Here is a 56,632-nt window from a genome sequence, read left to right on the forward strand (position 1 = left end):
TGTACCATAGTTGGTCAACTCGGGAACTTCTTGCACTGGTGCTGTTTCAGGGGTTGTACCATAGTTGGTCAGCTCAGGAACTTCTTGCACTGGCGCTGTTTCAGGGGCAGTACCATAGTTGGTCAACTCAGGAACTTCATGCAATGGTGCTGTTTCGGGGGTTGTACCATAATTGGTCAATTCCGGAGCTTCTTGTACTGGCGCTGTATCGGGTGCAGTGCCATAAGTGGTTAGCTCCGGAACTTCTTGAACCGGTGCGGTATCTGGTGCAGTTCCATAAGTCGTCAATTCTGGGACTTCCTGAACTGGCGCTTCTTTCGGAACAGATTTGACTGTAGCTGTTCCAACTAAAATAATTTCCGAAATAGGCGTAGCAGTAACCTGGTCTGAAACCACTTCACTTTTTACAATTTCTTTACCTGCAATATAATTTCGTGTGATGACAGTACGTGTACCTGCGACACCTGCGCGAATGACCTGAGATTGCCCTTCTGCGAGCTCATTTGAATATTGGTACTCAGTTTGATAAGGCAGAACTTGGGTTTGGGTGCTGTCTTGGCTCTTGAGTTGCAATTCAGGTAATTCAGTAACTGGAAAACGTCGATTAGACTCGCGCTCCTTGACAGCAACGGCTTTTTCTTGCTCTGTCAGTTTCTCTGTTTCAGTAGATACTGGCTTATTGGGAGTACTTGTATTCTCAGAAAAACTCACAGATTTGCCCGCCTGCTTATTGACTTCAACAGATGACAAGCCCTTTTGAGTCGTAGGAATCTGGAAATTTCTTTCTCCATTCACCTTATCCTGTCCTTCACTTTTTAGATATCCGACATATTCAAAACCGGTTATCTCTAAAGGCTCAGGCAGCTTATCTCCTACTGACAAATTCAGTCTTTGATTGTAAGCTGCTAATTCAATATTGGTCACTGCAAACACAGAAGGAGCTAAGAGAATAGAGCCTAGACCCGTCACCAGCAAAATAGAAGACAGGTATCGCTTACCATTTCTACCTCGTGCAATTACTAAGACTGCTAAAGTCAGCCCAGCAACTGCAAAAGTTGCTTCCCACAGACTTGAGTATCCCGTCCTCGGCAGATTATTTTCCAACAGCCCCTGAGTTTTTGGACGATATACTAAATAATAAGCGTCAGAGTTTTCTTCTACAAATTTTGGAAGCTCCTTAACGACTGTATTCTTCTCAGCCTCAGTCAGTTCAGACTCTACTACGTAGTGATATTGAACAGGAATAGTTTGTCTAGCTGATACTTCTGCAGCCTCAATCGTACTTACATTTCCTGCTATCGCTGTACTCAAAAAGAAGCTTCCGATAGTAGCGGAAACCAATCCTACTGATAACTTTCTTAAAGAATAGCGCCGGAACCTCTCACCAGTGATTCTTTTTTCCATAATAATTCCCTTTTCATAATATAATAATCTCTTAAAATTTTACTGAAATTTTTTCAAAAGGACAATTTCTTTGCTCAAAAATATATCTTCAAATACTGAAAATTCCTTCTTTTTCAATCAAACATATTATTCATTTTTACCTTTTGAAATAAAAAGCAAATTTCCACTCAGAAAATTTGCTTTTGTAAATATGCTTTAGTAACTATGAATACAATCTTAATTCAAAGAGACCATACTCATGCTTGTCTCCTTGCAATTCTGCTGCATAGTGCCGCGTGACGGTTTTTTGATGAATCAGGGCACCAATAGCTGAAGCTTGTCGCTTCTGCGCTTCTTTAAAAATCGGATAGGCCAAGGCAGAGCCTAACCCCAAGAATTGTTCATCTACTCCAAGATACATAATCGTATAACGTTTGGGAAAACGCTTGGTCCAAAAAAACTTGGCTAGGTTAATAGGAGTCATTTTTTGATAAACCAGAGAGCCATAGTCCGGCATGGCAATCAAAAAACCAGCTAGCTTGCCCTCCTTATAGGCCAGCTTAACCATAGAAAAATCAAGAATATACTGGTATTTTTGAAAAATCTGACTGAACTGCTGACTGGAAATAGACCGATAAATCGGAAATTCTTGATAGAGGCGATTGAGGAGCTCAAAAACCTGCAGCGAAGCTTCTTCCCACTCCTGCTTCTTTGGAGAGCAAATGGTGAAACCCGCTTCTTCAAAAGACTCAAAGCGATGAGCCAGCTTATCCTGATGAGTTTGATTGCTGACCTTGGGATAAAAATTGGACAGATAGCGCTCCTTGAGTTCAAAACCAGCAACCTGCCACAGCTCAGGATAATAGTCTGGATTATGAGGTTCTCCAGTAAAAGGGAGCTCCTCTGTTCCACTCAGCTGCATTCGATAGCCCAGCCAAAAACTTGCTTGTACGGGACCGATAATCCCACTAGCTCCGAGACTGCGAGCAAAACCTGCTAAATGCTCGATAAAAGCAGATGCAATCTGCTGATCATTGATCGACTCGAAAAATCCCAAGTAAGCAGCCTCATCGTCTGGATAGAAGGTCAGGAGCCCTCGAATACAAGTTCGACTGTCCTTATAGCCAATAAAGGCATAGGTTTCTAAGTCAGAACTCAGCGGGTGACTGCCTTCAATCAAAGCCAGTTCTTCCTCTTCCGACTGCATGAGGTGATCTGGCTGGTAAATCTGCTTGGGAAGAGCTAGAAAATCGGCCAACTCTGTCGTATTGGGTTTAACTGGTTTAATTTCAAGCATAACCTTCCTCCTTGATCAGTCGAATCTTGCCAGTAAGGCCATCCATCTCAATCCAGTCGCCATTTTGCAAGAGACTGCAAGCTCCTCTAACATTGACAATAGAAGGAATACCCAACTCGCGGGAAATAATGGCCGTGTGCGAGAGCAAAGACCCCTGCTCAGCAATAACCCCCTTTGCTTGGGTCAGAAGATAAACCCAGCCCGGATCGGTCATCTTGGTCACGATAATCCGGTCCTGAGCAGACTCAATCTCCTGCACATCTTCCACAACCAAAACCTGAGCCTTAACGCAACCAGGCGAGCAGCCAATCCCTTGTAAGGCTTGATTACCCGTATTATGACTGCTAGTGCGGTTTTGCGGTTTCAGGTATTTCTCAAAGACCTGTCCAGCAAAAACATAGCGACTAAAGGTTGGCAACTCCTTGTCAGCCTCCAACTTCTCCCGACGCTCGGCTATCAAGCCGCTAACATCTCTAGGCGTTCTAGTCAGCTCAAACAATTCTTCCTTTGTCAGGTAAAAAACATCATCTGCCGAATCCAGCAGCCCTTGCTCGGCTAATTGCTGCCCAAGAGTTCGGAAAATCTGCCGCATCATACCATAGATCCGTGTGCGGTTTAAGCGAGAGCTTTCCCTATATTTAACGCCAGTCATGGCTCGCTTGCGAAGAAAATTCGTCCACCAGCCTGATTTTTGCTCCTCTTCTTCAAGTTTCTGAGGGGTCAACTTCTTCTCCTCTTGCTGGCACATTTGCAGCAGGAGCTTGAGCAGACGCTCTGAGTGCGTTCGGAAGGTTGGAGTTTCTAACTTCAACTCTTCCGGAGCCCGATCACCAAATTCATGGATAAAATGAGTAATTTCTTGGACCAAAGGATGCTGGCGACTTAGAAAAACTGCTGAGTTTTCAGTTTCCATAGCTTGTCTAATCTCTGCATTTTCTTCTGCTTTCAGCTGAGCTGTTAAAGCCTGAAGAGCCAAAGCCGGCCGCATACTTTCAATCTGCTCAATTCCCGCAATCTCAGCCTGAACAGACACGCCGCGACGCGACTTTTTCAGGAGTCCGGTATAGACAAAAGCATAGAGGTCATTGACCAGCGTAATGTCCCAGTGAGCCAGAATATCCTCTTTCAGCTTGCTGACCAAGCCAATCAAAGTCTCTGCATCTGCGTCGGGAGAAAAGCTCGCTTCGTATTCTAGCTGAATCTGGGCAAACTGCTCTTCCAATTGCCGCATTTGCTTGGGTGCTGTCCAAAACTCTCGGATGATACGGAGCATGATTTGTACGCGTTTGAAAGAAGACAGGTGCACCGGCATCTGAGGCACCTCCGTCTCTCTCACTCCCAGCATATCCTGCCAGATAGGAATGATTTTCTTCGAAAAAGGCAAAAGCTGCAGTAGCTGATACCAGCTCTGAATCTGGTAATAAACTCGGCTATTGACAGACTGCAGCATATTTTGAAAAGTGGTTTCATAGGCAGCTAACTCAGGCGCATCCTTGCCAACCAAGCGTTGAGCCAGACTGCGGAAAATGCTGGCATAAGCCTCTTGGATAAAACTAATAGTCAGAGGACTGGAAACGCCCGGATAGCTCTCGACAATGTTGCTGTTATCCAGAATAATCTGCTGTCCCTCTGGCAAGGTAGTAATAGGTCGAGCCTGCAAGAGATAGAGCTGGCCATTTGCGAAGGTGAACTCCATATCCATATAAGGTCCGAAAAGCTGAGTAACCTGATCAGCCAAGGCTTGTAACTCCTCAAGTTGTTCCTGTGATAATTCTGGTGAGTCCTCCGTCTGCTCTGTATAAAAGAGCTGGTCCTTGGGATGAAGCGTCACCATTGTCGTAGGAATCTTATCCTCGACAACCTTGTTGCCTAAGCCTCTACCGATGACAATGATATCCTCGTTCAGAATGCCCTTGGGATTAGCTGTGAAGTAAATCCCTGACAAGTCTCCTTCCTGCATGATCTGAACAAGGCAAATCATCTGTGCTTGCTTCAAGGATAGGCCTTGCTCAAATAGATAGCTAAGAGCTGACTCCTGATAGAGAGAAAGCAAGGTCGATTGGATAGCTTCTTTAAGCCCCTCTGGCTTCACATTGAGCTGGCTCTCAAACTGACCGGCAAAGGATGAGGCCTTCCCATCCTCAATGGTTGCTGATGAGCGGACTACAAAGCGACAGTCTGTCTGATCAAATTCCTGCTGAATCCAGTTTTCTGCCGCTGTCAAATCTTCTTGACTTAACTGCTCTCTGGCCCAGTCCTGCAGTTGCTGACTGAGTTGGAACAAGTCCAACTCTCCAGACCGATAGGCTGCTTCCATCCGCTCCAAGTCAGTAAAGCTGGCAGATTTTTGAAAAAAGTCAAAAGCAAACACTGCAAAGTCAGGAACCGGCAAACCAGCAGCCTGCATTTTCAGCAAATGATAGGCCTTGCCTCCAACCTGGTCAAGCCCTGTCTGCTTGATTCTTTTCATCAAAGTACCCCCATTAAGAGATAAACAGCAACGGACAGAACCATGGTCGTCTCTGTGATATAAGTATAACGCTCTACCCGCTCCCGGATATTAAAGCGAGTTGGATCCTTGATAAACTGCTCAAACTGGACGGTCATCCAGATGACATTCAGCACCAAGACTACCACTCCGACATGGGAAATATTCCATAGGAGAGCGAAATTGGTCAAGATATCCAGCAGAGTCACCACCTCGATAAAGCGAGTGGCTTTTTTGTAGCCAAAAAGCATAGAATAAGTCACATACTCTGTCTCGTCTTTTGGCGCCCGAATCTTGCGGCAGACTTCCCAGATCAGACTTGGGAAATACATGGTAAAGGCCAGCAAGACGGTCGGCAGGGACAAGAGGGGCAGATTGTACTTGTAGCAGACAAAAGAAATGGTATAGAGATTTAAAATCATCATGACCGGATTATGGGTCACTAGAGCCAGTGGCAGAGAATTTTGAATCTTGTCACGCTTGAAGAACCAGAAGGACATGAGAGTTCCGTAGATATAGAGAAAGAGGAACCAGCCGATATTGTTCATAAAGAGGATATTGAGAAGTACAGATACAGCTACGATAAAGCTGAGGGCAATAGCCAGATCCTTCTTTTTTACCCGACCAGATGGCAGAGCCCGATGAGGAAAGAGGCGTCTGTCGGTCTCGTAGTCCTTGAAATCATCTGCAATCCGCAGAATCATCAGAAAGACAAAAATCGTAAAAATCCCAATCAACTCCTGATGGTCAAAGTGAAAGGTGGTCACTCCGTCATTGAGAAGAAGAACAAAATAAATCTCAAAAAACATGATGGCAGCCACAAAAAAGCGCGGCAGCAAAGGAAACATTTCCTTATAATAAACAGCTAATCGTTTAAACATAGCTTTTCTCCAATCTTTTCACCCATTTGAATCTGGGTTTCTATTCCGAGGTCTGAGTAAGTCAGGATATCCTGATCCAAGCGAATCGTGCCTGCTGGATAGAGGACAAGAATGGTTGAGCCGCCCAGACCAAAGCAACCCTTCTCCTGTCCCCTGACCAAATGGTCCTGACTATGATTGTAAATTCTTCCGACCAAGAGAGCCCCTACTTCCATCTGCAGGACAGATCCTAGGTCGGTATCTAAAAGACAGTATTCTCTTTTATTTTCCTTGTAAATCAAGCGTCTCTTCTGGGCTACCTGTCTAACCGTATGCAGGTGACCTTTGATTTTTCGACTTTGGGTAATTCTGCCGGATTCAGCTGCCAAATAGCGGTGCAAGTCTTCCACTCCCAAGCGATAGACAAGCGCTGTTCCGCCACTAAACAGTTGAGCCAATTCTTCATCCAGCAGTAAGTCAGCTAGCCTGTATGTCTGCCCCTTTATCGTCAGCTGCAAGTCCTGACTGATGGTAAAAGCCTGCAGCTTGGCATCTGCCACTGCCAATACTTGACTGTCAGGACAAACTGGACGCAGAGCGGGCTTGATTCTCCGCTGGAAGAAAGCCGAAAAGCTAGAATAGGGGCCACCTTCATAGTCAGCTAGATCCAGCTGATAATTTTCCACAAAAGCTGCTATTTTCTTGCGAGAAAATGAAGTGTAGTCTTTCAAAGTCAGAAGATAAGACAGGCTAGGTCGGGTCAAGATAGGCAATAAGAAGCGACCCCAAGCAGTAACATAAAGCTTGTCTAACAGACCCGCCTTGTATTCTATCGGTTCAACTACTTGGCCAGTCCTTCTCTGATAGACCTTAACCATGCGGGAGAACCCCCAGACCAATCAGACTTGCAACAGCTAGAATCGCAAAGACCAGATAGGCCAGCTTATTTGGCTTGGGAATACGGCAGTTGTAGACAAATAGGAAGGTCAGTAAAAGAGACAAGCCCAGCCACACCCAAGCAAAGAAACCAGGCGCCAGCCATTGACATACCAGATAAGTCAATGGGAAAAATAGGGCGCTGTAAGTGACGGGCAATCCGATAAAATAGGCCCCAGATCCTTCATCATGCTTGGCCAAGCGGTTAAAATGCGCTAAGCGCGTGACCGCAGCTAAGACATAGAGGACAGCCAAGATGATATTGGCCGCTCCCAAGGGCAGCTGAGTCATGAGAAGCACAGCCGGGAGAGCCGCAAAGCTAATCATGTCGCAGAGCGAATCAATCTCAATGCCAAAGCGCTTCTGGCTTTCAGTCCGCTTCATCCGTCGCGCCAACACACCATCAAAAAGGTCGCAGATACCGCTAACGATAAAGGCCATCATTGCTAGCCGCAGCTGGGACTGAATGACGGCATAGACTGCCAACAGTGCAAAAGCAGCGCCCATATAGGTCAGGATAACAGATTTGTCGTATTCACCGATAAACAAAGGTTCATTCTTCTTCATGAATTCTTATTTCTCCTCTTCTTCCATCTAAAGTAACCAGCATGCCAGTTTCTAGCAGCTGAGTTGCATTTTTGGCGCAGACCAGAGCTGGGATCCCGCATTCACGAGCGACAATGGAGGCATGGCAGAGAACTCCACCGTACTCTGTCACAAGTCCACCCAGAATACCGAAAACATAACTCCAACCCGTATCTGTATAGCGAGTGACAAGAATTTCTCCCGGTTCAATCGTCTCAATATCCGCCAAATCCAAGAGAACTCGAACCCGACCGGTCACCTGACCGCTGCTGGCTGGCATGCCTGTCAGCAGAGCCCGACTGTCATGGGCCACTTCTTCCAGGCTCATCTCTTTATCAGTCAAATCCCCCACTGGCTCAAAATTCCGATAGGCCTGGCAATAATGCTGACTATCAGCAACCTCTTCTTGAAGCTGATCGGCAGTTTTTTGCCCTTCCATAAAGGCAGTCAGACTTTCTTTCTTAATGTAAAAAATATCTTGTTCATTTTTAAGAAAGCCTCGCTTTTCATAGGCTCGGCTGAGTTTGAGGCTAATCTGACGAATGAGGTGGTAATAGCGCGTGGAAATATCCTTGAACTCCTCTCGCCACCAGAGCAAGTTTCTCAGATCTTGACTGATTTTTTCAATCTTTTTCTGCTTGGCTCGAGATAGATGAGCCAAATCCAGCTCAGACTCTGAGACAGGACTGAGCGAAGCTTTGGCCGCTTGGTAATACGCTGAATCAGCAACCAACTGCTGGACAACTGTCATAACCTGATAAGCATCTTCTTCATAACTCGCTACTCGCAAGTCCAGCTCCCGAGCCGAGTGATAGCCAAAATCCCTTTGAAAATCCTGAATCTTGATGAAATCTGCTCGCTCAGGATATTGTGCAGCTAGCTGATGCAACTCTTCCACCGATAACTTCAGCCAATCGTCTGTCAGTTTCTCCTCTGCCAAAATAAGATCCGCAGCTTCCAGCATTCGAGCCAAAGGCTTGGTATGCGAAACATTTCCCAACTTAGCTATCAGTTGGAAAAATTCATCCACCGTCAGCCGTTTGAGGAGACTGGTCTTTTTCATGGACAGCTGGACCGTATTGATGTAGGCTTGCCAGAAATAAGTTCCTTCACTGTTTAAATAAGCCTGATTTAGCACTAACTTCCAAAGACTTTCGACCTGCTGCAGCGGGCTTTGGTCATTTAGTTCTCGTATTTCTTGATTCAGGCGGTTAAATTGCTGACGCAGCTCTTGCAGCTTCTCTGGCGCCTGATGCAGAAAAGTCTTAGTTACTTTTTGCGTTTTCAAAGCTACCCGTAGGAAATTTAGAAGCAAGGCTGGACTTAATTTGCTGGTAAAACCTTGACCTTGGTAGTCTTTATTAACTCCCAGCTCATCATCAAAGTCTCGTTCAATATAGCCAGGAATCTGCTCCATACCTTGCTTGACCACGCCTAAGTTCCAGAAAGGCCGTGCATAGTGGAGACGCATCAGCGGAGGCATAACTCCTTCAGGCTCTAGACCAATAGCCAGCAAAAAGCTGGAGAGAGCCTCTTGCCAAGAATGACGATAAAGGCTCCACATCAGATTTGGACAGGGCTGGGCCGCCACGCCTCCATCCCGAAAATTCGCCGTCGTCCAGCGGCCACTGTCGATTTTAGTTGGTACCGTCGTGATAGGCCGAGCCTGAAGCATATAGACTTGCTCTTGGACAGCACACCACTCAATATCCATCGGCCGACCAAAATAGGCCACAATCTGCAAAACTTGCGCATGCAGTTTCTGCAAGACTGTAAGAGAGATTTCAGCCTTTTCAAATTGGCTCCAGTCTGGCTTGTACCAAGGAAGAGTCAACTGATCAGGATTAACTTGACCGCTAACCAAGCTCTCAGCTGAGCCTTTTACATACTCCAATAGCATGGTCTGGTCCTGATTTGTTGCCACGTCTAGAGAAAAGCAGACACCGCTAAAGTCGGGCTCTATCTGCTCCTGAATCAGCACTGCCATGGCAAAATCCTGCTCAGTAAGACCCTGACGTTGCCAGTAGGCCAAGGCTTCTGGATTAAAGAGAGAAAGCAGACAAGAACGAATGCCCTGCTCAATTTCTGACAGTGTCCGGCAATTTCCAATCGAGTTATATTGACCGGCAAATGACATGGCCTGTCCGTCTTCTAAAAGGGCACTGCTGCGAACAATATAAGCTTGATTTTCCTGGCAAAAGGCTGCTAACTCTCGCTTCCAAGCTGGATCCAAGGGATACTGCTGCAAACGCTCCGCAATTCCCTCCTTGCCCAGTTTGATGAACTCTTTAAGTCCCTCTTTTGAGTATTCTGGCAGAGCTGCGCTTAGCCAAGCCATTACTTGGTCCGCTGGCAAAATCAGAGCCTTAGGAACCGAAAGACCTAGTTGACAGAGGCTGATTAACTGATTGATTTTACCGCCATAGACGGCCGAAGGCTCTTTTTCCAGCCATAGTTCTTTCATCAAAAACTCCCATCTCACATACGATTTTTTCTAAGCTTAGTCCAGTAGAGCAGACGATTGACTCCTAGATGCGTGCCCGCCCCTAGGATTAAAATGCCCAGCATCTGCTGCCAAGACAGAGGGATATAGAAAAGCAAGAAAATAATACATCCAATCAAGGAATCAATCTGGTCAATCCAGATAAAGGTCCATTTCCAGCCATTCTCCGCCGTCTTGCCCTCTCTGATTTCCAAACGGCGCTTGACAAAACTATTAGGCAGCTCAAACAAAACATAAGCCAGCCCCAAAAGAGACCCAAGTACCAGATTAAACAGCACGGTATTTTCGTAGAAAGCATAGACTAAGTGCAGCTTCTCTAGGGTAGGAAAACTCTTTAAGAGCAAGCCCCAAAGGATCTGAGCCAAGGCTCCCCAGACAATCATACCAAAGAAACCTTTCCAAGTCTTGTTAGCTCCAAACAGCCTCTTCCCATCCTTTAAAATCAGCCCAGCATCCATTGGTCGATAAGCCACCTCTAGCAGTGAAGACTTGCAAAAGATCATATTCAGAACTCCAGCCAGAATGACCGGCATCAGGGTGATATATAAAGCAAGAATCGTGTGCATATTATTTCCTATTCTTTTTTATAAGAGTCAAATAGAAATCTTCAGAACTCTTTAAATTATAATGAACCCATTATACCATAAAAATTACAGGCCTTCAGTAGGGCAAACTGTGAAGAGACCTTCTAATCTCTTCTAGTTTAAGACTTGATTTAAACAAAAAAACCAGTAAATCCTACTGGTTTGCTTTAGAGGGCTATTAAACTCTATCATCATAGCCATTTGGATGACTGGAATGCCATTTCCAAGCAGTTTCGATAATGGTTTCGATATTGTCAAATTTCGGCTGCCAGCCCAGAACTTTTCTTGCTTTCTCAGAGGAAGCAATCAGCGTATCCGGGTCTCCTGGGCGCCGATCTGCTATTTCCAAAGGAATAGGATGTCCGGTCACCTTTCGTGCTGCTTCTACAATCTGCAGGTTGGAAAAACCAGTCGAAGAGCCAAGGTTAAAGGCATCTGATGAATGTCCAGCACGCAGATGCTCGACAGCCAGAATATGGGCGTCAGCCAAGTCGAAAGGATGGACATAATCGCGGACATTAGTCCCGTCCGGAGTGTCGTAATCATCGCCAAAGACAGCAATCTTCTCTCGTTTACCCTGAGCCACTTGAAGCACAATGGGCAGGAGATGGGTTTCAGGCCCGTGGTCCTCGCCGATTGAGCCGTCAGGCTTGGCACCGGCTACATTGAAATAACGCAGGGCTACAAACTTGATGCCATAGGCCTGGTCTGCCCAGCGCATAATGGTCTCCATCATGAGTTTGCTCTCACCATAAGGATTGATCGGCTTTTGCGGAGTCGTTTCCAGAATCGGAACTTCCTCAGGAATGCCATAAGTCGCAGCAGTCGAAGAAAAGACAATATTTTTAACGCCACATTCCTGCATGACCTCTAAAAGGGAAACCATGCCGGCTGTGTTATTGTCAAAATACTTGAGTGGATCTACCATAGACTCAGCAACCAGTGAAAAGGCAGCAAAGTGAATGACCGCATCAATGGATGGATGTTTGGCAAAGACATCACGCATAAAGTCCTTATCCGCCAAATCCCCCTCATAAAAGACTGCTTGCGGATGGACGGCTGCCCGGTGGCCAGTCACCAAATTATCAACAACGACTACTTCTTCCTTATCTGCTGTTATCAAACGGTCAACCATGTGCGAGCCGATATAGCCAGCACCACCTAATACTAAAATTGCCATAAAACTTCCTTTCCCTGTTACGCTAGATTCATTATAACACATTTCCTAAGGCTGGATGCCAACGGATTGGACGAAGCGCATGAAAGCCTCCTGCCCTTCCTCTGTTCGCTTATAAACTCCAGCATCCTCCAATACACGGCTGAAAATTTGCCCAACCGATGCCTGAACTACTCCTTCCACCGTCTCAGCGGTAACATCTGGATTCTGGTCTTTGAGTTGATTGGCCCACTCCTGATGATAGGCAGCAACCTGACAGTTTTCTCCTAGTAGGAAAAGTTCTACCTGTTTGAGTTCTTCCTTGAGCCGAGGCGGCAGAATAGCCAGCCCCATCACCTCAATCAGACCGATATTTTCTTTCTTAATATGCTGCACATCCCTATGAGGATGGTAAATGCCGTCTGGGTGTTCTGGCGACGTTTGATTGTCCCGCAAGACCAAGTCTAGCTCAAAAGATCCATCTTTCCTGCGGGCAATCGGTGTGATGGTATGGTGAGGCTCACCCTCAGACTCTGCCAACACCTGCACACTTGGGTCAGAATAAGTCCGCCAAGCTTGCAAGATCTTGTCAGCCAACTCAATCAACTGTTCCTTCTTCTCAGATTTCAGCCGAATGACGGACATGGGCCACTTGACTATACCTGCCTCTACTTCTTCAAATCCTCTAAAAGTAAAGCTGCAATCCAGCTCTGCTATTTCCATAGGGAAGGTATGACGTCCGCCCTGATAGTGGTCGTGAGTCAGGATAGAGCCGCCAACAATAGGCAGGTCGGCATTTGAGCCAGCGAAATAGCCTGGAAAGGTCTCAACGATGTCCAACAAGCGCTCAAAGGTCAGCCGGCTAATCGCCATAGGAAGGTGCTGGCTGTGCAGAAAGATGCAATGCTCATTAAAGTAGGCATAGGGCGAATACTGAAAGCCCCACTCCTGTCCAGCCAAGTCAAAGCGGATAATCCGATGATTGGCGCGGGCTGGGTGATCCAAGCGACCCTGGTAGCCTTCGTTTTCCATGCAGAGTTGGCAGGCTGGATAGTTACTATTCTTAGACTTTTTAGCTGCCGCAATTTCCTTAGGATCCTTTTCTGGCTTAGAGAGATTGATGGTGATTTCCAAATTCCCATAGGAAGTTGGTGCTTTGAAAGCAATGTTTTTAGCAATAGCCTTGACCTTGATATAATCGTTCTTTTGACTAAGCTGGTAAAAATCAGCCACAGCTTGCTCGGGATTGGAGGCATAAGTCGTCCAGAAGTCCCGATTGAGCTGGCTAGGGGCAGGTGTAATCAAGTCCATGAGCTCAGCACCAAGGATTTCACGCGCAGTCTGTCTATCCTCAATCGTCTCTAATCTAACTGCCTCCTCAACCAGCTGGTCCTTGAGGTCAATCAATTTATCCAGATCAGTCTCAACTTCCAAAACACCTTCTCCCACTCGTGCCAGAACACGATTGATCAGGTAGATTCGATCTATTTCCTCAAAGGTACTTTCTGCAATGACTTCTGTGATAAATGCATCTAGAACTCCCTGACTCATTGATTCTCCTTCCTACTTTCTAAATAGTCTCTGACAGCATCTAAATCTTGAAAAACTTGTTCTGTTTTATTTAAGAAAGACTGTGCTGGCATTTTTAAGTCTGGAATACAAACAACTGGTATCCCAGCTCTATACGCTGCTTCAATCCCTGCTTCACTATCCTCTAATACTAAGCAATTCTCTGGTAAAACATTCAAATCACTACAGGCCTTTAAAAATATATCAGGGTAAGGTTTGCTTCGCTTTACATCTTTTGCAAAAACTAGATGGTCAAATAGGGACAGTATACCATTACTATCCAAAATTATTCTAGCTCTAGATTCAACACTTGAAGTTGCTAGAGCGATTGGAATACCTTCTCTTTTCAAAAAAGCAAGCAAATTTTTAGCACCTTTTTTTAAATTTACACCTTTGGCTAATATTCGAGCTTCCAGTTCATAAACTTTTTCCAAGGTTTGGTCAAAGTTCCAAGGTAAATCATAGGTATCTAAAAATCGTTGAACATTCTCCTCTTCCCTATGTCCACTGTATTCTCTAGAATATGTTTCTTCTGTGAAAGGAATTCCAAAATCTTTAAGCAATTCTTGATAAACTTTTAGAGAAATGATCTCAGTATCAGCTAATAAGCCATCTAAATCAAATATTACAGCGTCCATTTACTTCTCTCCTAGTCTAAAACTCGTGTCCCCGATGCAACTTCAGCGATATAGAAGCTTGGAGCGTATCCAACTACTTCCTCATAGCGTTTGCCAACTGCTTCTTTGAAAGAATCCACCGCATCCTTAGCAACTAAAGCAATGGCGCAACCACCGAAGCCAGCTCCGGTCATACGAGCCCCCAGAACAACTTCTTGCTCCCAGGCCGTGTGAACCAAGGTGTCCAGCTCTAGACCAGTCACTTCATAGTCATGCTCCAATGAAACATGAGACGCATTCATGAGACGGCCAAACTTTTCAAGATCACCTGCCTGCAAAGCGGCCCTCGCTTGCAAAGTGCGCTGATTTTCCAAAACAGCATGGCGAGCCCGTTTGAGACGATTTTCGTCCTCTATTAGATAGCTATACTCGTCAAAGGACCACTCGTCCAACTCACCCAAGGTCTGAATATCCAAAGCAACTTGCAATTCTTCCACGGCTTTCTCACACTCAGCACGGCGTTCGTTGTATTTAGAGTCCGCTAGTTCACGGCGTTTGTTGGTATTCATGATGACAACGACATTGTCCTTCAAATCAAGTGGCACCAAGTCGTACTCCAAAGTGTTGGTATCTAGGTAAATAGCACGTTGGTCAGCCCCCATACCGATAGCAAACTGGTCCATGATACCAGAGTTTACTCCGATAAAGTTGTTTTCTGTTTGTTTTCCGATTTTAACCAAATCGAGACGCTCTAGTTTTAAATCAAAGAGATGCTCAGCCACGACCCCTGTCAAGAGTTCCAATGATGCTGAAGAAGACAAGCCAGCACCATTTGGAATATTTCCATAGACATAAAAATCAAACCCTTTGTCAATCACATGGCCAGCTTCTTGCAAGAAATGGAGAACCCCTTTTGGATAGTTGGTCCAGTTGTGCTCTTTTTCAAATTTGAGGTCAGCTAGAGGAACTTCGATGATGCCCTTGTCCTCAAAGTTGGCTGAGTAGAAACGCAAAACTTGGTCGTCACGCTTGCGAGCTGCCCCATAAGTACCCAAGGAAATCGCAGCAGGAAAAACGTGACCGCCATTGTAGTCCGTGTGTTCACCAATCAAATTGATACGGCCTGGTGAAAAGAAAGTTTGGTCTGCTTCTTGACCAAAAACGGCAAGAAAGTCTTTGCGAAGGGCTTCAGCAGTAAGATGTTGTGTCATATGAATTCTCCTTTAACTATCCGTTAAGTCACCTTATACTCAATGAAAATCAAAGAGCAAACTAGGAAACTAGCCGCAGGCTGTACTTGAGTACGGCAAGGCGACGTTGACGTGGTTTGAATTTGATTTTCGAAGAGTATTAACGTGTAATCGTTTTCTTCTATTGTAACCAAGGGTTTTGCCAAGGTCAATCCTTTTTACTAAAGTTTTACTAAACAATAGGTAAAAAGAAGAAAAATATGATATACTAACCTAAAAGGAGAAGGATTTATGGCTACCTTAAAAGACATTGCACAGCTAGCCTCTGTCTCTATCGCGACCGTATCCCGTGTCCTCAATCGCGATCAGAGTCTATCTGTTACAGAAGAAACCAGACACCGTATTTTAACTGTCGCTGAAGAGCTGGGCTATGCCAAGCACCTCAAGACAGGCGAATCCCACAAACCCAAGCAGAAGATTGCCATTATCCAATGGGTCAGCGAACAAGGGGAGCTGGACGATCTCTACTACTATCAGATTCGTCTTGGTATTGAAAAAAGAGCCCAAGAGTTGGACTATGACATCTTGCGCTATTTTAATGACCATCCTTTTACTCTGAGCGAGGAAGTAATCGGGATACTCTGTATTGGAAAGTTCAGCCGAGCACAGATTTCTGCCTTTGAAGAATACCAAAAACCCCTGGTCTTTTTAGATAGCGATACACTTTCATTGGGACATACCTGTATTATCACTGACTTTTACACTGCTGTAAAACAAGTAGTCGATCACTTCCTTAGCCAAGGGCTTGATCGTATCGGGATTCTCACCGGCCTTGAAGAAACAACCGACCAAGAAGAAACCATTCAGGATAAACGTCTTGATCATTTTAAAAACTACTCGATATCAAAAGGTATCTACAATGATAAACTGGTCTTTCAAGGTAGCTTTACTGCCCAGTCTGGCTACGATTTGATGAAAAAAGCGATTCACAATTTAGGAGACCAACTACCACCAGCATTTTTTGCCGCCAGCGATAGTTTAGCCATCGGTGCCCTCCGTGCCCTTCAAGAAGCTGGAATTAGCTTACCAGACCGCGTCAGCCTCATTTCCTTTAACGACACTAGCCTGACCAAGCAGGTCTATCCTCCTCTTTCAAGCATTACCGTCTATACCGAAGAAATGGGCCGAGCAGGGATGGATATTCTTAACAAGGAAGTTCTCCATGGTCGCAAAATACCTAGCCTGACCATGCTGGGAACCAGACTGACTCTGAGAGAAAGTACGAGGAATGAATAGGATAACAAAACGACCTCGCTAGAAGCCGTTTTTCTAATGATGATGCCCATGCTTCTGCTCTAACTCTCTCACCCTCCGCTTATGTTGCGCATGATTGCTTTGACTGCTATCCACTTCGATAGTAATATTCTGCACGCCTCTTTCTTCTAAACATTGACGCACCACTTCTTTGGTCTCAATCATCTGCTCCCAGTCCTTGATACAAATGTGGACAACAGCATTGTTCTCTAGACCGTCCATGGACCAAATGCTAAGTTGATTGACACTTTTGACATTGGGAAGAGCCTCTATATCCTTCTCCAAATCACTTGTCTCGACCCCTTCTGGCACAGCATCTAGGAAAATCTTCAGTGCGCTCCAAAAGCGAGGAATGGCTTTCGACAGAATAAAGATAGAAATAACAAGCGATAAGAGTGGATCGAGGATATACCAATCTGTAAATCGGAGGATAATCGCCATTAGAATGACAGCCAACCAACCAAGAGTGTCTTCCAAAAAATGCAAGCTAAGAATTGACTCGTTCTTTGTCTTTCCTTTACGAACTACCAGACTTGCTAGCACATTGATAGCTACTGCAATGATTCCCAGCCAGAGGATACCATTTTCATTAACAGGTTGAGGATGAACGATCTTTGTGATATTTTCCAAGATCACTAGGACAGACCCTATCATAAGAATCACAGCCGTTAGCATGGCCCCTAAAAGACTAAAACGTTTGTAACCCAAGGTGTACTGCCTATCTTCTTCACGGTTGGAAATCGTTTCTAAAAGGGCAGAGATACCAATGGCTATAGCATCTCCCAAGTCATGAACAGAATCAGCAAGAACTGCACTCGAACCAAAGATTCCTCCTGCGATAAACTCAACAATCGCATAGCTTAAATTTAAGAAAAAAGCTAACCAGATAGATGTTTTAGAACTCATTTCTCTCCCTCCTTTGGTATAATGGGTATATACATACTTCTTTCATTTGTATTATCTAATAAAATCCAAAGAAAGGATAGAAGCAAACTGTCAGCCATGTTCAGTTCTGAACAGTTTGTCTCAAGTGTCTATATGCCAAAAAGAGACCGTCGGGTTAGTAAGACTAAAAAAGCCATCTATCAAGCTTTTTTACAACTTTTGAACGACAAAGGCTATGATACCACTACTGTTCAGGATATCATTGACCTAGCAGATGTTGGACGTTCTACTTTTTACTGTCACTACGAGAGTAAGGAACTCCTTTTAGATGACCTCTGTCGCTACCTCTTTCATCATCTCTTTGAAAGAGAAGGACACTTTACTACCGAGGACTACCTCGCACATATCTTTTTACATTTTCAGAAAAACCAGGACCATGTCACCAGTCTCCTTTTTTCCAAAAACGACTACTTCCTCCGCCAACTACACAAGGAACTCGAACACCATGTTTACCCCATGGTAGCGGAGGATTTGCAAGAGGCCTATCCGAACATACCAGCCTCCTACCTCAAACATTTTGTAGTAACCAATTTTATCGAAACACTGACCTGGTGGCTAAAAAAAGGAAAATCTTATACAGAAGACCAAGTAGTGAGATTTTACCTTGATGTAATGGGGATGACCTCTACAACTCCACTTGATAACTAAGCCTGTAACTCAGAAAGGAACCAACTATGTTAACTTCGATGATTCTAGGAATACTAACAATTGTACTAGCTCTCGCCTTCTCATTGCTTCACCTTGCAGCTGCTTTTTCAGCCATAAAACAAAGAAACTACAGTCTGGGAAACACGTGCATCTTGGTCGGCAGTTGTCTCACCTCTCTGGCTCTAGCCATCTTTTACTTCGTCCCACTTGCAACCATTCTTCTATGGATTGTGGGCTCGAGTATCGTCTGCTATGGTGCCTACTGGAACGGCCAACAGACAGAAAGTCAACATATATCGCACCACATCATTCGTATAACGAGCGCTATCGTTATTACAGTGTTACTCATTTTGCTCTAACACAAAAAAAGGATCTTCTGATCCTTTTTTATTTTTAAGCGCTTTTTGCTGCCTTGCTCCACTGGTACCAACCAACTAGACTATTGATCAAGTAAATCAGGTATTTTCCTTGGATTTGCAGGCTTTCTCCCCACCAGAGATAGATAGAAAAGACATTGGTAGCTGCCCAGAATATCCACTGTTCACGGTAAACAGCTGTCATGAGGATTTGCCCTACACCATTGGTCGCATCAGTGATAGAATCACGATAGGGACGATTAGCTCCGATAGACTGATAAATAAACCCAAAGGCCAACCACCAAAGAACACTAATAGAAAGATACTTGGTCCAACCCTTGCCGTCTAGTTTACGTGCGACAAACTCTTGTTGTTCTTTCTTAAATTGGGCTTGATAAATCCAAACCAAGAGACCAATTGGCTGCATAATTGTAAAATAGAGAGTTGTTAAAACCTCACCATAGAAGCCTTTTTGAAGGGCAAGCACCAGATAAATGATGGAATTAATCAAACCAAATAGGTAGTTACTAGCACGACCTTCAGCTTCTCAAAGAGCAGAAAAAAGGTTAGTAAGGCTTGAGAGATGAATCATTTTAAAGGCAAACAATTCCAACAAGACGTCATCATTGTCGCTGTTGGTTATTACCTACGTTACAATCTGAGCTATCGTGAAGTTCAGGAATTGCTTTATGACCGTGGAATAAATGTTTGTCACACTACGATTTATCGGTGGGTTCAAGAATACAGTAAAATCCTCTATCATCTCTGGAAAAAGAAAAATAAACAGTCCTTCTATTCGTGGAAAATGGATGAAACCTATATCAAAATTAAGGGGCGTTGGCATTATCTCTATCGAGCGATTGATGCGGACGGTTTAACCTTGGATATCTGGTTACGAAAGAAACGTCGAGCAGACGATAACAGCTATAAGTTAGAAGATACCGCCTATCAAGAAGATAAAGCACGCAAAGCAGAAACCGAAGATAAGCTAGCTATTGAAGCAATGAAAAGCAAGTACACCACGCTATTGCTAGAAAATATGTTGCTAAGTCCGTTTGAAATGCATGATACAAAAATCATGGCAGGATTGCAAGTCCATGTTTACCCCCTCTATGACGAACTGAAAGAATTAAGAGGGCTAAATAGTGTCAAAGACCACTTGTCTTATGTTGCCAGCAGACGTGAAGAATATTCTAAGCATAATATCGCACGCTACCTCAAAAAAGCCATTGAACAATATCTACCAACGGTTAAAAGGCAGGACTTAAATCATGAGTGAAGACTTAAAAACGATCAAAGAGCTGGCGGATGAGTTGAGTGTTACAAAACAAAATATTCAATATCACTACCAAAGGTTACCAAAAGAATTACAGCTTAAAAGTTCCAATGGGTCTAATCTAATAAATTCTAAAGCAGAAAAAATAATTTTAGGTAAAGTAGAAAGTAGTAGCAAATCAAATACCAAAGACCAACAAATAGAAAAACTAACTAATTTGTTAGACCAGTAACAACGATTAGCCTTGCAAGATAAAAAGTTGCTAGAAGAATACAAGGCGGAAAATGATAACTTAAAAGCCCTCAAAATGCCCTCACAGGAAACAGAATTCAAACACTTAGACAATCAATATAAAGATGAAGTGAACGCTCTTAAAGAGAAGTTGGAAAATTTGCAGGAACAAATCAAAGATCAAAAAAGGATAGAAGAACAAGAAAAACCAATAAAATGGTGGGGACTATGGCGAAAATAGATGATTCAGTTAAAAAGAAAGTTCCAGAATTGCGATTTAAAGGATTCACGGATGAATGGGAACAGCGTAAGTTGGGAGACGAAGTTCGAATAGTGATGGGACAGTCTCCTAATTCAGAAAATTATACTGATGATCCTAATGGGCGCTAAAAATGCGAAGACCTATGAAGACCTATTTTGTATTAGTCAAACAAAAAATCCAAAAGAAATGGTATATGATTATGACCATGAAACAAAGTAAAATCAAACCGAGTGATCTGAGGAAGCACCCGATGATCATGAAACGTTATTAAACACAAAAGTCACCCATGTGAGTTCTTGCCAGAAGCTGAAGTTAATCCTTCAACCTGGAAAACCCGCAGAGGTGACTTTTTCTATACATCTCGATTTTTCTGGCAATAATCATTAACCGATAAATATGTCTGTGAATCACCCAGCGACTCCGCTATGTCCATAATCCGCGGTGGTAGTAATCCCACTCGCTGGACAAGTTCGTGATTGCTGAACAATTCCCGTGGACTGCCGGCGAAGCCAAACTTCCCGTGTTCCATAACATACACCGACTCAAACTCGGCGGCGACCCAATCCATGTCATGGGTGATGGTCACAACTTGGTGGCCCGAATCAGCCAACTGATGGAAAATTGCGGTCAACTTGCGCCGGCTTTCCCAATCAAGCGACATCATCGGCTCATCAAATAAATAAATCGCCGGATCCACTGCCAAAACTGTGGCAACGCTCAACAGCTTGCGTTCCGACAATGACAGGTCATATGGACTTTCAGCTGTTTTATCATCCAAGCCAACTCTTTTTAGAGCCGCTAAAGCCCGCCTCGTAATCGTGTCGTGGTCATCCATGACCTGCGCGACATTCCACTCCACCTCTCGTTGAACGGTCGGGTTGAAAAGCTGATCGTCAGGATTCTGAAAAGTAATCCCAACCTTCAGTAACTTTTCGACTGGTTTAAGATCATTAAAATTTTCTCCATCGATCTTAATCACACCGGTTTGTGGTGTCAGCAAGCCCGTCAACAATTTGAAGAGCGTTGATTTGCCGGCACCATTTTGGCCGACAATCGCCACCATCGGATCGGCGAAGTGTTTGTCTTCAACATCCAAGCTAAAGGACCGTTCCGGATAAGTGAACGTCAGGTGGCTCAGTTCAATTGTGGACATAACGAACCTCCTTCAGATCAGCGTAATTCACCGGATACCGGCCATCAGCCAAGTGCCAATCCATTTTTTGAGCAAGTTGCTGGATTGTCGGGGCTGGAATCTGCCAGTCAGCTGCCAAATGATTAAACACCTCACCCGGCCTGCCCTGGGCTACCATTTGACCCTCGTGCAGCACCCACACAACGTCGGCGACTTCGCACAAATCGTCAATTTCACTGGTGACAATGAAGACAGTCGTCTCTTTGACTTGGTCCAGCCATTGGAAAAATTGCCGGCGGCCAAGGGGATCCATCTCACTGGTCGGATCATCCATAATCAAAACAGCCGGATTAGCCACAATCGCCGTGGCAATTGCCAACCGCTGGATCTGACCACCGGAAAGGCTCTCGGGACGCAAATTCAGCTGTTCAATCAGCCCCATTTGCGTGGCAACTTCTTCAACCCGTTTTTGAATCAGTCCTTCAGCCATTCCCTGATTAATCAAGTCAAAGGCGATTTCATCGGCAACCGTGTCTGCCAACCCGCTTAGTTGGCCAGCTGGATTTTGCAGTACAACTCCATTCATGGCATTATAAACGGGCCAATTGTCGGACACTCGCTGGCCAAACATGTGCCAGTCGCCCTCAATCTCAGCAGACACAATTTTGGGAATGACCCCTGCCAGCACACGGCACAAAGTCGATTTGCCGGAGTGGCTATTCCCGATAATCCCAACCACCTGGCCGGTATGAACCTCCGCGTTAATCTGACGCAGTTGTGGTTGCTCAGTACCCGGATAACGGGTGGTCAAATTTTCAATTACAATCCGTTTATCTTCGTCCATATTTTCCACCCAATCAATAAAATTGCCAATCCAGTCAGACCAATGTGCAGCGTCCGCGACAGGCGATACACGCGCTGGGAGGTTCTGACAGTCCGGTTGAGATTATCAAAACCTCTCAGTTGGAGAGAAATCGACCGCGTCATCGATTGATCCAAGGTCTTAATCACCAATGGAATTAGAACCGGCAGGACTGACTTTAATTTCTGAATCAACGTTTTTTGCGGATTGGTTCCGCGAACTTTTTGTGCCTGCTGGATTTTCCGCATATTGCGCATCATTTCCGGCAAAATATAACACACCGACATCAGAACGTAGACGGTTTTATAAGACAATCCGGACAGTTCCAAATAGGCCGCATTTTCTGAAATACTCGTGGTCACCATAAAAAAGCCACTGGTCAAAATAATCACCAATACTCGACAACCCAGAGTGGTGGCGTAAATCAGGCCTTCTTTGTAGAACGACACCCCAAGCACAGAAAACAGCACAGTTTGATTCCGACTGTAAAATAACCCTTGGATGATCAGCATGGTGCAAATCAGAAACAGGCTGAATCCCAGCGCCTTAAAGGTGGTAGAACTCAATTTGGAAAATAACAATAGCAGTGTTGCGACAAGAATTAATCCGGCCTGAAGCAATAAATTCATACTGGCAAAGCTCAACAACGTCATGTCCAAGATGAACAAGAGCTTAGTAATCGGATCGATCACCTGGTACCACTTGAGCTTGACCCGTGGCGCTCCAGAAATCAATGTTTTATCAGTCATCATTTATCATCGCTAAAGAAGTGCACCATCCGCTTCGGCAGCTGACGATAGATGAAGAATGCCAGGTAGGCCACGCAGACTTTATCCAAAATATCCAAGACAAACTCATCGGTAAATGAGGCCAGCCACACTGGTGCATGATTGGCGACCATTACCGCAAACAATGAGTCACCCCAAGCGATACCGGTCTGACCACCCCAAAAGATGACGTTGAGCGGCGTTGAAATGACAGCTGAAACGATGGCAATAATAATAGCAGAAACAAATACTCGTCGCGCTGACGAGAACCACCCATTGGCGTGCAAAACTCCGACAGCAATCCCAATTCCGATGCTGGTAATCGCATACACGGTTGAAATTGGCGATAAGGTCAGCCCATAGATCACGTTGTTGATGAAACCACTAATGGCACCGGCAACCGGCCCAGCCAACATGCTGGCAAGAAAGGTTCCCAAAGACCCCAGCCAAACGGGCAACTTTAACCCCTCCGCCAAGGCTTTGGCAACATAGTTAATCCCCACGGCAGCGGGAATCAAAGTCATGGTGGCAGCACTTAACTTAAATTTCCACATACTGGTACGATGAATCGGTTCTGTTTTCATAATCTTCTCCTTTTGTTTTTAAAGAGCCGTGTCTGGATAGACTTTCGGACGCAACGCTCTATTATATATCTACTGAACTGTCTATACACAAGATTTCCATCCTTAGTCGACATGAGCTGGAAATCTTTATTTGTTAAGTAGTTCACAACACATTATACACCTATTCTCTGAATAGTCAAGTGTCTTTACAGTAAAGTTTTAGAAAATCCTGAAAATTTTCTCTTCCTTTCCATTTTAAGTGACCTTCAGTAACTCTAACATCAAAAAAGCCCAGACAAAAATATCTGAGCATTCTTCTATATAGTCGTTTAAGGAAGTTGAGTTCAGCATTTTCAAGCTATTTCTTCAAGAAACCTTGTTCTTGCAGAAATTCCTTGGCTACTTGTTCTGCTGGCTTGCCTTCGACACCGACTTGATAGTTAAGCTGGCTCATCTGGCTTTCTGTAATCTTACCAGCCAATTTATTAAGAACCGTTTCCAACTCTGGATGTTTCTTGAGAAGAGCTTCTTTCATCAGAGGAGCCCCTTGATATGGTGGGAAGAGTTGCTTATCATCTTCCAAGACCTGTAAATCATAACGCGCAAGTTCTGCGTCAGTCGAATAGGCATCCGTGATTTGAATATCACCCGACTGGATAGCTTGGTAGCGAAGGGCTGGCTCCATAGTTGACACATTGAGATTCAGTCCATAGACAGATTGAAGTCCTTTGTTCCCATCTTCACGATCGCTAAATTCCAAGGTAAACCCTGCCTTGAGCTTGTCTTGAACTGCCTTAAGGTCAGAGATGGTTTTAAGATTGTATTCTTTAGCAACACTCTTAGGTACTGCAATTGCATAGGTATTTTGATAAGCCATGTGATTGAGCAAGACTAGATTGTCCTGTTTTTTGATTCCATCACGTGCTGCTTCAAAAACTTCTTCAGCATCAGTACTGGCTTTTGGAGCAGGCTGCAAGAGAGTTCCAGTAATCGTACCGGTAAACTCAGGATAGATATCAATATCACCTTTTTTCAGAGCTTGATAAAGGAAGTCTGTCTTACCAAAGTTTGGCTTGACTGTCACAGTCATATCGGTATTTTCCTCAATGAGGAGTTTATACATATTCATAAGAATCTCTGGCTCTGGCCCCAATTTCCCAGCTATAACCAGATGATCCTTTTCCTGCTTGGGAAGCAGACTCGGTGTATAAGAAGCGCCTAGACCAAGGATTAAGACCGCAAAAGCTGTAAATACCGTCCGAAGCTTAGCTTTTTCCATCCATTTAAGGAGACTGTTGAAAAGAATAGCCAAAACGGCAGATGAAATAGCTCCAATCAAGATCAGACTGACATTGCGACGGTCAATTCCTAGAAGGATAAAGGAACCTAGTCCACCAGCTCCGACAAGAGCTGCTAGAGTTGCTGTTCCGATAATCATTACCGTTGCTGTCCGAATTCCAGAAACGATGACGGGCATAGCTAGAGGCAGTTCAAACTTCTTGAGTCGCTCCCACTTGGTCATCCCAAAGGCGATTCCAGCTTCTTCTAAACTAGGATCAATCCCATTCAAAGCCGTGACAGTATTTTCTAAAATCGGGAAAATAGCGTAGATCACCAGAGCAGTCAGTGCCGGTAGTGTACCAATCCCCATGAGGGGGATAAAGAGTCCCAGCAAAGCCATTGAAGGAATGGTTTGAAAGATTCCCGCAATTTGTAGCACCCAATTTGCTACTTTTTTATGACTATGAAGATAGATAGCGAGCGGAATGGTCAAGAAGATGGCCACTAGTAAGGTCAGAAGAGATAGCTGGAGATGTTGTCCTAAGGCTGCCAACCATTCGCTAAAGCGCTCCTGAAAGGTAGAAAATAAATTAGCCATGTTGAACACCTCCAAATAAATCTGCTACAAAGTTAGTCGCAGGTGCAGATAAAATTTCCTCAGGTGTTGCCACTTGACGAATCTCCCCGTCCTGCAGAACAGCAATCCGATTCCCCAATTTCAAGGCCTCATCCGTATCATGGGTCACAAAGATTGTCGTCATCCCAAACTGGTCATGGATACTCTTAGTCAAGCTCTGCAATTGCTTACGCGAGATGGCATCAAGAGCTGAGAACGGTTCGTCCATCAGTAGGATTTTGGGTTGAGCGATAATGGCACGGACAATACCCACCCGCTGCTGCTCACCGCCAGACAGCTCACTTGGCATACGCTGAGCATAGTCTTCAGCAGGCAAGCCTACTAGCTCCAGCAATTCATCGGTCTTCTGCTGAATATCTGCCTTGCTCCAACCTTTCATCTCAGGAATTAGAGCAATATTTTCAGCCACAGTTAGGTTGGGAAAGAGGGCAATCGCTTGTAAGACATAGCCTGTGGAAAGGCGCAGCTCACGCTCATCATAGTCTTTGATGCGTTTACCATCCATATAGATATTTCCATCAGTTGGTTCCAAGAGACGGTTAATCATCTTAATCATGGTCGTCTTACCGGATCCAGAAGGACCCACTAAAACCATGAACTCTCCATTCTCAATCCTTAAATTGACATCTCTCAAGACATCTTTTTCTGTATAGCGTAGCGCTACATTTTTATATTCAATCATTGTTTGTCCTCAATTTAAAACTTTCCTCGATTAGTTAAGTCTTCTACCTTAGGCATGACTTCCTTATTGTCCCAATGCTCCACAATCAAGCCATTCTCCAAACGGAAGATATCGTACTGAGCATAAGCCACCCCATCGATCTGATTCTGCCCATAGCTGACCACATAGTTTCCTTGTCCCAAAAGCTGGAAAACAAAGTCAAAAGTAACACCATGTTCAGCCACATAGTTTTTATAAGCATCACTTCCTTGGCCAATCTCATGATTATGCTGAATCAAATCGTCTGCCACATAGTCACTCCACTGCTCTAGCTCCCCATTTTGGAAGATTTCTGTCAGGAAACGACGAACAGTTTTTTTATTTTCTACTGTCTTGTCTAAATCCGTGACTTCAAAATCTCCAAAGATCTGGTCTAACTGTCCATTTTCCGGAGCACGATAGTAGTCAATAACATCCCAATGCTCCACGATACGGCCATTCCCATCCGCACGGAAAGTATCCGTTGTCACCCATTGAGCTTCCCCGCCATTGAGATATTGATGGACATGAACGAAGACCAGATTGCCATCCTCAATGGTGCGAACAATCTTCATCTCACGCTCGGGATAACGCTCAAAGAAATTTGCAAAAAAAGCCGCAAACCCTTCTTTCCCATCTGGCACACCTGTCGAATGTTGGATATAAGTATCCCCTACAGACTGAGCTTGAGCCTCAGCAACACGCCCATCTTGAATGGCGTGAATATATAGATTTTGTGCATTTTCAACTTGTTTTGACATGATTTATGCCTCTTTTTCTTTCAAATTTGCTAAAATGCGTTCCTGATAACTTTCAAACTGACGAATTTCTTCCTCTGAGAAGCCTTTATAAAAAATAGCATCCAATTTTTGACTGATACGATGGCCCACTTCTTTCTGAGACCAACCCCGCTCTGTCAACTTTACATATTTTTTTCGCTTGTCTAAACCACACTGACTAAAGGTCACTAAACCCTTCTCTTCCAACTTTTTCAGCATAGTCGTCAGCGTATTATTGGCTAGTCCTGTCTCCAGCGCAATATCTGTCGCCGTCGCGCAGCCCGTTTCACTATTCCATAAAACTGTGAGAATCTTGCCCTGCTCACTTCGATAAAGGGCTTCAGGATCCTGATTCAGTAACTTTTGAAAAATTCGCCCATTCAACAAACGAATATGATAGGCTACTAAATGACTGTCTTTCATACTTCCTCCAATTTATTTCTATATCGAATCGATTTTTAATTATTGTAACGCCAGATATTACAGCTGTCAAGAATTTTGTTCTATTTCGAAATAATTTTAAACTGAATAAAGATTTTAAACTAAAAATTCCAAACAAAAAACTCAGTGTACAGAGGAAATCCCCCTCTCGCACTGAGCTTCTTTTTTATCTTAGTAATATTCACCCTGACGGTAATCCCATGAGTTGAAAGTATCGGACAGGTGCATCATGATTTTGTCGATGTCCAATCCTTTGCGGATAACCACAGGTGCTGGTGAGATGGAACGTTGCCCACCTTGTTCTGGAATCAGTTTTCCATCCTTGTCCACCATGGAGACCATAACACCTTGCTCGTAGCGAGTTTCAATGGTCTTGTCTGGCTGGATAGAGGCTACATAGTCATCTGCTTCAATGACTAAATCAACAGCGTTTTCGATGCGCTCGCCAATTCCTTCAACCTTGCCGCGGTTCCCTTTACCGGATGGGTTAGCTGAGGATGCATAGACCATCTTGCCTTCTTCCCAAAGCTTAGCTGCCAGCTGCTCGCCCGCCTTACCAAACTTAATAACAAAACAGCTAGTGCCACGAACATCTGTCATCAGCTCTTCACGACCGTCGCCATAGGCTTTGAGCTTTTCGAAAGCTTCTGGCTTCCATGGAAGAATACAGCCCAAGAGGATATCTTCATCCCAATGCTTTTGATAAAAAGCCTCAATTTTCGGATTTAACTGAGCCAAAGCACGGAGCTCATCCATGCTGCCACAAAGGACAACACCAGGCTTATTACGGTTACGTGCCTTAGCTTCGAACTTACGCTCCAAACCTGCCTTATCACTGGTCATAATGATGTAACCTACCTTAGTCGGACAAACGATACAGCCCCCATCTCCTTTAAGAATGTCATAACCTTCTTGTGAAAGAGTTCCGTTCCATTGAATGTGTTTTGTCATAAGTTTATTCCTTTTCTATTAAATTAAGATTTATTTTACCATATATTCTTATCAGAGACAAGATATATTTAGAATTTTCTGAATATATCAAAAATATGGTTACTGCCAATAAGATGGACGATTTTTTTCATATTCTGCAATCAAATCCTCATACTGCAGGGTAATACCGATATCATCCAACCCGTTGAGGAGCTTGTGCTTCCATTCTCCATCAATGTCAAAGGAGAATTCTCCCACCGGTGAAAAAATCTTCTGCTGCTCCAAATCCACCGTCACTTGATCCGTTGGCTTTAGATTCGCCAAAGCTTGCCGAACTTCCAGTGGCTGGACGATAGGCAACATGCCGTTATTAAGTTCATTGTTGTAGTGAATATCCCCGAAAGATCCGGCAATGACTACCTTGAAGCCATAGTCAGCCAAGGCCCAGGCAGCGTGTTCCCGAGAGGAACCCGCTCCGAAATTGTCCCCTGTAATCAGAATAGTCGCCTTGCGATACTCTGGTCTATTAAAGACGAAATCAGGATCTTCCGTGTACTGATTGTCCAGATAGCGCCATGCGTACATGAGATACTTTCCAAAGCCTTTTTTATCAATCAACTTGAGAAACTGCTTGGGTAAAATTTGGTCCGTATCAATATTATCGTTCATGAGTGGGACTGTTGTCCCTGTATAGATTGTAAATTTTTCCATAAACCTTCCTTACTGGATCTCCGGTAGCTGACGGACGTCTACGAATCGTCCGGCAATAGCTGCCGCTGCTGCCATGGCAGGACTGCAAAGATGAGTCTTAGCTCCAAAGCCTTGCCGATCCTCAAAGTTCCGATTACTTGTAGAGGCACAGTGAACTCCATCTGGCACCTTATCTGGATTCATTCCCAAGCACATAGAGCAACCTGGATCGCGCCACTCAAAGCCTGCATCCATGAAAATTTTATCCAGTCCCATCTTTTCAGCAGCCCGCTTGACCGGACGAGAGCCTGGTACGACGATAGCTGTTAGATTGGGAGCAATGTGCTTACCAGCGACAAACTTAGCTGCCAGCTGCAAATCGCTGAGTCTAGCATTGGTACAAGATCCGATAAAGATATAACCTAGGTCAATATCTTCTGCTTTCTTACCCGGGGCGAGGTCCATGTAATTGTAGGCTCGCTCGTCGTTCATGTCACGTATTTCTGGGAAAGCAGCACCGAACTCTACTCCCATAGAAGGATTGGTTCCCCAAGTCACCATTGGTGCAAGCGTGGAAACATCAATCTCAATGACCTTATCATAGACAGCATCAGGATCACTGACAAGAGTCTTCCAATCAGCCACCGCCGCCTCAAAGTCCTTGGGAGCTCCGGGCCGACCTTGAACGTAATCATAGGTCTTCTGGTCGGGATTCATAATGCCCATCTTGGAGCCAAACTCAATAGACATATTGCAAATGGTCATGCGCTCTTCCATGGTCAGATGGTCAATCGCATCACCTGCATACTCGACCACATGACCGACACCTGCAGCCACACCATATCGAGCAATCAGAGCGAGGATAAAGTCCTTGGAATAGACACCTTTAGGTGGCACTCCGGTAAATTTGACCAGCATTTTTTTAGGCTTGACCTGCCAAATGGTCTGCGTGGCAAAGACGTGCTCCACCTCCGAAGTACCGATTCCAAAAGCAATGGCTCCAAAAGCTCCATGAGTGGCCGTGTGACTGTCACCGCAGACAATGAATTTGCCCGGCTGGGTCTTGCCTGTTTCAGGTCCAACCATATGGACAATCCCCTGCAACTCTGATCCGTGAGCGGCATGCTCGATGCCAAAATCCTTGACATTCTCAGAAAGTTTATCAATCTGAGCCTTGGAAATCACATCCCGAATATCATAGATATTGACCGTAGGAACATTATGGTCAAAGGTACCAAAGGTCAAGTCCGGCCTTCTAACTTTGCGCCCTGCATCTCGAAGGCCTTGAAAAGCCTGAGGGCTGGTTACTTCATGAATATAATGCTGATCTACATACATAAGCTGGGGCTGGCCTTCTTGACCAGTTATTACATGCCTTTCCCACAGCTTATCAAAAATCGATTTTCCAGCCATACTAGCTTCTCCATATGTAATATAAAATTCCGATTTCCACTATTATTCCGCAAATCCAAGCCAACCAGAAATACCATTTTCTGGTCTTATGATGAAAGAGGCAACCGCCTAATAAAGCGCCCAAACCTCCGGCTACCAATGCTGACAATAGCAAAGTCTTCTCTGGAATGCGGTAGTGATTTTTCTTAGCCTTTCGTTTATCCCAACCATAAAGCAGGAAAACGACAAGGTTCCATAGCAGGCAAATACCTGTTAGTATCCATTTCATAAGTTATTGATAATGGCCTCCGTCATTTGAGCTGTCCCTGCCTGGCCACCCAGATCTCGGGTTAAGATACCCTGAGCCAAGGTCTTCTCCACTGCTGCCTCAATCGCTTCTGCAGCTTCAAGCTCTGCAAAACTATCCCGCAGCATCATGGCCACAGAAAGTATCATACTGATAGGATTGGCAATTCCTTGCCCCGCAATATCGGGAGCCGAACCATGGATAGGCTCGTAAAGACTTGGTCCAGAAGCCGAATGACTGGCTGAAGGCATAACTCCCAGCGTTCCTGATAAGACACTTGACTCGTCTGAGAGAATATCCCCGAAGAGATTTTCTGTTACTACAACGTCAAACTTAGCAGGATTGGTAATCATAAGCATCGCAGCGCTATCCACCAGCTGGTGCTCCAAGGTCACATCTGGATAATCCTTAGCGACCTCATCTGCTACTCTGCGCCAGAGTTTGGATGTCGCTAGCACATTTTGCTTGTCAATACTGGTCACGCGCTTTCTGCGACCACGCGCAATGTCAAAGGCCTTACGGACAATCCGCTCTACCTCTTCATAGCTGTAGTCGTTGATATCCCGCGCTGATTCGTCCTTCAAAATATGCTCGCCAAAGTAAATCCCACCAGTCAACTCGCGCACAACCACGAAATCCACACCAGTGATCCTTTCAGCCTTCAAAGGCGACAAATGCTTGAGAGGATCGAAAATCTTAACTGGGCGGATATTGGCATAGAGTTCAAGCTCCTTGCGCAGAGCGAGCAAACCCTGCTCTGGCCGAACCGGGGCATTATCATACTGGGGACTGCCGATAGCTGCTAGGAGAATAGCATCCGCCTCCTTGGCCGCTTCTAGAGTTGACTGAGGCAGAGGATGACCTTCCGCATCAATCCCAGCACCCCCAAAAGCTTTCTCCGTAACATGATAAGTAAAACCGAACTTATCCGCAATGGCAGCCAATACTTGAAGACCTGCTTCCATGATTTCTGGGCCAATACCGTCACCTGCCAGAGCTACGATTTTTTTTGTCATAGGTACTCCTTCCTATTCACTAGCAGGTAAGTCATGATAAGAAACGCGACGGCCAATTTCACCTGCATTTTCCTTTTGAATAAAGGTATTGGCATGGATATAGGCAATAGCACTAGCCTTAAGAACATCAAAGTCAATACCAGAAGAGTTAAAGATCGTATCTGTATCCGTATTTTCTACAGCTACCAAGACGCGAGCCTGAGAGTCAATACCATCTGTTACCGCTTCAATGTTATAAGACAAAAGCTGGACAGACTGGTTAAAGAATTGGTCAATCGCATTAAAGATAGCTTCAACACTTCCCTTGCCTTCTGCCACACAAGTGACTGTCTCACCATCGCCATTAACCAACTGCACATCAGCTGTGATAGTTTGGTCATCATTGGTCGTTAACTGCAGATCATCAAATCTGAATCCTTCTGGATTTTCAATCGTCGTTCCAGCAATCAGAGCTCGAATATCAGCATCTGTAACTTCATTTTTCTTATCTGCCAGAACCTTAAACTTAGCAAAGAGATTATTAATTTCAGATTCAGCAAAGTCCAGAGCCAATTCTTTGAGTTTTTCGACAAAGGCATGGCGACCAGAGAGTTTACCAAGTGGGAGTGAGTTGCTCTTGACACCGACCAACTCTGGGGTGATGATTTCATAAGTCAGTGGGTTCTTAAGAACGCCATCCTGATGGATACCAGACTCATGTGAGAAGGCATTGCCACCAACGACAGCCTTGTTCTTAGGCACTGGAATACCTGAAAAACGAGACACAAGTTCAGAAGTATTAATCGTTTCGTTAAGGACGATATCTGTCTCAACCTGATAATAGTCTTGACGAATCTCTAGGGCAACCGCTACTTCTTCCAGAGCCGCATTACCAGCACGCTCACCAATACCGTTGATCGTTCCTTCCACCCGTCCAGCACCATATTTAATCGCAGACAAGCTGTTGGCCACCGCCATTCCTAAATCATCATGGCAGTGAGGACTATAGATAATTTCACGGTCCGTTTGGACATTGTCAATCAGATACTTAAAGATATTACCAAACTCTTCAGGTGTAGTAAAACCAACCGTATCTGGAATATTGATGTAGCTAGCACCCGCGTCAACTGCTGTCTGAACGACTTGAAGCAGAAAATCTAGCTCGGTTCGTGTCGCATCCTCAGGTGAAAACTCGACAATCTCAAACTTAGAGCGAGCATAAGAAACATGCTCCTTAATGGCTTCTAAAATCTCTTCCTTGGACTTTTTCAGCTTGAACTCTCTGTGAATGGGACTGGTCGCAATGAAGACATGTACCTGAGGGTGCTTGGCATCCTTGAGTGCCTCATAGCAGGCATCAATGTCAGACTTAACCGAACGCGCTAGGCCAGTGACCGAAGCTTTGGTGATTGCTTTGGCGATTTCCCGTACTGCTTCAAATGAATCTGGACTAGCAGCTGGGAAGCCAGCCTCGATGGCCGAAATTCCCCATTTTTCAAGTTGTTTAGCAATAGCAACCTTTTCCTTAACGGAAAAGTTCACTCCAGGTGTCTGCTCACCATCCCGAAGGCTGGTATCAAGAAACTCAATTTTTCGTGTCATAGACAACTCCTTTTCTAATACACAAGGGCTCTTATAATCAAGGCTTCAAAATGTAAACTAGCAGTAGAAAATATCTCTAAAAGACTAGCACTTTGGGCCAAGCATAGAAACCTTAATCTATATTGAGGTGAGTAGGTATAAAAAAACATCTCACTTGAGGAACAAGCGAGATGTTGATTTACTCCCGCTTGGTAAGCCAAACAGGACTAATGCTTTTGCACTAGCCCGAGTAACGCAACAACAAAGCAAAGTTTGAAGATTGGGTTGACTTCATGTTTGACTAACTCCTTTTGAGATGATTTCTTATTGTTTAGAATTCTAACACAGTATTTTTGCCTTGTCAAGAAAAAGTCGATATTTTCTGAAAATTTTTAATATACTGTACTCAACTTTTATCCAACTAACTCTTTCTGCAATTTGAAAAAGAAAGTTTCGATCCAACCTCGAGTATTAAGAAAATTGATCTTGACTAGACAACTGCTTTAAAATAGTCTTTAAGTGTCCAATTCCCCTCTCTACCAAAGCATCTACATCATCTTCTCCTTTTCCAGGATAGGTTGGATATAGGAAATTTCCCACTAAAATAATGGGATTTCCTGACGAGTCTTTTTCCAGACGATAAAAAGAGATAGCTGAAGCCTTGTTAGCTTGTTCTGAACGCTCATAACCTGTCAGCCACTCCTTATCTCCGATAGTGACCTTTCCTTCTTTAGAAAAACGATGACCGTCATCCATCATTTTTTGCTTTAGAGCTTTCTCAGAAAGTTTCTGATTACCTTGAATACGTAAAGTATAAATTTGAACTAAGAAATAACGACCATCTTCTTGAGCAGTATAAGCTACATCTTCATTAGGTTTTAGACTTTGCTCAAGATCTAGTTCCCATTCTTTTGGAATCATATACTTCAGGCTATCCACTGTCTTATCTTGACTATCTTTAACCCAAAGATAATAAGTTTCTCCATTAGAAATGGAGACCGGTTTAGCCTTTGAATAAACATCAAATTGCTGGTCAAGACTTAGTGGTCCTTTCTTACAGGCTGTTAGGAAAAACAAGCCACATAAAAGAGTTGTTAATGCAAGAAAAGTTATTCCAGCTCTTTTCATCTTTTATCCTCCTCATTCAAAGCTTTATTTTATTATACCACATACTATAATCTGCCCACTAATAGCTATGCCAAATATGCTGGGGTGTTTTACTAAATTCTGCTTTGTGATTTACTAATGTTTGATGTATAATGAAAGAATAGTAAAGAAAAAGGATTGAATCGTATGGCTACCATCAAAGATATTGCCCATGCTGCTGGTGTTTCACCTGCAACTGTTTCGCGAGTTTTAAACCAAGATCAAGCCATGTCTGTCAGTGATGAAACGCGTACCAAAATTTTTACTATCGCTGAACAGCTTGGTTATAAAAAATCAAAGAGAACAAATAAACGTTCTAAATCTTCTCACAGAATTGCTATAATCGAATGGTATACAGAACAAGAAGAACTCGATGATCTCTACTACTACTCTATTCGTTTAGGAGCTGAAAAAAGAGCTCAAGAATTAGGCTATGAGATCATTAGAATTTTCAACAATGATTCTATGGCTCAACTAGAAAATATTGACGGAATCATTGCTATCGGTAAGTTTAGTCCTGATAAGATAAAAGAACTGGAAACTTACAGTGACAACTTAGTTTTTGTCGATAGCGATACCTTAAATTATGGCCATTCTTGCGTCACGACCGACTTTGAAAACTCCGTTATCAATGTTATAGATTATTTTATCAACAATGGCCTAAAGAAGATTGGCATGATTGCTGGTCAAGAAACCTCTTCTGATAAAAGCACTCTGCTCTCTGACCCTCGACTCAATACTTTTCAATCCTATCTCCAGCAACTCAAGCTATATGATCCCAATCTAATCAAGATTGGAAGCTTTTCTTCAGAAGCGGGATATAAGATAATGAAAAAGTTCATTATAGAGCTTGGTGACAATCTTCCTCAAGCCTTCTTTGCAGCAAATGATGCCTTGGCATCAGGTGCCTTGCGTGCTTTGCAAGAAGCTAAAATCCCTGTCCCAGAAAGTGTTAGCTTGATTTCTTTTAACGATACTTCTCTAGCCAAATATATGTATCCAAGACTCAGTACTGTGACAGTCTTTACTGAAGAAATGGGAAAACAAGCCATTCAAATTCTTGAGCAAAGCTTCCTAAAAGACAGTCCTTCAGTCGCTTATATGGTCAAACTAGCTACAAGATTGACTATTAGAGAAAGCAGCCTTTAAATTAGAAAGACATACTATGAAAACCTATGAAAAACTATATGATATTCTTAGGCAAGCCGATGATTACGTCAATGGTGAAAAAATAGCCCAAGACCTAGGGATCACACGGACCTCTATTTGGAAAGCCATTCAAAAACTTGAAAAAGAAGGCATCCAGATCGAATCTGTCAAGAATCGTGGCTATCGATTGCTTGATGGAGATTTGCTGCTTCCTTCTTGGATTGAGGAACACTCACCTGTAAAAGTTTCCTTCAATCCTGACTGCCAGTCCACTCAGATGGACGCCAAGGCTGGCATGGAGGCCGGACGCTCTGCCGACACTCTCTATCTAGCCACTGCGCAATCTGCTGGTCGCGGCCGTTTCAGTCGTGTTTTCTTCTGCCCTAGCCAAGGTGGATTCTATATGTCTCTCCACCTCAAGCCCAACCTTCCTTTTGACCAGATCCCTTCCTATACGATCTTAACTGCGGGAGCCATCTATAAGGCAATAAAAAATCTAACTCTTATAGATATTGACATCAAGTGGGTCAATGATATTTATTATAAAAATAAAAAGATAGCTGGCATCCTAACAGAAGCTACTACTTCTATTGAGAATGGGCAAGTAACTGATGTTATTATCGGAGTTGGTTTTAACTTCTCTATTAAAGATTTTCCTGAAGACCTCAAGGACAAGGCCGGATCTTTATTTGATAAGAAACCTCCAATCAGTCGTAATGAGCTCATTGCTGAGATTTGGAAATGCTTTTACGAAAGTGATCCAGAAGAACTCATCTACCTTTACAAGCAGCGCTCTTTGGTGCTGGGAAGGGAAGTCAGCTTCAGTCAAAATAATACTGACTACAAGGGTTTGGCTAAGGACGTTTCTGACAGTGGTCAGCTCCTCGTTCAGCTCGATAATGGTCAAGAAATCTGGCTCAATAGTGGCGAAGTTTCTCTAAGCAGTTGGGAATAGACTGTATACAATCACAAGCTAAAAGGACTGAGAAATCTCAGCCCTTTTCTTTTGTTTATTTTAAATGTTTATCAATTTCATCAACAATCCGGCCCATGACATAGGAGATCTGAAGATTCCGCAAAATCAGAAAGGCCCAGAAAATCGCCATGAAATAGTGTTCCGACATTATGGATTCATTAAAAAAGTATGTTTCAACAGCCGTAAAGAGAGCCACTGTGATAAATTGTCTTCTATTCATAAATGTATTATATCATGAAAAATTCAAAAAATCTTTTATTAGTCTTCTTGCACGGTAATTTTTTCAGCTAAAAAGTCAAATCCTTCTGGAATCAAATTTTCTTCCTTCTTCTCTTCGACTTCAACTTTACCATTTCTGCTACGAGCCGAGAAATCCGCTCGGATCTTGGTCCATTCTTCTAAGGAAATAGCCAAAATCTCTGGTGAAAACCCTGCTGCGCTGCTAAGAATATTGCCAAACATGGTATTGAGATTGTCTCGCTTCATGGTCTGCTCAGCGTTAAAATTAGACTCAAAAGCTAAGATAGCATGGCTTTCATTGGCTGCCACAGGTTGCGAGCCAGCCAATAAAGCCTTGTCCGCCCCGGATAAACTCTCAATGACCTCTCCCCAAGCATTCTGTAGCTTAGTCAGATTGCTACGAGCTAGGCTAGGATTGTCAACAGCCTCCTCCAGGATAGCATTGACTTTATTGCGATCTACACGGTAGCCCTTAGATTTCTGTGGCCGAATATCCGAAGTTTTGACAGGTGCTGCAGGTTTTCCATTGCCATTAGCTAGCTGCTGCTTAAGACTATCAATCTCTTGCCTCAATCCCTTGAGTTCATCAGCTAGATTATCTGGAATGGCTGTCGCTGTATGAAGACTGCTAGTCTCTGCCAGTCGAATGGTCATCATTTCTGTATAAATCTTAGGCTGCAGGCTGTTCTTGATGTCTGCCAAACTCTTGGTCGCCATATCAATCATGGCAAAAAGAGTATCCTGCGGTGTTTTGAGATTTTCCAGAAAGAGCTCGCTGGCGTGATGATTCTCCCCGCCAGTTTTGACAATGATTAGATCACGCAGATATTGCAGGAGGTCCGTTACGAAACGGGCCATATTTTTTCCGCTGTCAAAAATCAGATTAAGATTATCCAAGGCCGCAACTGCATCATGCGCAATCAAGGCTGCTACATAAGCATCCAAGGCTCCCAAGCTGATAGAGCCTGTGATCTCTTCAGCTATTTCTGTGGTCAGGCGGTTTTCCTGGGTTAAACTAAGAGCCTGATCAAGGATAGACAGGGCATCCCGCATACCACCTTCTGCTCGACGGGCAATAATCTGCACACCTTCTTGCTCAAAGTCAATACCTTCCTGATCCAAAATCCACTCAATATGGGCAATAATGTCCTGAGTCTTGATAGACTTAAACTCAAAACGCTGGACACGGGAAAGAATCGTGGCTGGAATCTTATGCAACTCAGTCGTCGCTAGGATAAAGACCACATTTTCAGTCGGTTCTTCCAAGGTCTTGAGCAAAGCGTTAAATGCCCCTGTTGAGAGCATGTGCACCTCGTCAATGATATAGACCTTGTGCTTGGCCATACTAGGTGCATAGGTAGATTTATCCCGAATATCACGAATCTCATCTACCCCATTATTAGAAGCTGCGTCGATTTCTATGACGTCTTCAAGGCTTCCCTCAGTTATGGCCTGACAGATATAGCAGTCATTGCAAGGCTCGCCGTCCTTTTGATTCGGACAGTTCATAGCCTTGGCAAAAATCTTAGCTACACTGGTTTTTCCTGTTCCACGTGGGCCAGAAAAGAGATAGGCATGACTGATTTTTCCTTGCTCAACAGCCTGCCGCAGAGTAGTAGCCACTACTTGCTGCCCCACCAGCTGACCAAAGGTCTGACTGCGGTATTTCCGATATAAAGCTTGATACATTAGGCTTTTTCTCCAAACATTTCAAAATTCCAAGTCGTTTTTTCAAGCAAAATCTGGACGAACTTTTCCAGATATTCCTGATCTACCTTATCATAATCACCCGTCAAAGCTGAATCCAAATCCAGTACTCCAAGAAGGCGACCGTCTTTTACCATGGGCACCACAATTTCGCTTTTCGCTCTGCTGTCACAAGAGATATAGTTGGCATGCTGGCTCACATCGTCTACGATAATCGTCTGCTCTTTCTCCGCAGATTCCCCACAGACACCCTTACCTAAGGCAATATGAACACAGGAAACACCACCCTGAAAAGGCCCCAGAATCAGCTCACTCCCATCAAAAAGATAGAAACCTGTAAAGACTGAATTAGGCAAGGCTTGATTGAGCAAGGCGCTAGCATTGGAAAGATTAGCTAAAGAGTTAGTCTCACCCTCCAACAAAGTTTCCAGCTGTGCTAATAAAAGTTGATAATTTGAAATTTTATCTTTTGTGTTCATAGAGTCTATTATATCAAAAGCCGGTCTTTCAACCAAGCTTTTCTTTAATTTTGTTATCCAAAAATTCATCAATCAGTCTATTTACAATATCGGGTTGGTCGGTATTAGAATTGTGCCCCGCCTTATCAATCCATTGAACAGACTTCCCAGTATTTCTTTCATAGGCCTTCAAATATCGTATACAAGACCCTGCACGATCTTCTTTTCCACATATAACCAATTGTGGACATTTTACTTCATAGGAAAGTTTCTTCTCCACTGCTTCTGAAAATATCTTATATCCGTATCCCGCAAGACGAGCATACCTTTCTTGATCGCCATCATAAATCATCATCATATCATACATCAGTTTTCTTCCATAGTCTGTTGTTGATACGCTTTTAGGGCCTGATTTCAAAAGAAATTTCCATGGATAGATTCTATAAATTGCCTCCATATTTTTTAAGAGCCACAATTCCATAGCTGTATAATACTTCCTTTGAAGGGATGGTGAATCAATCGTAACAAGACCTTTTAATTTCTCAGGAAAAAGTTGAGCATAAACCTGTCCTACATATCCTCCCATTGACTGACCAATTACTATTGGATTTTTTATTCTCTCTTTGACAAATATTCCATCCAGCCAACTTGCTAAATCAAATAAAGTAAAATCGAGACGAAATGGATAAGATGAAGCGTGTCCAGGTGCGTCCCAAACCAAGACTCTATATGTATCTTTAAAATATTCTATTTGTTTTTCAAATAACCTATGATCAGCAGTTAGCCCTGGTAAAAAGATAAGAGCACTTTGGGATGATTCAACAGCATCATTTGTCCAATAATGAATTATTCCACTTGGTGTTTCATATATTTTTTCAATCAAAGTTCAATCCCCGCATTCTAATTTGTTTAATCTAGTTTATCGCAATTTCACTCATTCCTTTTATTATAGTTTCTCAAGTAGGTTCACTAGAACATATATTCTGATTACTTATCCTCCAAAACCTTCACTTCTTCACCTTCCACAAGCACAGCTTGGCGATTATTGAGGGGAAGCAGATTCAGCTGGTCGCTGTATGTATCCAGAGTGGCCTGGGCACTTTCAACAAAGGGTTCTTCGCCAACATGAGGAAGAACATAAAAATCCACCTCGCTTAGTGCCTCTGTATCGTGCAGTTCTGTTGCAACTCCTTTATCGTCCATGAGCTTATTGTAGTCAATGTCCTTGGCTGTGATGATGGCACCAGCTGATTCGCCCACATAAACCATACCATCCACAATCTGCTCTCTTATCAAGGACAGAAGCTGCTTTTTCTTTAATTCTTGCAGAAGATAAAAAGTATTGCCACCAGAGACATAGAGTAGTTTACTTTGGAAAATCTTTGCTTGAGCTGTTTCTCTATCACAAGCTGAAATATCTAAAATTTCTACTTGAAATCCCAAATCTGCAAAGGTCTGCAGGGCTTCGTCAATATAACCCCTGTACTCTTCTACATTTCCAGCCGTCGGGATAAAAAGCACATGTTTGCCCAATTGCTTTTCGGACGCATATTGTCTGAACAATTCCTTGACTCCCGCAAAATAAGAGCATAAAAATAATTGTTTCATAGGATACCCCCCTTAGTTTTTCACGATTTGATAAAGAATCCATTGACCATTTCTTTGACTATTGAGAAGATGTAGGTCCAAGGCTGTCAAGAAGCTTTCCAGTTTTTCGCGCTTTTTAAAGTCTGGTAGGTAGTAAGCTAATTTGCTCCATTCACATGCCAGTAAAATGATTCCATCTGGCTTCAGTATCCGCTTAAGTTCTAACAAGGCCTTCGTTAAATTTGACCAATGAAAATGAGTCTGAAAGGCTGTAATCAAATCAAATTCCTCAACAGGAAGATTTGTTTTCTCAACATTTTTCACCTCGAAAGATAGGCCAGGCTCAGACAATTCTTCAGCTGATTTGATGGCTGTACTTGAAATATCAATCCCCAAAACTTGGCTATCAGGAAAGTGCATTTTTAAATACTTCGAGGAAGCTCCATTTCCAACTCCAACATCCAAAATGGCATGAAATCGCTTCTTATGATCCAACTGACTGACCGACCAGACAACCATGGGCATATAAACACGATTCCAAATTTTCATCATCCATAGTCCAATAAGGCCTGATGGTTTCTTAGATTGGTAAATTAAGTAAGGAAAAACCAGAATAATCAGAAGGACTATTATCACAAGATAAATCATAGGACTTCCCTCTCATATCTTCTGCCATAAAGCTTTTTAGCTTTCTCGGTGTATTTCCTGATAAAAACCGTCTTGGAGTCTGTATAGGCATCCCGATTGTGTTCATACTGTTTCCACAAAGAAAGTTTGAGCTGTTCATAGTCCTTAGCAACAGCAGGATGTTCCTGCAAATAGTCCCTAAAATAAAGCTCATCATGATCACCTTCATAGCGCAGATGCAGATGGAAAACCCGCTTGGCAAAACCACTCGGTGTGTAGCCCTTATTAAAAGACATCCTCCCTTGACTTTCTGACATGAGCAAATAGCCATTCTGTAGAAGTAAGTCTCTCATTACCGCCATATCTATTTTTTTAGGAATCTCCAGCATGATGTCCACTATAGGCTTGGCCCAGATAGTCTCTACTGATGTTGAGCCAATATGACTAAGACGAACGATCTGATGTTCTGGTATAAAACTTAATAGTCGAAATCGCTCCTCCTCATACCAGTCTTTCCACTCAGTTTGATGCTCTCTTAAAACAATCGGAAAAAGCTGCCATAGCTCTTCCAAAGACATATCCTCTAATGCTTTAGTCATCATCCACTCTCCTTTAGATTCGAATATTCCTTAAGCATATTATATCATTATCTGAAGCAAAAGAAGCGCACTAACAGTTAACTATAAATAGAAACACCCTGAGAATTTTCCTCAGAGTGCTTATTTTAATCTTTTTTTTGAGCCTTTTCTCTTTCCAATCGTAATTTCCGATTTGGATTAAGGCGTGTGAAGAGTTCTTCTAGCTTTTCTGCGTTCCAAACGTCTGCTGCAGAGACAAAATTTCCATTTTCATCACGGAAAGATATTGGTTTATCACCCATTTCAAGCCTCCTTAGTCAACGAATTCAAACTCAAACTTGCCGATGCGGACCAGATCCCCATCCTTGGCTCCGCGAGCACGAAGGGCTTCATCAACACCCATACCACGAAGCTGACGGGCAAATTTCATGACTGCTTCATCGCGGTCAAAGTTGGTCATATTAAAGAGTTTCTCCAGCTTGTCACCTGACAACACCCAAGTCGCATCATCATCACGAGAAATTTCAAAGGCTGGTGCTTCCTCGTCAAAGCCATAGTAAGCTTCTTCTTCCATTTCAGACTCATCATAAAGAAGAAATTCAGGTGTCTTATCCAGTAATTCTGCGGTCGCATCTAAGAGAGTCGAAAGTCCTTGCTTAGTCAGACTGGAAATTGGGAAGATTTGTGGCAGTTCCGCAAACTCATCATAATTAGCTGCCAATTTCTCTTTAAATACCTTGAGATTTTCAGCGCTGTCAGGCATATCCATCTTATTGGCAACAATAATCTGCGGGCGCTCCATAAGACGAAGATTGTAGGATTCCAACTCTTTATTGATAGCCAGATAGTCCTCATAAGGGTCACGTCCTTCACTCGCTGACATATCGATGACATGAAGAATAACCCGTGTCCGCTCAATATGACGGAGAAACTGGGTTCCCAGTCCGACCCCTTGGCTAGCTCCCTCTATCAAACCCGGTAGATCTGCAACTGCAAAAGACTCGCCAGACTGGGTGCGAACCATGCCTAGATTTGGCACGATTGTCGTGAAATGATAGGCACCAATCTTAGGCTTAGCCGCTGTAATCACGCTAAGCAGAGTGGATTTTCCGACAGATGGGAAGCCGACCAGACCAACGTCTGCTAGGACCTTGAGCTCCAGCAAAAGCTCCCGCTCCTGTCCTGGTTCTCCGTTTTCAGAAATCTCAGGTGCAGGATTTTTAGGCGTTGCAAAACGGATATTTCCACGACCGCCTCGGCCACCACGCGCTACGATAAATTCTTGACCATTTTCTACCAAGTCCGTCAGCACCTTGCCAGTCTCAGCATCACGAACCGTCGTCCCCTGAGGTACACGAACAATTAAGTCCTCAGCGCCACGGCCATGCATGCCCTTGGTCATGCCCTTTTCACCAGACTGAGCTTTGAAATGGCGATTGTATCGAAAGTCCATCAGGGTACGAAGACCCTCGTCTACGACAAAAACCACATTACCGCCTCGGCCACCATCGCCTCCCCAAGGGCCGCCATTAGGAACATACTTTTCACGGCGAAAGGCAACCATACCATCACCACCATTACCAGCCTTAACCTGAATCTTGGCTGTATCTAAAAACATACTCATTCTTTCTCTACCTTCTCTTAAATTTCACTTTCATATTCCTAAAAAAAACGCTGAAAGAGCGTTTCGGATTTAAAATTATCTCAAAATAGCGCTGACTGCACTAGCAATAATGGCTCCGACTGTTACCACAATCATGATTACCACAACGACCATTGTTAATTTTTCAAATCCTGTTTTTTTGCGTTTTCCTTCATCTCCAAAAGCCACAATAATTACCTCTTATATTTTTATAGACTTATTCTAACATGATTGATAGTATTTTTCAAATGCTAGTCGCTTCAAATAAAAAAAGAAAGAAGAAAGGGATAAAAATGATAAACCTTATCTTCTTTCAAATTATTTTGATCACTTAAAAACTGACTTCTTATTTTTTAAGCCATCAATTATTGTTTATTTTTCTTTCTTAAGACTACAAACACACCACCAAGAATAACCAAAATTGAGACTCCAGCTACTGATAACCAGATAGCCGCTTGCTCACCAGTCTTTGGCAAGGTTGGTTTATTGTCAGATTTCTTGGTTTCTGTTGTTTTTGGATCTTGTTTATTTGAACCCTTTGGATCTTCTACCTTTGGATCTGGCGTTTTACTACCAGGATCATTCGGATCGCCTCCACCTGGATTGCTTGGTTTATCCTTTCCAGGCTCTCCTGGGTTTGATGGAATAGTTGGCGGATCATAGGTATTAATTAAGTCATAACCTTCAACTTTTGAACTATAGTTTACAATGGCATCTTCACCAATTGTATAGGTAATTTTTTGACCATTTTCATCATTTACTGGAAGACCACTAAATGTGTAGTTCCAGCCATCAGCTTCACCGACAACTTTAGATGCTACTACTTGATTGTTAGCATATAGATTAACTGTAATGCTCTGTGGACGAGTCATGTTTGTATCATTTACCCATGTTTTATGACCTGATACAGAGGTTACTGGTTTGTATGTATTGGTAAAAGTCGCGTCTCCATCATAAGAAACTGAACCAAATTTTTCACCCAATACATCAACTACTTTAACTGTTACTTTAACCTCTTTAGAGTCATAAGTGTAGCCATCTTCCTGCCCTGGAATTTCTTTAATTACATAGTTGAATGTACCAGCTTGACTATAATTGATTGCTGCGAAATTAATAGAACCATCAGCTTCATTAGTCGCTGTCTGTAATAGTTGCCCCTTGTCATCATAAAGGCCAAAACTAAATTGTCCCTTAGTCAATTCTTTACCGACCAGAGTTTTTTGAGCCTTGATTACAACATCTTTTGAGCGTTCGGCACTTCCATCTCCCGAACCAGCTTCCAATCTAAGTGAGCGATTGATTGTTCGTTCTCCTGGGAAGTTTGTAGCTGACCAAGATAATTTATTATTTACTGTATCACCTACTTTAGTTCCTGGCGCTACACGAGTTGAGTATTCAATATACATTGGCCAATTGTAATTATCACCAAAGTTGATGGTGAAGCCATTTACATCGCCATTTGCATTTTTAGAAAGAACTGCTTTCTTTGTAAAATTATCAAGAACAGGTAGAGTTAAAAGATGGGCTTCATTACGAATTCCCCCTTGAACTGGTGCATAGCGCACAGCACGTAAACTTCCTGGAACAAGAGTTAAGCCGTCACCAAAATTATCAGAAATAACCATTCCACGAAGCATGTCTTGTCGAGCGTTTAAGATAATACGCCATTTAACAATGCTTGGGTCTGATTTATCTTGGTAACCATATTTCATCTCGTACTCACCAGCTTGACCATCATCCTTTTTATATTGGAAAGAAAAGTCAGTTTGACCAAAACGGAATGAAACAGGGCCAGACTCTTTGACTGTGTCATTATTTAATCGAACATTGAAATTTAGAGACATTCTCTTATTTTCAGGCAAACGAGAGAAGTAATCACTGAAAGTTACTGTCACCGTCTGATTGTTCGGATCTACTTGAGCGGTACCAACAACTTCACCCTTATCATTTTTGACATCAATGACATTAAAATTCAAAACTGTAATAAGAGTTAACTCTTGAGGCAGCTTCAGAGTAAGGGTATCACCGCTATTAATAGCTTGTGAATCCGGAAAAGTAATGTCACTTGTCACAGCTAAGGTCTCATTTGTCGTAACTGTTGTATCGCTAGTTAGAGGACTACCATTTTTAGTTATAGTAACATTGTTTGTATAGTCAGTAACTTCAGTCGCTTGAGCTGATTTTGTTACTCCAAGACCAAAAACAATAGCCGACAACAAAATAAAGAATTTAAGAACAAGATTATTTTTTTCTTTCATTCATTATTCCCTCCTTCATATTTTATTATACCTAAAATACAGAAAAGTAGGAAATGTTTTATAGAAAAATAACAAAAAAATCAGTTATAGTACAAGATATATATGTGAATGGATTCATTTCATACAAAAAAGTAGCAAAATCAATGCTACTTCTTTGTTTTCATAGTTATTTATTCAATACCAATTTCCGCACGAACGACATCCGCAATCGTATCAACATAGAAATCAACTTCCTCATGACTTGGAGCTTCCGCCATTACGCGAAGTAATGGTTCAGTTCCACTTGGACGAACTAAAATCCGTCCATTTCCAGCCATTTTTGCTTCCATTTCTTCAATGATTGATTTGATAGCAGGGACCTCCATCGCCTTGTCCTTCATGCTATTTTCTACTCGAATATTGACTAATTTCTGAGGATAAATGGTTACTTCGGATGCAAGTTCTGATAATTTTTTACCAGTCTCTTTCATGATTTTGGTCAATTGTACAGCAGTTAACTGGCCGTCACCTGTTGTATTATAGTCCATGATAATCACATGTCCAGACTGTTCTCCGCCAAGATTATAGCCAGATTGGCGCATTTCTTCGACTACATAACGGTCTCCAACAGCTGTTACAGCCTTTTGAATTCCTTCTCGATCTAATGCCTTATGGAAACCAAGGTTTGACATAACTGTCGTGACAATAGTGTTTTGAGCCAACTGACCCTTTTCAGATAGATACTTACCGATGATGTACATAATCTTATCACCATCAACCAGCTCACCATTCTCATCCACAGCAATCAGACGATCACTATCTCCATCAAAAGCTAAACCAATAGCTGCGCCAGATTCTCTTACAGTCTCTTGTAAAGCTTCAGGATGAGTCGAACCAACATTCAAGTTAATATTGAGACCATCTGGGTTTTCTCCAATAACAGTCAATTGAGCGCCTAAATCAGCAAAAATCTGACGAGCACTTGTTGAAGCGGCGCCATTAGCCGTGTCCAGAGCAACATGCATACCTTCTAGCTCTAAACCAGTTGAAACTAGGTATTGTTGATACTTGCGTAGTCCTTCTGGATAATCAACAAGAGTTCCGAGTCCCTCAGCACTTGGACGTGGCAAAGTATCTTCAGTCGCATCAAGCAGTGCTTCAATTTCTAGTTCTCGATCATCATCCAACTTATAGCCGTCACCACCAAAGAACTTGATACCATTATCCAGTGCTGGGTTATGGCTGGCCGAAATCATAACTCCGGCGCTTGCTTTTTCTGACTTAACCAAATAAGCTACACCTGGTGTTGCAATAACTCCAAGTTTATAAACATGAATACCAACTGATAAAAGACCTGCAATCAAGGCGCTTTCTAACATTTCTCCTGAAATCCGTGTATCACGTCCAACGAAGACCTTAGGCACTTCACTTTCGTGCTGGCTCAGAACGTAACCGCCAAAACGACCTAATTTAAAGGCCAATTCAGGCGTCAATTCCACATTTGCTTCTCCGCGAACACCATCGGTTCCAAAATATTTTCCCATTATTCTATTATTCCTTTCAGGTTATAAACTGTTTTATTAATGATTAGAAGAGCTCGTAGAAGTTGAGCTTGTACTTGTCGAAGATGAACCTGACGTCTTAGTCGTAATCTTCACCGTCGTTTCATAAGGACTAATGACACTTGGTATTGCAGTCCCATTACTGTCTACAGCTCTCAAAGTTGCAACGCCTGTATAATTACCACTAATGACGTCACTCTCTGGTAAGACCGCTTCTACATGGTCAATTCTTTCCATGTAGTCCTCATCAGTAAAGACGGTAACCTTCGAATCACCGAAGTTGACACTTGAAATTGAAACTCCTTGAGCAACCTGACTTTCTGTGATAGTTGTCTGTACAGGAAATGTCTTACTCACGCGCTTACCTACTTTTACAGTGATCTTATCAGGATTTACTGTTGCTGTCAGGCCACTAGGTAGATTATTAATACTTAGTTTCACCTCTGAGATACCTGTCTTAACATTGGTCAGATCAGCTACTATTTTGAATTTCCGAGTACTTTCCTGCATTTCACTGGCCAAGGTCAAGCGATTTGATCCCGTCAAACTAACTGTTGCTTCAGAAGAGAAACCACTTATAAAATATTCATCGCTGTCGTATTTCACGTCAATCGGAACATTTGTAATTGTATTAGTGTATGTTTCAGACTTATTTAAGCGAATATTGGCATTGTTTTGGAAATTATTTGAGGTTGCATAAACAAATAAGACCAGAGCAAAAAAGATAGAGGAGAGGATATACCAGATATTTTTATAGTTTTTCATTTTCTATGCCCTCCCAATATACGCTGATGCCAACCTTTTTTAACAGGTTGATCAGGAGCCAAAACCTTACGAAGCTCCTCTTCAAATTCCTGCAGAGATAAATCATGCTTGAAGACACCATTGTGAGTGATAGAAATACCTCCAGTTTCCTCTGATACAACAAATGTAAAAGCATCAGAAACCTCAGATAGTCCGATTGCAGCCCGATGCCGAGTACCAAATTCCTTGGAAATCCTTGAATTTTCTGTGAGAGGAAGATAAGCACATGATACAGCAATCTTATTATCTCTGATAATGACTGCACCATCGTGCAAAGGAGTATTTGGGATAAATATATTAATCAGTAATTCACCTGACACATCCGCATCCAAGGGAATTCCAGTCGAAATATACTCTTGCAAGGTTCTGCTACCTTGAATCGCAACCAAAGCTCCAATCTTACGTGGACTCATATACTCAACAGCTTTGACAGAAGCTTGGATAAGCTTTTCTTCCGAGCTCATAGGAGTTGCTGAAAAAAGATCCGTTGCTCTACCTAAGCGTTCGAGTCCTGTTCGAATTTCTGGAGCAAAAATTACTACTGCTGCAATGACCCCATAAGTGATAACTTGATTAATCAGCCAAGAGATCGTTGCTAGGCCTAAAAAATTTGCAATTATTTGTCCTAATACAAAGAGAAAAACTCCACGCAGGAGAATCATGATTTTTGTTCCTGCAACAGCCTTAGTAAAGAAATATAAGATCCAAGCCACCAAAGCAATATCAATGATATTAATCAAAATACTCCAGGGGCTGCCAAACAAACTGGACCAGTACTGGAGATTAGACAATTGTTGAAAATTCATAATCAATCCACCCTATCAAAGAAAACGTTCTTTCCTATTATATCATTTTTAGTAGATTTTTTCTGTAATCAAATTTACTTTTTATGATAAAATAATTCTTATGAAGATAAATACACTTTTAGGCCTCTGGGCAGGTAAATCCTCCCACTTTGTCCTCAGCAAAATGGGACGTGGATCTACTCTTCCTGGAAAAATTGCCTTAACCTTTGATAAAAATATTTTACAAAACTTAGCTAAGAACTATGAAGTCGTAGTAATTACGGGAACCAACGGAAAGACACTAACCACTGCTTTGACAGTGGGCATTCTCAAGGAAGCTTTTGGAGAAGTTACTACTAATACCAGTGGTGCCAATATGATTACAGGGATTACCACAACCTTCCTGACTGCTAAAAAAGGCAAATCTGGCAAAAATATCGCTGTGCTGGAAATAGATGAAGCCAGCCTATCTCGGATTTGTGACTATATCAAGCCCAGCCTCTTCGTCTTTACCAATATTTTCCGTGATCAGATGGACCGCTATGGGGAGATCTACACGACCTACCAGATGATTCTGGATGCTGCAGCTAAAGTTCCTGAAGCGACAGTGCTAATGAATGGGGACAGCCCTCTTTTTAACTCTGTCAGCCTGAAGAATCCTGTCCGCTACTATGGATTTGACACTGAAAAAAGCCCGGCCCAGCTGGCTCACTATAATACTGAAGGCATCCTCTGTCCCAAGTGCGAGCATATCCTCAAGTACGAGCTCAACACCTATGCCAATCTGGGAGCTTATATCTGTGAGGACTGCGGCTTCAAACGTCCTAAACTAGACTACAGCTTGACTGCTCTCAATGCTCTTGAGCATAACCGCTCTGCCTTTACTATTGATGGACAAGACTATCAGATCAATATCGGCGGACTCTACAATATCTACAATGCGTTGGCTGCAGTGTCAGTGGCTCAATTCTTTGGAGTTGATCCTTCTACAATCAAGTCTGGCTTTGATAAGAGCCGAGCTGTCTTTGGCCGTCAGGAAACCTTCAAAATCGGAGATAAAGAGTGTACCTTGGTTTTGATTAAAAATCCAGTTGGTGCTACCCAAGCCTTGGAAATGATTGAGCTTGCACCTTTTGACTTTAGCTTATCTGTCTTGCTCAATGCTAATTATGCGGACGGCATTGATACCAGCTGGATCTGGGATGCTGGCTTTGAGAAGATTTTAGAGATGGATATTCCTCATGTCATCGCAGGTGGTGTCCGTCACTCCGAGATTGCTCGGCGACTGCGAGTAACGGGTTATCCAGCAGATCAGATTAGCGAAGTCAAAGACTTAGAAGCAGTTTTCAAAGCCATTGAACAACAAGAAACTAAGCATGCCTATATCTTAGCTACATATACCGCTATGCTTGAATTTCGAGAGTTGCTGGCAGAGCGTCAGGTTGTTAGAAAGGAGATGAACTAATGGTTTATACATCCCTCACTTCTCCTGAAAACCAGGATTTCCCTTACGATATTAAAATTGCCCATCTCTATGGAGATCTCATGAATACTTATGGAGATAATGGAAATGTGCTCATGCTCAAATATGTAGCAGAAAAGCTAGGTGCTAGAGTTCAAGTCGATATCGTCTCTCTAGAAGATGGTTTTGACAAGGACAGCTACGACATCGTCTTCTTTGGTGGTGGCCAAGACTATGAACAAACGATCGTAGCTCGTGACTTACCAGCTAAAAAGGATACCTTAGAAAATTTTATCAACGAAAATGGCGTAGTGTTAGCTATCTGCGGTGGTTTTCAACTCTTGGGACAATACTATATCGAAGCATCAGGTCGACGGATCGAGGGCTTAGGTATCATGGGACATTATACCCTCAATCAGACTAATAATCGTTACATTGGCGACATCAAGATTCATAATGATGAATTCAACGAGACCTACTATGGTTTTGAAAATCATCAAGGCCGCACCTTCCTCTCTGATGATGAAAAACCACTGGGCAAGGTTGTCTATGGAAATGGTAACAACCAAGAGGATGGTTGCGAAGGTGTTCATTATAAAAATGTCTTTGGTTCCTACTTCCATGGCCCCATCTTATCCCGCAACGCAAACTTGGCCTATCGTCTGGTAACAACAGCACTGAAAAAGAAATATGGCTCAGATCTTAAATTGGCAGCTTATGAGGACATCTTAGCACTGGAAAAACAGGAAGAATACGGAGATGTCAAAAGCAAGGCTGAGTTTGAATAGACAAACAGGAGAATCACTATGAAAGAAAAATTGCATTATATTCTACTTTTAATTACCGTTCTATTGGTTGCTGGTATTTCCTTGGCCAATATGCAGAGCGTCAATGTTAGCTTTATCCTATTTAGCTTCAAACTTCCCTTGATTATATTGATTTTGATTTCAGTGCTCCTAGGTTCTGTCACGACCTTTCTCATCAGCATGGTAAAAAATTTCTCACTGAAAAAAGAGCTTAAAAAGACCAAAGAAGTACTTGAAAACTCACATTCAAAAAACTAGGTTGGAATTTATTCCAGCCTAGTTTTTTTGTATTTTCTTTTGATAAAGGTAGGAAATCAAAGCCAATCCCATCACTCCGAAACCAATCAGTAGAAAGGAAAGAGTGTGGACGCTTGGTAGCAGAGTCATTAGGAAAGTCGCAGGAGGCATGAAAAGAATTGCCAGCGTGTAGATCGTTGAGAAAACGCGACCTAGATACTGCTTGTCCACCTTAGTCTGAACCTGGCTGAAGAAATGAATGTTGAAAACAGTCATAAAGAGCTCACAGATAAGATTACCAGAATAAGAAAAATAGGGATGAACCGGTAGCAAGGTAGAGACGCCCATGACTGCGACTCCAACACCTGTCAATAGCAGGGCTACAAGTAAGTTGCCCATACTGGCCTTAACCTTGCTGGCTAGAATGGCTCCAATGATTGAGCCTACAGCACCCAAACTCAAAATGCTTGCATAAGAACCTGTCTTACCGTAGAGCTGATTGGTAAAAGGCAATAGATAATTAAAGGCCGCAAAGAAAAAATTGACTGCCGAAGCTACCAAGAGCAGAAAGAAGATTTCTTTTTGCTGACGGATATAGACTAAACCTTCCTTGATATCTCTCAGGATATTTCCAAGATTGATGGGAGACTTCTGCTTGCTTGGCTCATGATTGGGCAGAAAGTAAATCAAGGCAAAAGCCAGAAAGAAGCTAAGGGCATCCAGCTGAAGGGTCATGCGCAGATTCGCATACTGCATCACGATAAAAGACAGAACTGGGGCTGAGACACTGATAACCTGCAAGGCCAATTCCAGATGAGAATTGTAAGCCACGATGTCTTCCTTGTCCACAATTTCGGTAATATAAGACTTATTAGCTGGCCGAGAAAAAGCAAAGGCTATAGCCTGAACCACATTAGCAAAAATCAGTGCTCCAATCATGAGCTGGTCGTTAGAAATAAAAGAAATCAACATACAAAGACCAGCACAAACCAAGTCTGCTACCATCAGCACCTTACGTCTGGAAAAGCGGTCCGTAATAGCTCCCCCCAAAGGATTGAATAAGATGGAAGTAACTAGCTCTGATATCTGGTAAATGCCCAAGACCGTCTGCCCCAGAGCTCCCAAAGAAGCAAGCCAGATACTATTTCCATAGTCATAAAGCATATTCCCAATTTTATTAATAGCAGCCCGTGTAATCAGCTGCACTGCTTGTCGATTCATAAAAATACCTCCCTCCATTTCTGAAACTATTGTATCAGAAATGGAGGGAGGTTCTTTATTTTTCCCATATTTGGGAAATTATACTTTCACAAACTTATCGAAATGCTCTTGATAATAAGCGACTTGCTCAGGTAGTTCCAGCACTTCAAAGATATGCATGGCTTCCCGCATTTGCTTGATGCCCTGCTTATTCTCCCCCTTCTGATAGGCCGCAAAACCCTTGAGATAGAGGAACACATTGCGTTCATAGAGTTTGATGCCTTTGCCAATGATTTTCTCTACGTAAGCCTCAAAATAACTAGCCTTATCAAAAGAACGACTTTCCAAACAATGCTGGTAACAATTGAGGGCTAAAATCAAGACCAATTTCTTATGGCGACCGATTTCTTTGTAGTAGTCCTCCCGCTCCATAACTTCCTTGCCCAGACGGTAGACATAGTCCACATCATAGAAACTATAGAGGTTTCCAAAGAGGATAAGCTCGTACATGGTCCAATCTTCCACTTGAAAGAGATAATCAGCCACCTTATCTAAATCCTCTTGCCTCATGCGAAACTGATTGTCCCTCTGACAAATCAAGCCCTGCAGCAAAATCCAATTGAGCTCATAGTAAAGAGGCGCACTGCTGGCCTTGGCCTTTTCTAACTGCTCCGCTTGCAAGTCCTGAAATCCCTTGATGTCATTTGAGTAGTAAAGAGGGATAATCTTACCCATCATGGCCACGTGTTCATGCTGCTGGAAATTCCGAGCTTTGTCCATAAAATTTTCAAGGGTCACATGAATATTATCCAAGAGATCTAAAAATTTCGAGAGGGTCATGTCCGACTCACCCAGCTCAAAACGAGACAGCTGAGAGGTCGAGCAAACCTGACCCGACGCTTCCTTCAAAGAATAATGCCCATTTAAACGAAAATCACGAAAAACTTTGCCTAAATTTTCCATTTGTTTACCACTTAAATTCTTTCAGTTGCTTTTCCAAATCCTGTAAATAGGCTTCATCCAAGCCATTCCGGTCTTTTGCTGGGGCTTCCAGACTGGCCAGATAAAGCAAGAACTGGTCCGCCAGTATCTCATATTGATGGAAAGGCAGGCGCTTCATCTGGGCCTGAACGAAATCAGTAGCCTCTGCAAAATGCTCGCTTTCCAGCAGCTCTTGCAAATAATCAGCTCCATCAAGCTGCCGGCCTTGCTCATCTTCAAACTGCCCCAGATCTAAATGCTGGATTGTTAGGCGCAGCGCCGAACCAAGCATATTGGCTGCTCCCTTGATCTGCCGCATAAACCAATCGTTTTCTGTCGTCATCAGTAGCTCCTTTCAAAGCGGGCTGACTGACTGCCCCTAAAAATACTACACCTTCTCTGCCAGTTCTTCCCATTCGAGCAGGGCTTCTTCTTGGGCGGCAGTCAGCTGGTCGATTTGCTGCTGGCTCTCCATGAGTTCACTGGCGTCGTTGGTAGCCTGCATGGCTTCCTGAAGCTGACTGATCTGACTGTCCAAGTCCTCGATTTGCGCTTCCAATTGCTCTAGGCGGCGGGCCAGCCGGCGCTGTTCTTTCTGGTTTTCCTTTTGAAGCTGATAGTCATTGGCAGGGGCAGGCTTATCTAAATCAACCTGCTCCGTCTCCTCACGCAAGGCTTCCTGCTCTGACTTTTTCTCCAGATAGTAGTCATAATCACCCAGATAAAGGGTGGAGCCTGTCTCAGAGAGCTCGATAATCTGAGTGGCCACGCGATTGATAAAGTAACGGTCATGGCTGACAAAGAGCAGGGTGCCGTCAAAGTCAATCAGGGCATTTTCCAGCACTTCCTTGCTGTCAATGTCCAGGTGGTTGGTCGGCTCGTCTAGGATGAGGAAGTTCTTGTTTTCCATAGACAGCTTGGCTAGAAGCAGCCGCGCTCGCTCTCCACCTGATAGCATGCCGACAGACTTCTTGACATCGTCTCCCGAGAAGAGGAAAGCGCCTAAGCGATTGCGAATCTCGACCTCTGGTGTCAGCTTGAAGTCATTCCATAGCTCGTCGAGAACTGTATTGCTGGGAGTCAGTTTGCTCTGGGTCTGGTCATAGTAGCCCACTTCCACATTGGCCCCCAGCTGCTCTTTGCCCCTGATGAAAGGCACTTGACCGATTAGTGATTTAATCAAGGTCGTTTTCCCAATCCCATTTGGCCCGACAATAGCTACCGCATTAAATTTGCGAATGTCAAGGTTAATCGGCTCCGACAGGACTTCCTCGCCGTAGCCAATAGCCGCATCTTCCAGGGTCAGCACAACATTACCCGAAACCTTATCGGCTCTGAAAGTCATATTAGCCGAGCGACTGCCGGTCTCCGGCCTGTCCAAACGCTCCATCTTTTCCAGCTGCTTTCGACGGGACTGAGCCCGCTTGGTTGTGGAAGCCCGAACTAGATTGCGATTGACAAAGTCCTCCAGCGCAGCGATTTCTTTCTGCTGCTTTTCATAGTTCTTGGCTTCAGTAGCCAGCTTCTGCTCCTTTTGGATCACAAAGCTAGAGTAATTGCCCACATAGCGATCCAAGGAATGCTTGGTCAAATCCAGCGTGATAGTCGCAACCTTGTCTAGGAAATAGCGGTCGTGGCTGATGATGATCAGGGCACCGCTGTAGTTAATTAAGTAAGTCTCCAGCCAGGCAATGGTCTCGATATCCAAGTGGTTGGTCGGCTCGTCCAAGACCAGCAGTTCTGGCTTTTCCAAAAGCATCTTAGCCAGAGCCAGACGGGTATTCTGCCCGCCTGACAGCTCAGAAATCTTCATCTGCCACATGGACTGGTCAAACTTGAAGCCATTCAAAATCGCTCGAATATCGGCCTCATAGGTAAAACCGCCTTTCTGGCGAAAATCCTCTGACAGCTGATCATACTGGGTCATGAGAGCAGTCAGGTCTTCCCCTGATAATTCTCCCATTTGCAGCTCCATCTGTCGCAGTCGTTTCTCCTGCTGATGCAGACTATTAAAGACCAGCAGCATCTCGTCGAAGATAGTATTCTCCGACTCAAAGCGGCTGTCCTGAGCCAGATAGGATAGGGACAGGTCTCGTTTTTTATTGATCTGACCAGAAGTAGGCTCTTCCTCGCCCACCAAAATCTTGAGCAGGGTTGACTTGCCAGCTCCATTTTTACCAACGAGGGCAATCCGATCACCCTCATCCACCTGCAGGTTAATATTGTCAAAAAGAAGCTCCCCTGCAAAAGAGCGCTCAATCTTGCTTGCTTGTAAAATAATCATAAGACCATTATAGCAGATTTGCTTCTCTCCTGCTATCTACCAGATATTTAAAAGTTTCAGTAGATTCATTATCCTAGAGATTTTTCTGAACTTATAGCTTCGATATGGAAAATCTAGTAAAAAAACATCTCAAAACTTAGATCTTTCAACTAAGCTTCAAGATGCACTATAAACTTTCGAAAGTAATAAGCAAGAAACTCTTCCAATATTGCCTTTACAATCACTTAATCTTTTCCAGGCTGACCCCCAATCATGACTTTTTTAGCTCTATTATCGTTATCAAAAAGAATATAATAATACAACTTTTTACCATGAGTTTCAAAAAAATAATTCTTTTGTCCTATATAATATCCCTTTCGGGCGCCGGGTTTCGTTTCATAATCAAATTTACCATAACGCTCCACTATCTCCCATTCTCTTTTACCGATAATCCACTGATCATCATATTTCCAGTATATGCGCTTAAAAAAATAGAGAAAAACTGAAAGAGCAATCATTGCCAAGAATAAGAGACATAGTGTAAGCTTAGCTTTCTTTCGCATCGATCTTCCTTTTTAGCATTTTTGGAATAATAAAAACAGCAGTATCTCGCCTTCCAAAGATTAGTCAAGGCTAGCTATATTTTTTATTAAACCTTATTAATCCCCTTTCTTCATCTAAGTAGCAAAACAAACTGCTTTACTAATGATTTCCGTTGCAAGATTTCTAATGAGTATTTCTCATATTGCAGTGCAACAAATTCAAAAAGCTACCCATCAAAACGGTTGCTATTTATGATGATTTTATACAAAAAAAGACAAGCCTGTCAACGAAAAACAGGTTGCCTATAAATGGTTTTAATAGATCTCACAAGCTTTTTAAAGCTTTATCGAACTTGAGTTAGTGTACCATCCTGCATTTCATAGAT

General features: G+C 43.2%; 60 protein-coding genes and 1 pseudogene (1 of these 61 cut by a window edge). 12 read left to right on the top strand and 49 right to left on the bottom strand.

All coding sequences use genetic code 11. The features are described 5' to 3' along the window. From HMPREF3108_RS05830 to HMPREF3108_RS05885, 12 genes are all read right to left on the bottom strand, one after another. Window positions 1–1,404, bottom strand: a 1,404-nt coding sequence (locus HMPREF3108_RS05830) for an SIALI-17 repeat-containing surface protein (protein WP_141738453.1), incomplete at its 3' end; no start/stop codon positions are given. A gap of 202 nt (window positions 1,405–1,606) precedes the next feature. After that, window positions 1,607–2,680, bottom strand: coding sequence for a hypothetical protein (locus HMPREF3108_RS05835; protein WP_070493740.1), 1,074 nt, complete (start codon window positions 2,678–2,680; stop codon window positions 1,607–1,609). Beyond that, on the bottom strand, window positions 2,673–5,150 hold the full coding sequence (locus tag HMPREF3108_RS05840; protein ID WP_070493743.1) for a phosphoenolpyruvate synthase: 2,478 nt from the start codon (window positions 5,148–5,150) through the stop codon (window positions 2,673–2,675). Before HMPREF3108_RS05840 ends, HMPREF3108_RS05835 begins: the two co-directional genes overlap by 8 nt. Then, on the bottom strand, window positions 5,150–6,049 hold the full coding sequence (locus HMPREF3108_RS05845) for a UbiA family prenyltransferase (RefSeq protein WP_048779623.1): 900 nt from the start codon (window positions 6,047–6,049) through the stop codon (window positions 5,150–5,152). The genes HMPREF3108_RS05840 and HMPREF3108_RS05845 overlap by 1 nt, the downstream gene beginning before the upstream one ends. Continuing rightward, the gene (locus tag HMPREF3108_RS05850) at window positions 6,034–6,906 is read right to left on the bottom strand and encodes a phosphatidylserine decarboxylase (protein ID WP_048779625.1); all 873 of its coding nucleotides are present in this window, start codon (window positions 6,904–6,906) and stop codon (window positions 6,034–6,036) included. Before HMPREF3108_RS05850 ends, HMPREF3108_RS05845 begins: the two co-directional genes overlap by 16 nt. After that, on the bottom strand, window positions 6,899–7,531 hold the full coding sequence (locus HMPREF3108_RS05855; RefSeq protein WP_048779628.1) for a CDP-alcohol phosphatidyltransferase family protein: 633 nt from the start codon (window positions 7,529–7,531) through the stop codon (window positions 6,899–6,901). Before HMPREF3108_RS05855 ends, HMPREF3108_RS05850 begins: the two co-directional genes overlap by 8 nt. Further along, complete coding sequence (locus tag HMPREF3108_RS05860) at window positions 7,518–10,013, bottom strand: PEP/pyruvate-binding domain-containing protein (protein WP_070493746.1); 2,496 nt, start codon at window positions 10,011–10,013, stop codon at window positions 7,518–7,520. Before HMPREF3108_RS05860 ends, HMPREF3108_RS05855 begins: the two co-directional genes overlap by 14 nt. A gap of 14 nt (window positions 10,014–10,027) precedes the next feature. Beyond that, window positions 10,028–10,618: a CDP-archaeol synthase gene (locus HMPREF3108_RS05865; RefSeq protein ID WP_048779632.1), complete on the bottom strand. Its 591-nt coding sequence runs from the start codon at window positions 10,616–10,618 to the stop codon at window positions 10,028–10,030. 196 nt (window positions 10,619–10,814) lie between these two features. After that, complete coding sequence (gene galE / locus HMPREF3108_RS05870; RefSeq protein ID WP_070493752.1) at window positions 10,815–11,816, bottom strand: UDP-glucose 4-epimerase GalE; 1,002 nt, start codon at window positions 11,814–11,816, stop codon at window positions 10,815–10,817. 45 nt (window positions 11,817–11,861) lie between these two features. Then, entirely contained in the window at window positions 11,862–13,343 is a 1,482-nt protein-coding gene (gene galT / locus HMPREF3108_RS05875) for a UDP-glucose--hexose-1-phosphate uridylyltransferase (protein WP_070493754.1), read from the bottom strand. Further along, window positions 13,340–13,999 carry an HAD family hydrolase gene (locus HMPREF3108_RS05880; RefSeq protein ID WP_070493759.1) on the bottom strand — a complete coding sequence of 220 codons (660 nt, stop codon included), beginning with the start codon at window positions 13,997–13,999 and terminating at the stop codon, window positions 13,340–13,342. The genes galT and HMPREF3108_RS05880 overlap by 4 nt, the downstream gene beginning before the upstream one ends. 11 nt (window positions 14,000–14,010) lie before the next feature. Beyond that, window positions 14,011–15,189 carry a galactokinase gene (locus HMPREF3108_RS05885; protein ID WP_070493762.1) on the bottom strand — a complete coding sequence of 393 codons (1,179 nt, stop codon included), beginning with the start codon at window positions 15,187–15,189 and terminating at the stop codon, window positions 14,011–14,013. A 270-nt stretch (window positions 15,190–15,459) separates the two neighbouring features. Between HMPREF3108_RS05885 and galR the strand changes: the two genes are divergently transcribed. Continuing rightward, window positions 15,460–16,464, top strand: coding sequence for a DNA-binding transcriptional regulator GalR (gene galR, locus HMPREF3108_RS05890; RefSeq protein WP_048779643.1), 1,005 nt, complete (start codon window positions 15,460–15,462; stop codon window positions 16,462–16,464). Window positions 16,465–16,497: 33 nt separating this feature from the next. Here the strand turns inward: galR and HMPREF3108_RS05895 are convergent, their stop codons facing one another. After that, window positions 16,498–17,388: a cation diffusion facilitator family transporter gene (locus HMPREF3108_RS05895; protein WP_048779646.1), complete on the bottom strand. Its 891-nt coding sequence runs from the start codon at window positions 17,386–17,388 to the stop codon at window positions 16,498–16,500. 132 nt (window positions 17,389–17,520) lie between these two features. Here HMPREF3108_RS05895 and HMPREF3108_RS05900 point away from each other — a divergent pair, with 132 nt between their 5' ends. Together HMPREF3108_RS05900 and HMPREF3108_RS10955 are read left to right on the top strand one after the other, a co-directional pair. Then, on the top strand, window positions 17,521–18,075 hold the full coding sequence (locus HMPREF3108_RS05900; RefSeq protein WP_048779743.1) for a TetR/AcrR family transcriptional regulator: 555 nt from the start codon (window positions 17,521–17,523) through the stop codon (window positions 18,073–18,075). Between the two features lie 26 nt (window positions 18,076–18,101). Then, window positions 18,102–18,434 carry a hypothetical protein gene (locus HMPREF3108_RS10955; protein ID WP_048779648.1) on the top strand — a complete coding sequence of 111 codons (333 nt, stop codon included), beginning with the start codon at window positions 18,102–18,104 and terminating at the stop codon, window positions 18,432–18,434. Window positions 18,435–18,468: 34 nt separating this feature from the next. Here HMPREF3108_RS10955 and pnuC read toward each other — a convergent pair. Continuing rightward, a pseudogene (gene pnuC, locus HMPREF3108_RS05910) lies at window positions 18,469–18,975 on the bottom strand (nicotinamide riboside transporter PnuC); the annotation flags it as partial. 39 nt (window positions 18,976–19,014) lie between these two features. Here pnuC and HMPREF3108_RS10960 point away from each other — a divergent pair. From HMPREF3108_RS10960 to HMPREF3108_RS10685, 4 genes are read left to right on the top strand one after another with little or no spacing between them, the layout of a single operon-like run. After that, window positions 19,015–19,710, top strand: coding sequence for an IS6 family transposase (locus HMPREF3108_RS10960; protein WP_080982560.1), 696 nt, complete (start codon window positions 19,015–19,017; stop codon window positions 19,708–19,710). Further along, window positions 19,703–19,939 carry a hypothetical protein gene (locus tag HMPREF3108_RS05920; RefSeq protein WP_001287839.1) on the top strand — a complete coding sequence of 79 codons (237 nt, stop codon included), beginning with the start codon at window positions 19,703–19,705 and terminating at the stop codon, window positions 19,937–19,939. The genes HMPREF3108_RS10960 and HMPREF3108_RS05920 overlap by 8 nt, the downstream gene beginning before the upstream one ends. Window positions 19,940–19,951: 12 nt before the next feature. After that, window positions 19,952–20,179 (top strand): hypothetical protein, encoded by a 228-nt coding sequence (locus HMPREF3108_RS05925; RefSeq protein WP_001152920.1) that lies wholly within the window; start codon window positions 19,952–19,954, stop codon window positions 20,177–20,179. After that, window positions 20,167–20,328 carry a hypothetical protein gene (locus HMPREF3108_RS10685; RefSeq protein ID WP_001062367.1) on the top strand — a complete coding sequence of 54 codons (162 nt, stop codon included), beginning with the start codon at window positions 20,167–20,169 and terminating at the stop codon, window positions 20,326–20,328. The genes HMPREF3108_RS05925 and HMPREF3108_RS10685 overlap by 13 nt, the downstream gene beginning before the upstream one ends. Before the next feature lie 224 nt (window positions 20,329–20,552). On the opposite strand, the gene HMPREF3108_RS05930 is transcribed toward HMPREF3108_RS10685, so the two are convergent. The 15 genes from HMPREF3108_RS05930 to HMPREF3108_RS06000 form a co-directional block, all read right to left on the bottom strand. Continuing rightward, window positions 20,553–21,353, bottom strand: a complete 801-nt coding sequence (locus HMPREF3108_RS05930) for an energy-coupling factor ABC transporter ATP-binding protein (RefSeq protein WP_000103848.1) — start codon at window positions 21,351–21,353, stop codon at window positions 20,553–20,555. Continuing rightward, entirely contained in the window at window positions 21,340–22,176 is an 837-nt protein-coding gene (locus HMPREF3108_RS05935) for an ABC transporter ATP-binding protein (RefSeq protein ID WP_045773690.1), read from the bottom strand. The genes HMPREF3108_RS05930 and HMPREF3108_RS05935 overlap by 14 nt, the downstream gene beginning before the upstream one ends. After that, the gene (locus tag HMPREF3108_RS05940; RefSeq protein WP_000130448.1) at window positions 22,152–22,943 is read right to left on the bottom strand and encodes an energy-coupling factor transporter transmembrane component T; all 792 of its coding nucleotides are present in this window, start codon (window positions 22,941–22,943) and stop codon (window positions 22,152–22,154) included. Before HMPREF3108_RS05940 ends, HMPREF3108_RS05935 begins: the two co-directional genes overlap by 25 nt. Beyond that, window positions 22,943–23,545: a hypothetical protein gene (locus HMPREF3108_RS05945; RefSeq protein ID WP_012000350.1), complete on the bottom strand. Its 603-nt coding sequence runs from the start codon at window positions 23,543–23,545 to the stop codon at window positions 22,943–22,945. Before HMPREF3108_RS05945 ends, HMPREF3108_RS05940 begins: the two co-directional genes overlap by 1 nt. Window positions 23,546–23,882: 337 nt before the next feature. Continuing rightward, window positions 23,883–25,403: an ABC transporter permease/substrate-binding protein gene (locus HMPREF3108_RS05950; RefSeq protein WP_070493765.1), complete on the bottom strand. Its 1,521-nt coding sequence runs from the start codon at window positions 25,401–25,403 to the stop codon at window positions 23,883–23,885. Then, window positions 25,396–26,124 carry an ABC transporter ATP-binding protein gene (locus tag HMPREF3108_RS05955; protein WP_070493767.1) on the bottom strand — a complete coding sequence of 243 codons (729 nt, stop codon included), beginning with the start codon at window positions 26,122–26,124 and terminating at the stop codon, window positions 25,396–25,398. The genes HMPREF3108_RS05950 and HMPREF3108_RS05955 overlap by 8 nt, the downstream gene beginning before the upstream one ends. A 14-nt stretch (window positions 26,125–26,138) precedes the next feature. After that, window positions 26,139–26,903 (bottom strand): nuclear transport factor 2 family protein, encoded by a 765-nt coding sequence (locus tag HMPREF3108_RS05960; protein ID WP_061595777.1) that lies wholly within the window; start codon window positions 26,901–26,903, stop codon window positions 26,139–26,141. A gap of 3 nt (window positions 26,904–26,906) precedes the next feature. Further along, a complete protein-coding gene (locus HMPREF3108_RS05965; protein ID WP_061595778.1) occupies window positions 26,907–27,344 on the bottom strand; it encodes a MarR family winged helix-turn-helix transcriptional regulator in 438 nt (145 codons plus the stop codon). A gap of 189 nt (window positions 27,345–27,533) precedes the next feature. Next, complete coding sequence (locus HMPREF3108_RS05970) at window positions 27,534–28,313, bottom strand: L-threonylcarbamoyladenylate synthase (protein ID WP_070493769.1); 780 nt, start codon at window positions 28,311–28,313, stop codon at window positions 27,534–27,536. A 99-nt stretch (window positions 28,314–28,412) separates the two neighbouring features. Beyond that, the gene (gene leuD / locus HMPREF3108_RS05975; RefSeq protein ID WP_002897735.1) at window positions 28,413–29,003 is read right to left on the bottom strand and encodes a 3-isopropylmalate dehydratase small subunit; all 591 of its coding nucleotides are present in this window, start codon (window positions 29,001–29,003) and stop codon (window positions 28,413–28,415) included. 9 nt (window positions 29,004–29,012) lie between these two features. Further along, window positions 29,013–30,395: a 3-isopropylmalate dehydratase large subunit gene (gene leuC, locus HMPREF3108_RS05980; protein ID WP_070493771.1), complete on the bottom strand. Its 1,383-nt coding sequence runs from the start codon at window positions 30,393–30,395 to the stop codon at window positions 29,013–29,015. 1 nt (window position 30,396) lies between these two features. After that, window positions 30,397–30,663 (bottom strand): DUF1294 domain-containing protein, encoded by a 267-nt coding sequence (locus HMPREF3108_RS05985; protein ID WP_070493774.1) that lies wholly within the window; start codon window positions 30,661–30,663, stop codon window positions 30,397–30,399. Continuing rightward, window positions 30,660–31,697, bottom strand: coding sequence for a 3-isopropylmalate dehydrogenase (leuB, locus tag HMPREF3108_RS05990; RefSeq protein ID WP_070493777.1), 1,038 nt, complete (start codon window positions 31,695–31,697; stop codon window positions 30,660–30,662). Before leuB ends, HMPREF3108_RS05985 begins: the two co-directional genes overlap by 4 nt. A gap of 12 nt (window positions 31,698–31,709) precedes the next feature. Continuing rightward, complete coding sequence (locus HMPREF3108_RS05995; protein WP_070493780.1) at window positions 31,710–33,278, bottom strand: 2-isopropylmalate synthase; 1,569 nt, start codon at window positions 33,276–33,278, stop codon at window positions 31,710–31,712. A gap of 450 nt (window positions 33,279–33,728) precedes the next feature. Beyond that, entirely contained in the window at window positions 33,729–34,385 is a 657-nt protein-coding gene (locus HMPREF3108_RS06000) for a hypothetical protein (protein WP_070493783.1), read from the bottom strand. Window positions 34,386–34,550: 165 nt separating this feature from the next. Between HMPREF3108_RS06000 and HMPREF3108_RS06005 the strand changes: the two genes are divergently transcribed. After that, entirely contained in the window at window positions 34,551–35,552 is a 1,002-nt protein-coding gene (locus HMPREF3108_RS06005) for a LacI family DNA-binding transcriptional regulator (RefSeq protein WP_070493785.1), read from the top strand. 16 nt (window positions 35,553–35,568) lie between these two features. After that, window positions 35,569–36,507: a bifunctional biotin--[acetyl-CoA-carboxylase] ligase/biotin operon repressor BirA gene (gene birA, locus HMPREF3108_RS06010; RefSeq protein WP_061603173.1), complete on the top strand. Its 939-nt coding sequence runs from the start codon at window positions 35,569–35,571 to the stop codon at window positions 36,505–36,507. 55 nt (window positions 36,508–36,562) lie between these two features. Here birA and HMPREF3108_RS06015 read toward each other — a convergent pair whose 3' ends face one another. The 14 genes from HMPREF3108_RS06015 to cdaA all read right to left on the bottom strand — a co-directional run bounded on the left by HMPREF3108_RS06015 (window position 36,563) and on the right by cdaA (window position 48,776). Next, the gene (locus tag HMPREF3108_RS06015; RefSeq protein ID WP_046165754.1) at window positions 36,563–36,748 is read right to left on the bottom strand and encodes a DUF3272 family protein; all 186 of its coding nucleotides are present in this window, start codon (window positions 36,746–36,748) and stop codon (window positions 36,563–36,565) included. A gap of 38 nt (window positions 36,749–36,786) precedes the next feature. Next, entirely contained in the window at window positions 36,787–38,457 is a 1,671-nt protein-coding gene (gene dnaX / locus HMPREF3108_RS06020) for a DNA polymerase III subunit gamma/tau (protein ID WP_070493788.1), read from the bottom strand. Beyond that, a complete protein-coding gene (locus HMPREF3108_RS06025) occupies window positions 38,457–38,954 on the bottom strand; it encodes a GAF domain-containing protein (protein ID WP_070493830.1) in 498 nt (165 codons plus the stop codon). The genes dnaX and HMPREF3108_RS06025 overlap by 1 nt, the downstream gene beginning before the upstream one ends. Window positions 38,955–38,982: 28 nt before the next feature. After that, a complete protein-coding gene (locus HMPREF3108_RS06030; RefSeq protein WP_070493791.1) occupies window positions 38,983–39,816 on the bottom strand; it encodes an alpha/beta fold hydrolase in 834 nt (277 codons plus the stop codon). A 104-nt stretch (window positions 39,817–39,920) separates the two neighbouring features. Beyond that, window positions 39,921–40,541 (bottom strand): Type 1 glutamine amidotransferase-like domain-containing protein, encoded by a 621-nt coding sequence (locus HMPREF3108_RS06035; RefSeq protein ID WP_070493794.1) that lies wholly within the window; start codon window positions 40,539–40,541, stop codon window positions 39,921–39,923. A 12-nt stretch (window positions 40,542–40,553) separates the two neighbouring features. After that, window positions 40,554–41,168: a class I SAM-dependent methyltransferase gene (locus HMPREF3108_RS06040; RefSeq protein WP_070493797.1), complete on the bottom strand. Its 615-nt coding sequence runs from the start codon at window positions 41,166–41,168 to the stop codon at window positions 40,554–40,556. After that, window positions 41,165–41,746: a GrpB family protein gene (locus tag HMPREF3108_RS06045; RefSeq protein WP_070493833.1), complete on the bottom strand. Its 582-nt coding sequence runs from the start codon at window positions 41,744–41,746 to the stop codon at window positions 41,165–41,167. Before HMPREF3108_RS06045 ends, HMPREF3108_RS06040 begins: the two co-directional genes overlap by 4 nt. Window positions 41,747–41,871: 125 nt before the next feature. Beyond that, window positions 41,872–42,027: a hypothetical protein gene (locus HMPREF3108_RS10835; protein WP_045502399.1), complete on the bottom strand. Its 156-nt coding sequence runs from the start codon at window positions 42,025–42,027 to the stop codon at window positions 41,872–41,874. A gap of 11 nt (window positions 42,028–42,038) precedes the next feature. After that, window positions 42,039–43,349, bottom strand: a complete 1,311-nt coding sequence (gene obgE, locus HMPREF3108_RS06050; RefSeq protein ID WP_045634998.1) for a GTPase ObgE — start codon at window positions 43,347–43,349, stop codon at window positions 42,039–42,041. A gap of 75 nt (window positions 43,350–43,424) precedes the next feature. Further along, a complete protein-coding gene (locus tag HMPREF3108_RS06055; RefSeq protein ID WP_012000341.1) occupies window positions 43,425–43,556 on the bottom strand; it encodes a DUF4044 domain-containing protein in 132 nt (43 codons plus the stop codon). Window positions 43,557–43,732: 176 nt separating this feature from the next. Further along, entirely contained in the window at window positions 43,733–45,625 is a 1,893-nt protein-coding gene (locus tag HMPREF3108_RS06060) for a Cna B-type domain-containing protein (protein ID WP_070493800.1), read from the bottom strand. Window positions 45,626–45,795: 170 nt separating this feature from the next. Next, window positions 45,796–47,148, bottom strand: a complete 1,353-nt coding sequence (gene glmM, locus HMPREF3108_RS06065; RefSeq protein ID WP_045635000.1) for a phosphoglucosamine mutase — start codon at window positions 47,146–47,148, stop codon at window positions 45,796–45,798. Between the two features lie 36 nt (window positions 47,149–47,184). Further along, window positions 47,185–47,931, bottom strand: coding sequence for a CdaR family protein (locus HMPREF3108_RS06070; protein ID WP_045635001.1), 747 nt, complete (start codon window positions 47,929–47,931; stop codon window positions 47,185–47,187). Next, entirely contained in the window at window positions 47,928–48,776 is an 849-nt protein-coding gene (gene cdaA, locus HMPREF3108_RS06075; RefSeq protein ID WP_070493803.1) for a diadenylate cyclase CdaA, read from the bottom strand. The genes HMPREF3108_RS06070 and cdaA overlap by 4 nt, the downstream gene beginning before the upstream one ends. Before the next feature lie 100 nt (window positions 48,777–48,876). Here cdaA and murT point away from each other — a divergent pair, with 100 nt between their 5' ends. From murT to HMPREF3108_RS06090, 3 genes are read left to right on the top strand one after another with little or no spacing between them, the layout of a single operon-like run. Further along, on the top strand, window positions 48,877–50,220 hold the full coding sequence (gene murT, locus HMPREF3108_RS06080) for a lipid II isoglutaminyl synthase subunit MurT (protein ID WP_070493806.1): 1,344 nt from the start codon (window positions 48,877–48,879) through the stop codon (window positions 50,218–50,220). Beyond that, window positions 50,220–51,005, top strand: a complete 786-nt coding sequence (gatD, locus tag HMPREF3108_RS06085; protein WP_048779702.1) for a lipid II isoglutaminyl synthase subunit GatD — start codon at window positions 50,220–50,222, stop codon at window positions 51,003–51,005. The genes murT and gatD overlap by 1 nt, the downstream gene beginning before the upstream one ends. Window positions 51,006–51,023: 18 nt before the next feature. Beyond that, complete coding sequence (locus HMPREF3108_RS06090) at window positions 51,024–51,281, top strand: lipopolysaccharide assembly protein LapA domain-containing protein (RefSeq protein WP_048779704.1); 258 nt, start codon at window positions 51,024–51,026, stop codon at window positions 51,279–51,281. Between the two features lie 18 nt (window positions 51,282–51,299). On the opposite strand, the gene HMPREF3108_RS06095 is transcribed toward HMPREF3108_RS06090, so the two are convergent. From HMPREF3108_RS06095 to HMPREF3108_RS06120, 6 genes are all read right to left on the bottom strand, one after another. Next, on the bottom strand, window positions 51,300–52,481 hold the full coding sequence (locus HMPREF3108_RS06095; RefSeq protein WP_048779706.1) for an MFS transporter: 1,182 nt from the start codon (window positions 52,479–52,481) through the stop codon (window positions 51,300–51,302). Between the two features lie 78 nt (window positions 52,482–52,559). Further along, complete coding sequence (locus tag HMPREF3108_RS06100) at window positions 52,560–53,423, bottom strand: Rgg family transcriptional regulator (RefSeq protein WP_070493809.1); 864 nt, start codon at window positions 53,421–53,423, stop codon at window positions 52,560–52,562. 4 nt (window positions 53,424–53,427) lie between these two features. Next, the gene (locus tag HMPREF3108_RS06105) at window positions 53,428–53,784 is read right to left on the bottom strand and encodes a hypothetical protein (RefSeq protein WP_061583753.1); all 357 of its coding nucleotides are present in this window, start codon (window positions 53,782–53,784) and stop codon (window positions 53,428–53,430) included. A gap of 45 nt (window positions 53,785–53,829) precedes the next feature. Further along, a complete protein-coding gene (locus HMPREF3108_RS06110) occupies window positions 53,830–55,725 on the bottom strand; it encodes an ABC-F family ATP-binding cassette domain-containing protein (protein WP_070493812.1) in 1,896 nt (631 codons plus the stop codon). A gap of 224 nt (window positions 55,726–55,949) precedes the next feature. Beyond that, window positions 55,950–56,267, bottom strand: a complete 318-nt coding sequence (locus HMPREF3108_RS10965; RefSeq protein WP_256262227.1) for a hypothetical protein — start codon at window positions 56,265–56,267, stop codon at window positions 55,950–55,952. A gap of 323 nt (window positions 56,268–56,590) precedes the next feature. After that, on the bottom strand, window positions 56,591–56,632 hold the end of the coding sequence (locus HMPREF3108_RS06120; RefSeq protein WP_061585248.1) for an ABC transporter ATP-binding protein. It continues 624 nt past the right edge of the window; only the last 42 of its 666 coding nucleotides appear in the window; its start codon lies beyond the right edge, outside the window — the gene reads right to left on this strand; the stop codon is at window positions 56,591–56,593.

Source organism: Streptococcus sp. HMSC10A01 (assembly GCF_001807785.1).
Classification (GTDB): Bacteria; Bacillota; Bacilli; order Lactobacillales; family Streptococcaceae; genus Streptococcus; species Streptococcus gordonii.

Coding starts and splice junctions, on each gene's coding strand:
- HMPREF3108_RS05835 (WP_070493740.1), bottom strand. CDS start 2,680: ATGCTTGAAATTAAACCAGTTAAACCCAATACGACAGAGTTGGCCGAT.
- HMPREF3108_RS05840 (WP_070493743.1), bottom strand. CDS start 5,150: ATGAAAAGAATCAAGCAGACAGGGCTTGACCAGGTTGGAGGCAAGGCC.
- HMPREF3108_RS05845 (WP_048779623.1), bottom strand. CDS start 6,049: ATGTTTAAACGATTAGCTGTTTATTATAAGGAAATGTTTCCTTTGCTG.
- HMPREF3108_RS05850 (WP_048779625.1), bottom strand. CDS start 6,906: ATGGTTAAGGTCTATCAGAGAAGGACTGGCCAAGTAGTTGAACCGATA.
- HMPREF3108_RS05855 (WP_048779628.1), bottom strand. CDS start 7,531: ATGAAGAAGAATGAACCTTTGTTTATCGGTGAATACGACAAATCTGTT.
- HMPREF3108_RS05860 (WP_070493746.1), bottom strand. CDS start 10,013: ATGAAAGAACTATGGCTGGAAAAAGAGCCTTCGGCCGTCTATGGCGGT.
- HMPREF3108_RS05865 (WP_048779632.1), bottom strand. CDS start 10,618: ATGCACACGATTCTTGCTTTATATATCACCCTGATGCCGGTCATTCTG.
- galE (WP_070493752.1), bottom strand. CDS start 11,816: ATGGCAATTTTAGTATTAGGTGGTGCTGGCTATATCGGCTCGCACATG.
- galT (WP_070493754.1), bottom strand. CDS start 13,343: ATGAGTCAGGGAGTTCTAGATGCATTTATCACAGAAGTCATTGCAGAA.
- HMPREF3108_RS05880 (WP_070493759.1), bottom strand. CDS start 13,999: ATGGACGCTGTAATATTTGATTTAGATGGCTTATTAGCTGATACTGAG.
- HMPREF3108_RS05885 (WP_070493762.1), bottom strand. CDS start 15,189: ATGACACAACATCTTACTGCTGAAGCCCTTCGCAAAGACTTTCTTGCC.
- galR (WP_048779643.1), top strand. CDS start 15,460: ATGGCTACCTTAAAAGACATTGCACAGCTAGCCTCTGTCTCTATCGCG.
- HMPREF3108_RS05895 (WP_048779646.1), bottom strand. CDS start 17,388: ATGAGTTCTAAAACATCTATCTGGTTAGCTTTTTTCTTAAATTTAAGC.
- HMPREF3108_RS05900 (WP_048779743.1), top strand. CDS start 17,521: ATGCCAAAAAGAGACCGTCGGGTTAGTAAGACTAAAAAAGCCATCTAT.
- HMPREF3108_RS10955 (WP_048779648.1), top strand. CDS start 18,102: ATGTTAACTTCGATGATTCTAGGAATACTAACAATTGTACTAGCTCTC.
- HMPREF3108_RS10960 (WP_080982560.1), top strand. CDS start 19,015: ATGAATCATTTTAAAGGCAAACAATTCCAACAAGACGTCATCATTGTC.
- HMPREF3108_RS05920 (WP_001287839.1), top strand. CDS start 19,703: ATGAGTGAAGACTTAAAAACGATCAAAGAGCTGGCGGATGAGTTGAGT.
- HMPREF3108_RS10685 (WP_001062367.1), top strand. CDS start 20,167: ATGGCGAAAATAGATGATTCAGTTAAAAAGAAAGTTCCAGAATTGCGA.
- HMPREF3108_RS05930 (WP_000103848.1), bottom strand. CDS start 21,353: ATGTCCACAATTGAACTGAGCCACCTGACGTTCACTTATCCGGAACGG.
- HMPREF3108_RS05935 (WP_045773690.1), bottom strand. CDS start 22,176: ATGGACGAAGATAAACGGATTGTAATTGAAAATTTGACCACCCGTTAT.
- HMPREF3108_RS05940 (WP_000130448.1), bottom strand. CDS start 22,943: ATGACTGATAAAACATTGATTTCTGGAGCGCCACGGGTCAAGCTCAAG.
- HMPREF3108_RS05945 (WP_012000350.1), bottom strand. CDS start 23,545: ATGAAAACAGAACCGATTCATCGTACCAGTATGTGGAAATTTAAGTTA.
- HMPREF3108_RS05950 (WP_070493765.1), bottom strand. CDS start 25,403: ATGGCTAATTTATTTTCTACCTTTCAGGAGCGCTTTAGCGAATGGTTG.
- HMPREF3108_RS05955 (WP_070493767.1), bottom strand. CDS start 26,124: ATGATTGAATATAAAAATGTAGCGCTACGCTATACAGAAAAAGATGTC.
- HMPREF3108_RS05960 (WP_061595777.1), bottom strand. CDS start 26,903: ATGTCAAAACAAGTTGAAAATGCACAAAATCTATATATTCACGCCATT.
- HMPREF3108_RS05965 (WP_061595778.1), bottom strand. CDS start 27,344: ATGAAAGACAGTCATTTAGTAGCCTATCATATTCGTTTGTTGAATGGG.
- HMPREF3108_RS05970 (WP_070493769.1), bottom strand. CDS start 28,313: ATGACAAAACACATTCAATGGAACGGAACTCTTTCACAAGAAGGTTAT.
- leuD (WP_002897735.1), bottom strand. CDS start 29,003: ATGGAAAAATTTACAATCTATACAGGGACAACAGTCCCACTCATGAAC.
- leuC (WP_070493771.1), bottom strand. CDS start 30,395: ATGGCTGGAAAATCGATTTTTGATAAGCTGTGGGAAAGGCATGTAATA.
- HMPREF3108_RS05985 (WP_070493774.1), bottom strand. CDS start 30,663: ATGAAATGGATACTAACAGGTATTTGCCTGCTATGGAACCTTGTCGTT.
- leuB (WP_070493777.1), bottom strand. CDS start 31,697: ATGACAAAAAAAATCGTAGCTCTGGCAGGTGACGGTATTGGCCCAGAA.
- HMPREF3108_RS05995 (WP_070493780.1), bottom strand. CDS start 33,278: ATGACACGAAAAATTGAGTTTCTTGATACCAGCCTTCGGGATGGTGAG.
- HMPREF3108_RS06000 (WP_070493783.1), bottom strand. CDS start 34,385: ATGAAAAGAGCTGGAATAACTTTTCTTGCATTAACAACTCTTTTATGT.
- HMPREF3108_RS06005 (WP_070493785.1), top strand. CDS start 34,551: ATGGCTACCATCAAAGATATTGCCCATGCTGCTGGTGTTTCACCTGCA.
- birA (WP_061603173.1), top strand. CDS start 35,569: ATGAAAACCTATGAAAAACTATATGATATTCTTAGGCAAGCCGATGAT.
- HMPREF3108_RS06015 (WP_046165754.1), bottom strand. CDS start 36,748: ATGAATAGAAGACAATTTATCACAGTGGCTCTCTTTACGGCTGTTGAA.
- dnaX (WP_070493788.1), bottom strand. CDS start 38,457: ATGTATCAAGCTTTATATCGGAAATACCGCAGTCAGACCTTTGGTCAG.
- HMPREF3108_RS06025 (WP_070493830.1), bottom strand. CDS start 38,954: ATGAACACAAAAGATAAAATTTCAAATTATCAACTTTTATTAGCACAG.
- HMPREF3108_RS06035 (WP_070493794.1), bottom strand. CDS start 40,541: ATGAAACAATTATTTTTATGCTCTTATTTTGCGGGAGTCAAGGAATTG.
- HMPREF3108_RS06040 (WP_070493797.1), bottom strand. CDS start 41,168: ATGATTTATCTTGTGATAATAGTCCTTCTGATTATTCTGGTTTTTCCT.
- HMPREF3108_RS06045 (WP_070493833.1), bottom strand. CDS start 41,746: ATGACTAAAGCATTAGAGGATATGTCTTTGGAAGAGCTATGGCAGCTT.
- HMPREF3108_RS10835 (WP_045502399.1), bottom strand. CDS start 42,027: ATGGGTGATAAACCAATATCTTTCCGTGATGAAAATGGAAATTTTGTC.
- obgE (WP_045634998.1), bottom strand. CDS start 43,349: ATGAGTATGTTTTTAGATACAGCCAAGATTCAGGTTAAGGCTGGTAAT.
- HMPREF3108_RS06060 (WP_070493800.1), bottom strand. CDS start 45,625: ATGAAAGAAAAAAATAATCTTGTTCTTAAATTCTTTATTTTGTTGTCG.
- glmM (WP_045635000.1), bottom strand. CDS start 47,148: ATGGGAAAATATTTTGGAACCGATGGTGTTCGCGGAGAAGCAAATGTG.
- HMPREF3108_RS06070 (WP_045635001.1), bottom strand. CDS start 47,931: ATGAAAAACTATAAAAATATCTGGTATATCCTCTCCTCTATCTTTTTT.
- cdaA (WP_070493803.1), bottom strand. CDS start 48,776: ATGAATTTTCAACAATTGTCTAATCTCCAGTACTGGTCCAGTTTGTTT.
- murT (WP_070493806.1), top strand. CDS start 48,877: ATGAAGATAAATACACTTTTAGGCCTCTGGGCAGGTAAATCCTCCCAC.
- gatD (WP_048779702.1), top strand. CDS start 50,220: ATGGTTTATACATCCCTCACTTCTCCTGAAAACCAGGATTTCCCTTAC.
- HMPREF3108_RS06090 (WP_048779704.1), top strand. CDS start 51,024: ATGAAAGAAAAATTGCATTATATTCTACTTTTAATTACCGTTCTATTG.
- HMPREF3108_RS06095 (WP_048779706.1), bottom strand. CDS start 52,481: ATGAATCGACAAGCAGTGCAGCTGATTACACGGGCTGCTATTAATAAA.
- HMPREF3108_RS06100 (WP_070493809.1), bottom strand. CDS start 53,423: ATGGAAAATTTAGGCAAAGTTTTTCGTGATTTTCGTTTAAATGGGCAT.
- HMPREF3108_RS06105 (WP_061583753.1), bottom strand. CDS start 53,784: ATGACGACAGAAAACGATTGGTTTATGCGGCAGATCAAGGGAGCAGCC.
- HMPREF3108_RS06110 (WP_070493812.1), bottom strand. CDS start 55,725: ATGATTATTTTACAAGCAAGCAAGATTGAGCGCTCTTTTGCAGGGGAG.
- HMPREF3108_RS10965 (WP_256262227.1), bottom strand. CDS start 56,267: ATGCGAAAGAAAGCTAAGCTTACACTATGTCTCTTATTCTTGGCAATG.